49 protein-coding genes and 1 riboswitch (2 of these 50 only partly in view) are annotated in these 57404 nt (G+C 69.2%); of the genes, 20 read left to right on the top strand and 29 right to left on the bottom strand.

The features are described from left to right. A protein-coding gene (locus AAG895_RS01950) for a LysR family transcriptional regulator (RefSeq protein ID WP_345793887.1) crosses the window boundary here: on the top strand, positions 1-361 show its final stretch. It extends 569 nt beyond the left edge of the window; only the last 361 of its 930 coding nucleotides appear in the window; the start codon falls outside the window, past its left edge; the stop codon is at positions 359-361. A gap of 74 nt (positions 362-435) precedes the next feature. On the opposite strand, the gene trxA is transcribed toward AAG895_RS01950, so the two are convergent. Continuing rightward, the gene (gene trxA, locus AAG895_RS01945; RefSeq protein WP_345793886.1) at positions 436-813 is read right to left on the bottom strand and encodes a thioredoxin; all 378 of its coding nucleotides are present in this window, start codon (positions 811-813) and stop codon (positions 436-438) included. A 162-nt stretch (positions 814-975) separates the two neighbouring features. On the opposite strand from trxA, the gene AAG895_RS01940 reads away from it, so the two are divergent. Further along, entirely contained in the window at positions 976-3588 is a 2613-nt protein-coding gene (locus AAG895_RS01940; RefSeq protein WP_345793885.1) for an EAL domain-containing protein, read from the top strand. A 61-nt stretch (positions 3589-3649) separates the two neighbouring features. Here AAG895_RS01940 and AAG895_RS01935 read toward each other — a convergent pair whose 3' ends face one another. From AAG895_RS01935 to bamE, 4 genes are all read right to left on the bottom strand, one after another. After that, positions 3650-6133 (bottom strand): TRAP transporter fused permease subunit, encoded by a 2484-nt coding sequence (locus AAG895_RS01935; RefSeq protein WP_345793884.1) that lies wholly within the window; start codon positions 6131-6133, stop codon positions 3650-3652. A 17-nt stretch (positions 6134-6150) separates the two neighbouring features. Beyond that, complete coding sequence (gene metH / locus AAG895_RS01930; RefSeq protein WP_345793883.1) at positions 6151-9900, bottom strand: methionine synthase; 3750 nt, start codon at positions 9898-9900, stop codon at positions 6151-6153. A 76-nt stretch (positions 9901-9976) separates the two neighbouring features. Then, positions 9977-10051: riboswitch (S-adenosyl-L-homocysteine riboswitch) on the bottom strand. Between the two features lie 167 nt (positions 10052-10218). Then, positions 10219-10842 (bottom strand): hypothetical protein, encoded by a 624-nt coding sequence (locus AAG895_RS01925; protein WP_345793882.1) that lies wholly within the window; start codon positions 10840-10842, stop codon positions 10219-10221. Between the two features lie 13 nt (positions 10843-10855). After that, a complete protein-coding gene (gene bamE, locus AAG895_RS01920) occupies positions 10856-11347 on the bottom strand; it encodes an outer membrane protein assembly factor BamE (RefSeq protein ID WP_345793881.1) in 492 nt (163 codons plus the stop codon). A gap of 515 nt (positions 11348-11862) precedes the next feature. Here bamE and AAG895_RS01915 point away from each other — a divergent pair. From AAG895_RS01915 to AAG895_RS01900, 4 genes are all read left to right on the top strand, one after another. Beyond that, entirely contained in the window at positions 11863-12891 is a 1029-nt protein-coding gene (locus AAG895_RS01915) for an amino acid ABC transporter substrate-binding protein (protein ID WP_345793880.1), read from the top strand. 88 nt (positions 12892-12979) lie between these two features. Next, positions 12980-14164, top strand: a complete 1185-nt coding sequence (locus tag AAG895_RS01910) for an amino acid ABC transporter permease (protein ID WP_345793879.1) — start codon at positions 12980-12982, stop codon at positions 14162-14164. Between the two features lie 15 nt (positions 14165-14179). Then, positions 14180-15277, top strand: a complete 1098-nt coding sequence (locus tag AAG895_RS01905; protein ID WP_345793878.1) for an amino acid ABC transporter permease — start codon at positions 14180-14182, stop codon at positions 15275-15277. A gap of 54 nt (positions 15278-15331) precedes the next feature. Next, positions 15332-16060, top strand: a complete 729-nt coding sequence (locus AAG895_RS01900) for an amino acid ABC transporter ATP-binding protein (protein WP_345795355.1) — start codon at positions 15332-15334, stop codon at positions 16058-16060. Positions 16061-16153: 93 nt separating this feature from the next. Here the strand turns inward: AAG895_RS01900 and AAG895_RS01895 are convergent, their stop codons facing one another. From AAG895_RS01895 to AAG895_RS01875, 5 genes are all read right to left on the bottom strand, one after another. After that, positions 16154-17359 carry an ABC transporter substrate-binding protein gene (locus AAG895_RS01895; protein WP_345793877.1) on the bottom strand — a complete coding sequence of 402 codons (1206 nt, stop codon included), beginning with the start codon at positions 17357-17359 and terminating at the stop codon, positions 16154-16156. Between the two features lie 87 nt (positions 17360-17446). Continuing rightward, a complete protein-coding gene (locus tag AAG895_RS01890) occupies positions 17447-18391 on the bottom strand; it encodes a branched-chain amino acid ABC transporter permease (protein WP_345793876.1) in 945 nt (314 codons plus the stop codon). Then, positions 18391-19260, bottom strand: a complete 870-nt coding sequence (locus AAG895_RS01885; RefSeq protein ID WP_345793875.1) for a branched-chain amino acid ABC transporter permease — start codon at positions 19258-19260, stop codon at positions 18391-18393. Before AAG895_RS01885 ends, AAG895_RS01890 begins: the two co-directional genes overlap by 1 nt. Positions 19261-19275: 15 nt before the next feature. Next, positions 19276-19980, bottom strand: coding sequence for an ABC transporter ATP-binding protein (locus AAG895_RS01880; protein WP_345793874.1), 705 nt, complete (start codon positions 19978-19980; stop codon positions 19276-19278). Continuing rightward, on the bottom strand, positions 19980-20819 hold the full coding sequence (locus AAG895_RS01875; RefSeq protein WP_345793873.1) for an ABC transporter ATP-binding protein: 840 nt from the start codon (positions 20817-20819) through the stop codon (positions 19980-19982). Before AAG895_RS01875 ends, AAG895_RS01880 begins: the two co-directional genes overlap by 1 nt. Before the next feature lie 270 nt (positions 20820-21089). On the opposite strand from AAG895_RS01875, the gene AAG895_RS01870 reads away from it, so the two are divergent. Continuing rightward, on the top strand, positions 21090-21482 hold the full coding sequence (locus tag AAG895_RS01870; protein WP_345793872.1) for a rhodanese-like domain-containing protein: 393 nt from the start codon (positions 21090-21092) through the stop codon (positions 21480-21482). Positions 21483-21485: 3 nt separating this feature from the next. On the opposite strand, the gene AAG895_RS01865 is transcribed toward AAG895_RS01870, so the two are convergent. From AAG895_RS01865 to AAG895_RS01855, 3 genes are all read right to left on the bottom strand, one after another. Beyond that, positions 21486-22682: a multidrug effflux MFS transporter gene (locus AAG895_RS01865; RefSeq protein WP_345793871.1), complete on the bottom strand. Its 1197-nt coding sequence runs from the start codon at positions 22680-22682 to the stop codon at positions 21486-21488. A 65-nt stretch (positions 22683-22747) separates the two neighbouring features. Beyond that, positions 22748-24262: a YifB family Mg chelatase-like AAA ATPase gene (locus AAG895_RS01860; protein ID WP_345793870.1), complete on the bottom strand. Its 1515-nt coding sequence runs from the start codon at positions 24260-24262 to the stop codon at positions 22748-22750. 107 nt (positions 24263-24369) lie between these two features. Then, positions 24370-24621, bottom strand: a complete 252-nt coding sequence (locus AAG895_RS01855) for an accessory factor UbiK family protein (protein WP_345793869.1) — start codon at positions 24619-24621, stop codon at positions 24370-24372. A 262-nt stretch (positions 24622-24883) separates the two neighbouring features. Here AAG895_RS01855 and AAG895_RS01850 point away from each other — a divergent pair, with 262 nt between their 5' ends. Genes AAG895_RS01850 through amt form a run of 3 tightly spaced genes read left to right on the top strand, consistent with a single transcriptional unit; the run spans position 24884 to position 27303 of the window. Continuing rightward, entirely contained in the window at positions 24884-25591 is a 708-nt protein-coding gene (locus AAG895_RS01850; protein WP_345793868.1) for a TorF family putative porin, read from the top strand. Between the two features lie 36 nt (positions 25592-25627). Then, a complete protein-coding gene (gene glnK, locus AAG895_RS01845) occupies positions 25628-25966 on the top strand; it encodes a P-II family nitrogen regulator (RefSeq protein ID WP_345793867.1) in 339 nt (112 codons plus the stop codon). A gap of 14 nt (positions 25967-25980) precedes the next feature. After that, the gene (amt, locus tag AAG895_RS01840) at positions 25981-27303 is read left to right on the top strand and encodes an ammonium transporter (protein ID WP_345793866.1); all 1323 of its coding nucleotides are present in this window, start codon (positions 25981-25983) and stop codon (positions 27301-27303) included. 114 nt (positions 27304-27417) lie between these two features. Here amt and AAG895_RS01835 read toward each other — a convergent pair whose 3' ends face one another. The 6 genes from AAG895_RS01835 to thrH all read right to left on the bottom strand — a co-directional run bounded on the left by AAG895_RS01835 (position 27418) and on the right by thrH (position 33438). Next, the gene (locus tag AAG895_RS01835) at positions 27418-27762 is read right to left on the bottom strand and encodes a cupin domain-containing protein (RefSeq protein ID WP_345793865.1); all 345 of its coding nucleotides are present in this window, start codon (positions 27760-27762) and stop codon (positions 27418-27420) included. A gap of 7 nt (positions 27763-27769) precedes the next feature. Continuing rightward, positions 27770-28261: a thioesterase family protein gene (locus AAG895_RS01830; protein WP_345793864.1), complete on the bottom strand. Its 492-nt coding sequence runs from the start codon at positions 28259-28261 to the stop codon at positions 27770-27772. Positions 28262-28329: 68 nt separating this feature from the next. Further along, positions 28330-30126 (bottom strand): acyl-CoA dehydrogenase C-terminal domain-containing protein, encoded by a 1797-nt coding sequence (locus AAG895_RS01825; RefSeq protein ID WP_345793863.1) that lies wholly within the window; start codon positions 30124-30126, stop codon positions 28330-28332. 219 nt (positions 30127-30345) lie between these two features. Then, the gene (locus AAG895_RS01820) at positions 30346-31713 is read right to left on the bottom strand and encodes an aspartate kinase (RefSeq protein ID WP_345793862.1); all 1368 of its coding nucleotides are present in this window, start codon (positions 31711-31713) and stop codon (positions 30346-30348) included. Positions 31714-31848: 135 nt separating this feature from the next. Further along, the gene (purU, locus tag AAG895_RS01815) at positions 31849-32724 is read right to left on the bottom strand and encodes a formyltetrahydrofolate deformylase (protein WP_345793861.1); all 876 of its coding nucleotides are present in this window, start codon (positions 32722-32724) and stop codon (positions 31849-31851) included. A 102-nt stretch (positions 32725-32826) separates the two neighbouring features. After that, entirely contained in the window at positions 32827-33438 is a 612-nt protein-coding gene (thrH, locus tag AAG895_RS01810) for a bifunctional phosphoserine phosphatase/homoserine phosphotransferase ThrH (protein WP_345793860.1), read from the bottom strand. Positions 33439-33619: 181 nt separating this feature from the next. Between thrH and AAG895_RS01805 the strand changes: the two genes are divergently transcribed. Next, entirely contained in the window at positions 33620-34837 is a 1218-nt protein-coding gene (locus AAG895_RS01805; RefSeq protein WP_345793859.1) for an HD-GYP domain-containing protein, read from the top strand. Positions 34838-34924: 87 nt separating this feature from the next. On the opposite strand, the gene AAG895_RS01800 is transcribed toward AAG895_RS01805, so the two are convergent. Continuing rightward, on the bottom strand, positions 34925-36856 hold the full coding sequence (locus AAG895_RS01800; protein ID WP_345793858.1) for an ATP-binding cassette domain-containing protein: 1932 nt from the start codon (positions 36854-36856) through the stop codon (positions 34925-34927). A gap of 224 nt (positions 36857-37080) precedes the next feature. Here AAG895_RS01800 and AAG895_RS01795 point away from each other — a divergent pair, with 224 nt between their 5' ends. After that, positions 37081-37743, top strand: a complete 663-nt coding sequence (locus tag AAG895_RS01795) for a hypothetical protein (RefSeq protein WP_345793857.1) — start codon at positions 37081-37083, stop codon at positions 37741-37743. A 37-nt stretch (positions 37744-37780) separates the two neighbouring features. Here the strand turns inward: AAG895_RS01795 and AAG895_RS01790 are convergent, their stop codons facing one another. The 8 genes from AAG895_RS01790 to AAG895_RS01755 form a co-directional block, all read right to left on the bottom strand. Beyond that, positions 37781-38404, bottom strand: a complete 624-nt coding sequence (locus AAG895_RS01790) for a 2-hydroxychromene-2-carboxylate isomerase (protein WP_345793856.1) — start codon at positions 38402-38404, stop codon at positions 37781-37783. A gap of 44 nt (positions 38405-38448) precedes the next feature. Next, entirely contained in the window at positions 38449-39333 is an 885-nt protein-coding gene (locus AAG895_RS01785) for a DMT family transporter (protein WP_345793855.1), read from the bottom strand. A 53-nt stretch (positions 39334-39386) separates the two neighbouring features. After that, on the bottom strand, positions 39387-40271 hold the full coding sequence (locus AAG895_RS01780) for a DUF6279 family lipoprotein (RefSeq protein ID WP_345793854.1): 885 nt from the start codon (positions 40269-40271) through the stop codon (positions 39387-39389). A 64-nt stretch (positions 40272-40335) separates the two neighbouring features. Continuing rightward, positions 40336-41097, bottom strand: a complete 762-nt coding sequence (locus AAG895_RS01775; protein WP_345793853.1) for a DUF1043 family protein — start codon at positions 41095-41097, stop codon at positions 40336-40338. Positions 41098-41122: 25 nt separating this feature from the next. Beyond that, a complete protein-coding gene (locus AAG895_RS01770) occupies positions 41123-42130 on the bottom strand; it encodes an FAD:protein FMN transferase (RefSeq protein ID WP_345795354.1) in 1008 nt (335 codons plus the stop codon). 164 nt (positions 42131-42294) lie between these two features. Next, positions 42295-43311 carry a glutathione synthase gene (gshB, locus tag AAG895_RS01765; protein ID WP_345793852.1) on the bottom strand — a complete coding sequence of 339 codons (1017 nt, stop codon included), beginning with the start codon at positions 43309-43311 and terminating at the stop codon, positions 42295-42297. Positions 43312-43329: 18 nt separating this feature from the next. Next, positions 43330-44631 carry a glutamate--cysteine ligase gene (gene gshA, locus AAG895_RS01760; protein ID WP_345793851.1) on the bottom strand — a complete coding sequence of 434 codons (1302 nt, stop codon included), beginning with the start codon at positions 44629-44631 and terminating at the stop codon, positions 43330-43332. 103 nt (positions 44632-44734) lie between these two features. Continuing rightward, positions 44735-45208 (bottom strand): Lrp/AsnC ligand binding domain-containing protein, encoded by a 474-nt coding sequence (locus AAG895_RS01755; protein WP_345793850.1) that lies wholly within the window; start codon positions 45206-45208, stop codon positions 44735-44737. A gap of 207 nt (positions 45209-45415) precedes the next feature. Here AAG895_RS01755 and putA point away from each other — a divergent pair, with 207 nt between their 5' ends. From putA to AAG895_RS01720, 7 genes are all read left to right on the top strand, one after another. Further along, positions 45416-49144 (top strand): trifunctional transcriptional regulator/proline dehydrogenase/L-glutamate gamma-semialdehyde dehydrogenase, encoded by a 3729-nt coding sequence (gene putA / locus AAG895_RS01750; protein WP_345793849.1) that lies wholly within the window; start codon positions 45416-45418, stop codon positions 49142-49144. Positions 49145-49336: 192 nt separating this feature from the next. After that, a complete protein-coding gene (locus tag AAG895_RS01745) occupies positions 49337-50431 on the top strand; it encodes a branched-chain amino acid ABC transporter substrate-binding protein (RefSeq protein WP_345793848.1) in 1095 nt (364 codons plus the stop codon). A 228-nt stretch (positions 50432-50659) separates the two neighbouring features. Continuing rightward, positions 50660-51574 carry a branched-chain amino acid ABC transporter permease LivH gene (locus AAG895_RS01740; RefSeq protein ID WP_320364145.1) on the top strand — a complete coding sequence of 305 codons (915 nt, stop codon included), beginning with the start codon at positions 50660-50662 and terminating at the stop codon, positions 51572-51574. Next, the gene (gene livM, locus AAG895_RS01735) at positions 51574-52905 is read left to right on the top strand and encodes a high-affinity branched-chain amino acid ABC transporter permease LivM (RefSeq protein ID WP_345793847.1); all 1332 of its coding nucleotides are present in this window, start codon (positions 51574-51576) and stop codon (positions 52903-52905) included. Before AAG895_RS01740 ends, livM begins: the two co-directional genes overlap by 1 nt. Beyond that, positions 52902-53735: an ATP-binding cassette domain-containing protein gene (locus tag AAG895_RS01730; RefSeq protein ID WP_345793846.1), complete on the top strand. Its 834-nt coding sequence runs from the start codon at positions 52902-52904 to the stop codon at positions 53733-53735. Before livM ends, AAG895_RS01730 begins: the two co-directional genes overlap by 4 nt. Continuing rightward, positions 53735-54448, top strand: coding sequence for an ABC transporter ATP-binding protein (locus AAG895_RS01725; RefSeq protein WP_345795353.1), 714 nt, complete (start codon positions 53735-53737; stop codon positions 54446-54448). Before AAG895_RS01730 ends, AAG895_RS01725 begins: the two co-directional genes overlap by 1 nt. 307 nt (positions 54449-54755) lie before the next feature. Beyond that, entirely contained in the window at positions 54756-55658 is a 903-nt protein-coding gene (locus AAG895_RS01720) for a DMT family transporter (RefSeq protein WP_345793845.1), read from the top strand. A 66-nt stretch (positions 55659-55724) separates the two neighbouring features. Here AAG895_RS01720 and AAG895_RS01715 read toward each other — a convergent pair whose 3' ends face one another. After that, on the bottom strand, positions 55725-56516 hold the full coding sequence (locus tag AAG895_RS01715; protein WP_345793844.1) for a DUF3750 domain-containing protein: 792 nt from the start codon (positions 56514-56516) through the stop codon (positions 55725-55727). A gap of 248 nt (positions 56517-56764) precedes the next feature. Between AAG895_RS01715 and AAG895_RS01710 the strand changes: the two genes are divergently transcribed. Further along, positions 56765-57404 carry the 5' portion of a rhodanese-like domain-containing protein gene (locus tag AAG895_RS01710; protein WP_345793843.1) on the top strand. The gene runs 386 nt beyond the window's last position, so 640 of the gene's 1026 nt are visible here — the first part of the coding sequence; its start codon is at positions 56765-56767; its stop codon lies off the right edge, out of view.

The following is a 57404-nucleotide window of genomic DNA, read 5'->3' as shown; positions in this document are numbered from 1 at the left end:
ACGCATGCTCGACGGCGCGCCGTTCCTGCTGCCGGGCGAGGACGTCGCCCATCGTGGGGCGCTGCTGCAATGGTTCGAACGCATGCGCATCCGCCCTGCGATCGCCGCCGAATTCGACGACAGCGCGCTGATGAAGGCCTTCGGCCAGGCCGGCGATGGCGTGTTCGCCGCGCCCACCACGATTGCCGACTACGTGTGCAGGCAGTACGGGGTGCGCCTGCTCGGGGAGGTGCCGGAGGCGCGCGCGCGGGTGTTCGCGATCACCACCGAGCGCCGGCTGTCCCACCCGGCGATGCAGGCGATCCGCGAGCGTGCCGCCCATGCGCTGACGCAGGCCGACGCCGCCGGCGCGGGCGCCTGATGCCGGGGCAAAAAAAAGACGCGACAGCCGCCGCGTCCTTCTTGCCTGCCCCCGCGACCGGAGGCCGTGCGTGCTCAGGCCTGCTGATCGCCCGCCTGCTGGGCGGCGATCTCGGCGCGCACCTGATCCATGTCCAGGCCGCGCACCCCCTCGATGACCTGATTGAGCGCGCTCGCCGGCAGCGCACCGGATTCGCGGAACACCATCACGCCCTCGCGAATGACCGCGATGGTCGGGATCGAGCGGATCTGGAAGGCGGCGGCGAGGTCCTGCTGGGCCTCGGTGTCGATCTTGCCGAACACGATGTCGGGGTTGGCCTCGGACGCCGCCTCGTAGGTCGGCGCGAAGTTGCGGCACGGGCCGCACCAGGCCGCCCAGAAGTCGATGAAGACGATCGGGCTCTTCTCGAGCGTCTCGTTGAAGTTGTCGGCGGTGAGTTCGACGGTTGCCATGGCAGCCCCTGATGAATAAGCGACTCGTGATGATACACGCGCGCGCCGGGCGGCAGCCTGCCGTTTTCTGGACGCGGGGCGGGCGAATCTCACATCCTCGCGGCGCCGGCGCGGGCATCATGGACAATGCAGTCCAGCACCAAACCTGAGTCCACCTCCCGCATGTCCGCCGACACCACGCTGCGACGCGTGATCTTCACCCGACTGCTGCTGATCGCCAGCGGCGCGCTGTTGTTGTTCGCCGCCGCCCTCGTGGTGCTCGGGCTGCTGCCGCTGCACCAGCGCCTGGCGGCGAGCGAGTTCACCCGCGTCGCGCACGAGGTCGGCGACGCGCTCGACGCCACCGTCTCCGAGCCTGCTCGCATGCTCCTGCCGGCGAGCGACTGGATGGCCGGGCAGCCGCCCCCGTTTGCCGAGCCCGAATCCATCGAGCGCCACTTCATGCCCATGCTCCGCCATTTCGAGCAGCTCAGCTCGGTGGTGCTCGGCAGCCACGACGGCCGCGCCTGGATGCTGCTGCGCCAGCCCGATGGCAGCTGGCGCAGCCGGCGCACCGACCTCGTCGTATGGGGCGAACGCCACCTGATCCTCGAGCAGGCCGCAGACGGCACGCGTACCGAACACTGGAAGACGCTGCGCTACGACGCCCGCACCCGCCCCTGGTACGCGGGCGCGATCGCATCGGCCGCGGCGGCGGCGCACTGGACCGAACCCTACACCTTCTTCACCACCGGCGACCCCGGCATCACCGTGTCGCGCCGCTTCCGCTTCGCCGACGGCAGCGACGCCGTGCTCGGCTTCGACGTCAAGCTAACCGACCTCTCCGTCGCCACCCGCGAGGCGCGCATCGGCGTGGACGGCATGGCCATGGTGCTGACCGAGGACGAGCGCGTGCTCGGGCTGCCGCGCCGTCCCGAAGGCGTCAGCGATGCCGAATGGCAGGGCATCCTGCTGCTGCCGGCCAGCGCGCTCGGCCTGCCCGCGGTGGACGCGGCACTCGCCGCATGGCGCCAAGGCGGGCGCAGCGGCTACGCCGCGCGCAGGGTCGAGGCCGGAGGCCGCGCGTGGCTGGCCGCCGTCGACGCCCACCCGCTCGGCGAACACCGGCTGTGGATCCTCACCCTGGCGCCGGCCACCGAGTTCGCACCCGACTGGGCCGGCATCGTGCAGGGTCTCGCCGGATCTGTCGTGCTGCTGCTGGCAATCGCGGCCCTCGTCGCGCGCCGCCAGGCGCAGCGCATCGCGGCGCCGCTCGAGTCGCTGGCGCGGATGGGGCGGCGCATGGGCGAACTCGACTTCTCCGTGCCCGCTGCGCCCCACACCCGGATCGCCGAGATCTCCGCGCTCGGCGCGGCGCTCGAGGACATGCGCGGACAGCTCGCGCGCAACCAGGAATCGCTCGACGCCCAGGCCGCCCGCCTGCATGCGCAGGTCGAGGAGCTCAGCGATGCGGAGCGCCGCATCCATGCCCTCGCCTACTACGACCCCCTCACCCAGCTTCCCAACCGACGTCTGCTGACCGACCGCCTGGGCCACGCCATGGCGGCGAGCTCACGCCGCAACACGCGCTGCGCGCTGATGCTGCTCGACCTCGACGACTTCAAGACGCTCAACGACACCCTCGGCCACGACCACGGCGACGAGCTGCTGCGCGAGGTCGCGCGCCGGCTGACGCACACGGTCCGCGCCGTGGACACCGTCGCGCGCCTCGGCGGCGACGAGTTCGTCGTCGTGCTCGAGGACCTCAGCACAGACGAGGACGCGGCGCGCCAGCAGGCCGCCGACGTCGGACGCAAGATCCTCGCCGTGGTCGAGCAGGCCTACGCCTTCCAGCGCTTCGAGGCCAGGACGTCGGCGAGCATCGGCGCGGTCGTGTTCGGGGCGGGCGAGGACAGCGCCGAGACCCTGCTCAAGCACGCCGACATGGCGATGTACGAGAGCAAGGCGGGCGGGCGCAACTGCCTGCGCTTCTTCGGCCCGGAGATGGCAGCGCGCCTGCGCGAGCGCACCCGGCTCGAAGCCGACCTGCGCCTGGCGCTCGAGCGCGGTGAGTTCGCCCTGCACTACCAGCCCCAGTTCGACGCCGGCGGCCGCATGGTCGGCGCCGAGGCCCTGCTGCGCTGGACCCACCCCGAGCACGGCGCGCTCTCGCCCGAGCGCTTCATCCCGGTGGCCGAGGCATGCGGCCTGATCGTGCCGCTCGGCAACTGGGTGATCGACACCGCCTGCCACCAGTTGCGGGCGTGGGCGCAGGATCCGCGCCTGGCGCAGCTCGAGCTCGCGGTCAACGTCAGCGCCCGCCAGTTCCGCCAGGCCGACTTCGCCGAGGTGGTGGCCGCCACCCTGGCCCGTACCGGCGCGCCCGGCCGGCGGCTGAAGATCGAGATCACCGAGAGCATGCTGCTCGAGGACATGGAGGCGGTCGTCGCGCGCATGCAGCAGCTGCAGGCGCTGGGGATCGGCTTCGCGCTCGACGACTTCGGCACCGGCTACTCCTCGCTGACCTACCTCAAGCGCCTGCCGCTGACCGACCTGAAGATCGACCGCAGCTTCGTCCACGACGTGCTGAGCGACCCGAACGACGCCGCAATCGCGCGCACCATCATCGCCCTCGGCGAAACGATGGGCCTGCGGGTGATCGCGGAAGGCGTCGAATCGCAGGCGCAGTTCGAATTCCTCGCCCGCAGCGGCTGCCACCGCTTCCAGGGCTACCACTTCGGCCGCCCTGGCCCCCTGGCGGCGCTCGCCGCGCACCTGCCCTGCGGGCACGTCTGAAGCGCCCCTGCCAGGACCGGACACCGGCGGCGGCCGCATCGGGCCACCGCGCCCGCGCCCCTCACCGGGTGGCGAGCCGGCGGCGCTGTCGGCGCCAGACCCAGGCGACGAGCGCCAGCGCGAGCCCGTACAGCCACTGCACAGAGGGTCCGCCCCGTTCGCGCTCGACCGCCACCAGGCGATCGCCCACCCTGACGCCGACCCGCTCCGCCGGGCTGCCGAAGGCGACCTCGGCCACCCGCGCACCCGATGCCTCGCGCACCAGCCGCATGCCATGCGCCTCGAAGCGCGCGGACCACGACGGCGTCGCCGCGGCCGGCAGCATCACGACCCGCAATGCGGGCGTCTCCGCTTCGACGGCGCGCTCGAACACCAGGCGAAGCTGTGCGCCCTCGGCGGCGCGCTCGATCACCGTCGCCATCTCCCCGCCCTCCGCGCGCTGGTAGGCGGGCCGCAGCGGCTCGACGAACATGCCCGGGTGAAAGAACAGGAACGACGCCAGAAGCAGGGTCAGGCGCTCGGCCACCGTCGTCTTCATCAGCAGCCAGGCCTGGTTGAAGCAGATGAACACGAAGCCGCCCAGGGTCGCCGCGGCAACCGTGAGTGCGGCGTGCAGCGGATGATCGACACCGATCAGCAGGAGCTGCGGATTGAAGACGAACATGAAGGGCAGCACCGCCATCCGCATCGAATAGCGAAAGGCGCGCACGCCGGTCTGCAGCGGATTGGCCCCGGCGATGCTGGCCGCCGCGTGCGACGCCAGGCCGCCCGGTGGCAGCACATCGGCCAGCAGGCCGAAATAGAACACGAACAGATGCGCGGCGATGAGCGGCACCGGCTGGCCATACTGCGCGCCCAGGGTGACGATCGTCGGCGCCATCAGCGCCGACACCACGATGTAGTTCGCGCTGGTGGGCAGGCCCATGCCCAGGATCAGGCACACCATCGCCACGAGGACGAGCACCATCAGCATGCTGCCGCCGGCGAGCACCCCGACGACCTCCGTCATCACCAGGCCGATGCCGCTCAGCGCCCCTACGCCGACGACCACCCCGGCAGCGGCAGTCGCCACCGCGACCACCAGCATGCCGCGTGCCCCGGCGTAGACGCCGTCGAGAAGCTCGGCCACACCCTGCCGCCAGGCCGGGCGCAGCGCCGCGCGCGGCTGGCCGCGCAGCAGCACCAGCAGCGGCCGCTGGGTGAGCACGATGACCGCGAGCAGCGCAAGCGCCCAGAACACCGAGAACGCGGGCGCTGCCCGTTCGACCACCAGGTTCCACACCAGCAGACCGACCGGCAGCAGGAAATACAGGCCCGCGCGCAAGACCTCGGCGGGCGGACTCGGCGGGCCGTCCGCGGATGCCGGAAGGGGTACCGGCAAGGCGCCGCGCGCGGCGAAGCGCAGCAGCAGCGGATACGCGGCGAGGAGCGCGCCCGCCACCGCCAGCGCCCCCGCCTCCGGCACCGTCGCGCGCACCAGCGGCACCAGCATGGCGAGCACGGCCAGCGCAGCGGCGCCGCGTGCCAGGCCGGCCAAGATACGGCGCAGCGAGACCTGCCAGCGCACGCGCGGACGCGGCAGCCCCTCGAGCCCCGCCTTGACCGCCTCCAGATGCACGATGATCAGCAGGCCCACATAGGCCACCAGCGCCGAGATCAGCGCGTGGCGCAGCACGTCCATGTAGGGAATGCCCACCGACTCCACCATGAGGAAGGCCGCCGCCCCCATCACCGGCGGCATGACCTGGCCGTTGACCGAAGAGGCAACCTCGATCGCGGCCGCCTTGTCGGGCGCATAGCCGACGCGCTTCGCGAGCGGGATCGTGATCGGCCCGGTCGACACCACATTGATCACCGACGCCCCGGAGAACAGCCCGGTCGCCGCCGACACGGCCACGGCCGCCTTCGCCGGACCGCCGCGCATGTGGCCGACGAGCGCAAGCGCGCTGCGCATGAAGAAGGCGCCCCCCCCTCCGCACTCGAGCAAGGCGCCGAACAGCACGAACAGGAAGATGAACTCGGCCGAGATGCCGAGCGCAACACCGAACACTGCATCCGTGCCCAGCCACAGCCGGTCCATCATGTGCACGAGCGAGGCGCCCTTGTGCGCGATCAGGTCCGGGGCGAGCGGGCCGAGCTGGACGTAGGCGAGCAGGACCAGCAGGAAGACCAGCAGCGGCCAGCCGAGGAGGCGTCGCACCGCCTCGAGCAGCAACACCAGCCCGCCGAGCGCGACCGCGACGTCGATCGCCCATGGGTCGCCCGGGCGAGCGCTGAGCGGGGTGTAGAAGAGGAATCCATAGGCGGCGCAGAGCGCTGCCGCCCCCCCGAGCGCAGGGTCGAGCCGGCGCGCGATCGACGACGACGCATGCGCGGGCACCAGCAGGAAGCACAGCAGCAGCGCGAAGGCCAGATGGATCGAGCGCAGCTGCCCGACGGCGAATTGACCGACGCCGAGGCTCAGCGGCAGCGGCGAAGCCACCCAGAGCTGGAACAGCGTCCACAGGATGGCGACCCGGGCCGCGAGCGCCGTCGTCGACGGCACGCGCCGGGTCGCATCGGTCACAGCAGCGGCGCGAGCCAGCGTGCCGCTTCGTCCACGTCCATGCCGGTACGGCGCGCCCAGTCCTCGAGCTGGTCGCGGCCGATCCTGGAGATGGCGAAGTAGTGGCTTTCGGGGTGGGCGAAATAGAAACCGCTCACCGCCGCCGCCGGCATCATCGCGTAGCTCTCGGTCAGTTCCATGCCGGCATTGTGCCGCGCATCGAGCAGCTCGAACAACGCACCCTTGACGGTATGGTCCGGGCAGGCTGGATAACCCGGTGCCGGACGGATGCCGCGGTACTGCTCGGCGATCAGCGCCGCGTTGTCGAGCGTCTCGTCGGCGGCGTAGCCCCAGCACTCGCGGCGCACGCGCTCGTGCAGCCATTCGGCGCAGGCCTCGGCAAGGCGGTCGGCGAGGCTCTTGAGCATGATCGCGTGGTAGTCGTCGTGCGCGGCCTCGAACTCGGCGACCCGGGCCTCGATGCCCAGGCCGGCGGTCACCGCGAAGGCGCCCACCCAGTCCGGCACACCGGAATCCTTCGGCGCGACGAAGTCGGCCAGGCACCAGTGCGGCTTGCCGGCCGGGCGCTCGTGCTGCTGGCGCAGACCGTGCCACACCATGGCGAGGTGCTTGCGGTCCTCGCCGGTGTAGAGCTCGATGTCGTCGCCCACCGCGTTGGCGGGGAACAGGCCGAACACCGCCTTCGCCTGCAGCCACCCGTCGGCGACGATCTTCTCGAGCATGGCCTTGCCGTCGGCGAACACGTTGCGCGCGGTCTCGCCCACCACCTCGTCGTCGAGGATGGCGGGGAAGCGGCCGGCGAGGTCCCAGGTCTGGAAGAAGGGACCCCAGTCGATGTAGTCGACCAGCTCGCCGAGCTCGACGTCGATCGCCTGCACGCCGAGCATGTTGGGGCGCGGCGGCTGGTAGGGGGCGTAGCCGGCCTGGTGGGCGGTGCTGCAGGCGGCCACGCGTTCGGCGCTCCAGTCGGTACGGAAGGCGTTGGCGCGCGCGGCCTCGAGGCTCACGAGCTGCACACCCTTCTTGTTGGCGTGCAGGGCGCGGATCTTCTCGTAGTCGGCGGCGACCTCGGCCTTGAAGGCCTCGCTCTGGCCTTCGGACAGCAGCGCGGTGACCACGCCCACCGCGCGCGAGGCGTCCGGCACATACACCACCGGCTGGTCGTAGTGCGGCGCGATCTTGATCGCGGTGTGGTTGCGGCTGGTGGTGGCGCCGCCGATCAAGAGCGGCACGGAAAAGCCCTGGCGCTTCATCTCGGCGGCGACGTGGCTCATCTCCTCGAGCGAGGGCGTGATCAGCCCGGACAGGCCGATCGCCTGCGCGCCGTGTTCCTTGGCCGCTTCCAGGATCTTCGCTGCCGGCACCATCACGCCGAGGTCGATCACCTCGTAGCCGTTGCAGCCGAGCACCACGCCGACGATGTTCTTGCCGATGTCGTGCACGTCGCCCTTGACCGTCGCCATGATGATGCGGCCCTTGCTGCTGGCGCCGGTGCGCAGCTTCTCGGCCTCGATGTAGGGGATCAGGTGGGCGACCGCCTGCTTCATCACGCGCGCCGACTTCACCACCTGGGGCAGGAACATCTTGCCCGCGCCGAAGAGGTCGCCGACCACGCTCATGCCCGCCATCAGCGGACCCTCGATCACCGCCAGCGGCGGCTTGCCCTCGGCCTCGAGCTTGGCGCGCACCTCCTCGGTGTCGGCAACGACGAACTCGGTGATGCCCTTGACCAGCGCGTGGCTCAAGCGCTCTTCCACCGACCACGCGCGCCAGGCGAGGTCCTGGGTGGATTCCCTGGCCTGGCCCTTCACCGTCTGCGCCAGCTCGACCAGCGCCTCGCCCGCCCCGGGCTTGCGGTTCATCACCACGTCCTCGACCTTGTCGCGCAGCACCGGGTCGAGCTCGTCATACACGCCGAGCTGGCCGGCGTTGACGATGCCCATCGACAGGCCGGCCTTGATCGCGTGGTACAGGAACACGGTGTGGATCGCCTCGCGCACCGGGTCGTTGCCGCGGAAGCTGAAGCTGACGTTCGACACCCCACCCGAGGTCTTGGCGTACGGCAGGTTGTCCTTGATCCACGCCACCGCGTTGATGAAGTCGACCGCGTAGTTGTCGTGCTCCTCGATGCCGGTGGCGATGGCGAAGATGTTGGGGTCGAAGATGATGTCTTCGGGCGGGAAGCCGGCGCCGCCCTCGGCGACGGGCTTCGTCAGCAGCCTGTAGGCGCGCTCGCAGATCTCGGTCTTGCGGCGGAAGGTGTCGGCCTGGCCCTGCTCGTCGAAGGCCATCACGATCACCGCGGCGCCGTAGCGGCGCGCCAGACGGGCCTGGCGCAGGAACTCGGCCTCGCCCTCCTTCATCGAGATCGAGTTGACCACGCCCTTGCCCTGGATGCACTTGAGGCCGGTCTCGATCACCGACCACTTCGACGAGTCGAGCATGATCGGCACGCGCGAGATGTCGGGCTCGGAGGCGATGAGCTTGCAGAAGCGCTCCATGGCGGCGACCGAATCGAGCATCGCCTCGTCCATGTTGATGTCGATGACCTGGGCGCCGTTCTCGACCTGCTGGCGCGCCACCGCGAGCGCGTCGTCGAAGCGGCCCTCGAGGATCATGCGCGCGAAGGCCTTGGAGCCGGTGACGTTGGTGCGCTCGCCGACGTTGACGAAGAGCGCATCGCTGCCGACGTTGAAGGGTTCCAGGCCCGACAGGCGCAGCTTCTTCTCCAGCACCGGCACGGCGCGCGGGGCAAGGCCCGCGACCGCCTGCGCGATCGCCGCGATGTGCGCCGGGGTGGTGCCGCAGCAGCCGCCGACGATGTTCACCAGCCCGCTCTGCGCCCACTCGCGGATCTCGCCGGCGAGGTGCTCGGGCGTCTCGTCGTAGCCGGTGGGCGACAGCGGGTTGGGCAGGCCGGCGTTGGGGTGGGCGGACACGTGGGTGTCGCAGACATTGGACAGCTCCTCCACGTACTGGCGCAGCTGGTCGGCGCCGAGCGCACAGTTGAGGCCAAAGCTGATCGGCTGCGCGTGGCTGAGCGAGTTCCAGAAGGCTTCCGCGGTCTGGCCCGACAGCGTGCGACCGGAGGCGTCGGTGATCGTGCCGGAGATCATCACCGGCCATCGCCTGCCGAGGTCGTCGAAGAGCTTCTCGATCGCGAACACCGCGGCCTTGGCGTTGAGGGTGTCGAAGATGGTCTCGATCAGCAGGATGTCTGCACCGCCTTCGAGCAGACCCCTGGCCGAGTCGTAGTAGTCGTCGACCAGCGCGTCGAACGTGATGTTGCGGTAGCCCGGGTCGTTCACATCGGGCGAGATCGACAGCGTGCGCGAGGTCGGCCCCAGCACGCCGGCGCAGAAGCGCGGCTTGGCGGGGTTCCTCGCGGTGTATTCGTCGCACAGCTGGCGCACCAGTCGCGCACCCTCGACGTTGAGCTCGTAGGCCAGCGTCTCGAGCCCGTATTCGGCCTGCGACACCCGGGTGGCGTTGAAGGTGTTGGTCTCGACGATGTCCGCCCCGGCCTCGAGGTAGGCGCGATGGATGCCGGCGATCACGTCCGCGCGCGTGAGCACGAGCAGGTCGTTGTTGCCCTTGAGGTCCTTGGGGTGATCGAGGAAGCGCGCGCCGCGGTAGTCGGTCTCGCCCAGCTTCTCCTGCTGGATCATCGTGCCCATCGCGCCATCCAGGATCAGGATGCGCTCGGCGAGAAGCTGGCGGAGTTCGATGCTGCGATCGGCTTGCATGGCTGGGTCCTCGGTCGGTCGACGGTCGCCGGGCAACGCCACGCACAAAAGCGAACGGCGCCACAAACCGGCTGATGGTTTGTGAGCGCCGTTGATCGGTTGCCGAGCCTGGCCCGCACAGGATCGGTGGGTCGCAGCGCTCCTCGGCAAGGCCGCGATTCTAGCCCTTGTCGCGCGCCACTGCCAAGGCTGCACCTGGAGCAATCGCACGAAGGCCCCGTGGGAGCGGGCTTGCCCGCTAAAAGGGCCCCCGTGGGCGCCGATTCGGGGGCAAGCCCGCTCCCCCACAGCACCCCCTCGCTACGCATGGGAAACCGGCTACCAGAACCCGGGATACGCGAACGGATGCGGGTAGAAGGGTCGCGGATAGCCCCACCATCCGCCCCAGCCCCAGGGATAGCCGTAGTAGCCGCCCCAGCCGCCGAGCACCGCGCCATCGCGCGGGAAGACATAGGTCTGGCTGGTGCGCAGGACCTTGCCGTCGACGAAATGCACATTGAACAGCGTCGCGACGCCTGGTCCGTCGTTGCGGATGTTCCAGTCCCACACCTCCTCGCCCGAGTTGCGGAAGCGCTGCTCCGAGCGATGCGTGCCGAGCAGGCGCGAGACCTGCTCCTTGTCCATGCCGCGCTCGACGCGGGCGAGGTTCTCGGGCGCGAGCGCGTCCCACTGGCGCAGCACGATCCCGCCCTGATCCACCTGCACCATCAGGCAGGTTCGCCCATTGGGCTGGGTGGAATACTCCAGCGTGGTGGTGCCGTCGTCATTGCTCCAGCGCCGCGTCGGCTCGCCGCGCGCGGACAGGGCCTCGGCCTCGGTGGTGTAGGGGCGCGGCGGCTCGAAGCTGGCGCAACCGGCGAGCACCCCGGCCAGCAGCAGGAGCAGGAACCCGCCCGACGCATGGCGCAGGCGACGCGAAAACAGACTGATGCGGGAAAACATCTCGACCTCCCGTCTAGCGCTTGTACTGGGTATAGCGTCCGGTGCCCGTGACCCGGCCCTCGTTGTTGAACGAGACCGTGAAGAAGACCGCATCGCTGGTGCCGTCGGGCCCATGCGAGATCCGCCACTCCCAGACCGTCTCCTGCTTGAGCTGGAAGAACTGGCTGGACGCCGGTTTGCCGAGCAGGCGACGGACCTGGTCGCCGTTCATGCCGTGTTGGACCCGGGCGAAGGTCTCCTCGTTCAGCACCTGGTCGATCTGGCGCAGGATCTGGTCCGGACCGATCGTGATCATGAAGCACTCGATGCCCTGCGGCTGGCGGCTGAACTCCCAGGTCAGCGAGCCGTCCTCGTTGCGCCATTCCATGTGCGGCGGACCGAAGCGCTCGCGCACCTCCTGCGCGGTCGAGACTCCGGGCTGGAGTTCCTTCACATTGATGTAATCGCAGGCGGTGATGCCGATCGCTGACAACAGGCCGCAGATCCAGGCTAGCAGGCGCTTCATGGTGACTCCGGTTGAACCGCAACGGGCGCGCGACTGCACCCGCGCGACGTCGCCGAGGATCGGTCAGGCGCACGCGCAAATCAAGCGGGCGGTGGTGAATGTTTGCAAGAACGCACGCGGCGCGGGCTCCCCGGCGACATATTGCGTTGCATCGCCCGCGCCGTGCGCGCGGCGGCGGCCCAAGCCTGCCCCACCCCCACGGTGGGCGCCCGAATACGGTTCAGCGCCGCGCGTTCATGCACCAATACGGGAGGCTCGCGCCCCTCCTGCGCCCGCGCATCACCCCCTTCCTTTTTCATATCAGACACTTATTGCATCGCATCAATTTCGGCACGGTTTCTGCTTCCAACGGGGCGGGGCGTCATCTCGACAGGCCTCCGTAGTTTCCCTATCGGCCTTGCGGGAGCCCGCCTGCAGACGAAATACTGCTCCACGCGGTCCGGAACACACGGCCCCCGCGGCCCGTTGGCACGCCCCAGCAAAGTCGAAACCCCAAAACCTTTCGGAGGTGTTTGATGAAGCCTGTAAGAACCGTAGCCCTGTCCATTCTCGCCGCCACGACGCTGGGTCTGTCGACCCAGGCCAGCGCAGGCAGCACACTCGATGCCGTCATGAAGAAGGGGCATGTGCAGTGCGGCGTCAGCGATGGCCTGCCGGGCTTCTCCTATACCGACGCGCAGGGCAACCACAAGGGCATCGATGTGGACGTTTGCCGGGCCGTCGCCGCTGCCGTGTTCGGCGATGCGAGCAAGGTTCGCTTCACGCCGCTGACTGCCAAGGAGCGCTTCACTGCGCTGCAGTCGGGAGAGGTCGACATCCTGTCGCGCAATACGACCTGGACGAGCTCACGCGATGCCGGCATGGGCCTGCACTTCGCCGGGGTCACGTATTACGACGGCCAGGGCTTCCTCGTTAACAAGAAGCTCGGCGTGAAGAGCGCGAAGGAGCTCGACGGCGCTGCGGTCTGCATCCAGGCGGGCACGACGACCGAGCTCAACCTCGCGGACTACTTCCGCAGCAAGGGGATGAAGTACACCCCGATCACCTACGACAAGTCCGACGAGACCATCGTCGCGCTGGAGGCCGGCCGTTGCGACGTGCTCACCTCGGACCAATCGCAGCTTTACGCGCAGCGCATCAAGCTCGCCAACCCTGACGACTACGTGGTGCTCCCCGAAGTGATCTCCAAGGAGCCCCTGGGCCCGCTGGTGCGCCAAGGCGACGACGAGTGGTTCAACATCGTGCGCTGGACGCTGTTCGCTCTCCTCAACGCAGAGGAGGCCGGCATCACGTCCGCCAACGTCGTGAAGGAGGCGGCAGGCTCGACCAACCCCGACGTCCGCCGCCTGCTCGGCGCCGATGGCGACTATGGCAAGGACCTGAAGCTCTCCAAGGACTGGGTGCTCAACATGGTCAAGCAGGTCGGCAACTACGGCGAGATGTTCGAGCGCAACGTCGGCATGGGCAGCGAGCTCAAGATCGCACGCGGCCAGAACGCGCTGTGGAACGCCGGCGGCCTGCAGTATGCGCCCCCGGTGCGCTGACACCGTCCGCTGACGCCTTCCGACCCGGACGCTGCAGGCGCGGCGTCCGGGTTCGACCGCAGCCCCACCTTCTCCGACCGAGCTCCGCATGCGCAATCCGGAAAGCAGCCCGCCGCAGCAGACCTCCATGCTCAACGACCCCAGGATACGGGGCATGGTGTTCCAGGTGCTCGCGATCGCGACCGTGGTCGCGGTCGGCTGGTACCTGTTCCACAACACGCAGTCCAACCTCGCGCAACGCGGCATCACCTCGGGGTTCGACTTCCTGGACAGCTCCGCCGGTTTCGGCATCCTGCAGTCGCTCATCCCCTACAGCGAGAGCGACACCTACGGCCGCGTCTTCCTCGTCGGCCTGCTCAACACGCTGCTCGTCGCCGTGCTCGGCATCATCCTGGCCACGGCGATCGGCTTCATCATCGGCATCGCGCGCCTGTCGCCGAACTGGTTGATGAGCCGCCTGGCCGCCATCTACATCGAAATCTTCCGCAACATTCCGCCGCTGCTGCAGATCTTCTTCTGGTACTTCGCGGTGCTGCGGACCATGCCGGGGCCCCGCCAGAGCCACGCACTCGGCGACACGATCTTCCTGAACATACGCGGCCTCTACCTGCCCTCGCCGAGTGCGGCGGAAGGCTTCGGGATCTTCGTCACCGCGCTCGGCGTCGCCATCGTCGCCTGCATCGCGCTGGCGCGCTGGGCAAGGGTCAGACGGGAAGCGACCGGTCAGTCCTTTCCGCTGTTCGCGCTTTGCGCCGTGCTGATCATCGCGCTGCCCGCGGCGGCCATCGGTGTCGCCGGCGCCCCGCTGCAGTGGAGCGTTCCGGAGCTGGCGGGCTTCAATTTCCGCGGCGGCTGGGTGGTGATCCCGGAGCTGGTGGCGCTCACCCTGGCGCTATCGATCTACACCGCCGCGTTCATCGCCGAAATCGTTCGCTCGGGCATCCAGTCCGTCAGCCACGGCCAGACCGAAGCTGCCCGCTCGCTGGGGCTGCGCCCGGGGCCGACGCTGCGCCTGGTCATCCTGCCGCAGGCGATGCGGGTGATCATCCCGCCGCTCACCAGCCAGTACCTCAACCTGGTCAAGAACTCGTCGCTCGCCGCTGCGATCGGCTACCCGGACCTCGTCTCCGTGTTCGCGGGCACTGCGCTCAACCAGACCGGGCAGGCGATCGAGACCATCGCCATAACGATGTCCGTCTATCTGGCGATCAGCCTCGCGATCTCGGTCCTGATGAACATCTACAACAAGCGCATCGCGCTGGTCGAACGCTGAGGGGGCGACACGCCGATGAGCACCACACACCACTTCAAGCCCAGCCTGCCACCGCCCGCGATGTCGGTCGGCGTCGCCGGCTGGCTGCGTGCCAACCTTTTCTCGAGCCCCTTCAACACCCTGCTCACGCTCGTCTCGGTCTGGCTGCTTTGGCTGATGGTACCGCCCGCGCTGAACTGGGCCTTCTTCGATGCCACCTGGAGCGGCACGAGCCGCAACGACTGCAGCGCGGGCGGCGCCTGCTGGGTCTTCATCCAGAGCCGGTTCAGCCAGTTCATGTACGGCTTCTATCCGTCAGAGCTGCGCTGGCGGGTGGACCTCACGGTGATGTTGGCCGTCGTTGGCGCCGCGCCCCTGTTCATCCGCACGATGCCCAAGAAGTGGGTCTACGGGGTGGGCTACCTGCTCGTCTATCCCTGGCTCGCGTTCTGGCTGCTCTATGGCGGGCCGGGCCTGGACATCGTCGAGACCAGCCAATGGGGCGGCCTGATGCTGACCCTGGTGATCGCGGTGGTCGGCATCGCCGGCGCGATGCCCATCGGCATCCTGCTCGCGCTCGGCAGACGTTCGGACATGCCGGCGATCCGGGTGATCTGCGTCACTTTCATCGAGTTCTGGCGCGGCGTGCCGCTCATCACGGTGTTGTTCATGTCCTCGGTGATGCTGCCGTTGTTCCTGCCCGAGCAGGTCAGCATCGACAAGCTGCTGCGCGCGCTCATCGCCGTCACGCTCTTCGAAGCCGCATATATCGCGGAAGTGGTGCGGGGCGGCCTGCAGGCCATCCCCAAGGGACAGTACGAGGCGGCACGCGCGCTCGGGCTCGGCTACTGGCGGGTCATGGGCCTGGTCATCCTTCCACAGGCGCTCAAGCTGGTGATCCCGGGCATCGTCAACACCTTCATCGCCCTGTTCAAGGACACCAGCCTGGTGATCATCATCGGACTGTTCGACCTCTTCAACAGCATCCACCAGGCGACCGTCGACCCCGCATGGCTCGGCTTCTCCACCGAGGGCTACGTCTTCGCCGCAGCGGTGTACTGGATCTTCTGCTTCGGCATGTCGCGCTATTCGATGCGCCTCGAGCGCCGCCTGCATACCGGACACAAACGATAGGACCTTCCCAGCATGACCGAGAATACGAACACGCACCTCCTCGGCGAGGACGTCATGATCCGCATGGAGGGTGTAAACAAGTGGTACGGCGAATTCCACGTTCTCAAGGACATCGACCTCGCCGTCCGGCAGGGTGAGCGCATCGTGCTGTGCGGCCCCTCCGGCTCGGGAAAGTCGACCACGATCCGCTGCATCAACCGGCTCGAGGAACACCAGAAGGGCCGCATCGTGGTCGACGGCGTCGAGCTCACCTCGGATCTCAAGCATATCGAGGCCATCCGCCGCGAGGTCGGCATGGTCTTCCAGCACTTCAACCTGTTCCCGCACCTCACCGTGCTGCAGAACTGCACGCTGGCGCCGATGTGGGTGCGCAACATGCCCAAGCGCGAGGCCGAAGAAGTGGCCATGCACTACCTCGAGCGGGTGCGCATTCCGGAGCAGGCGGGCAAGTACCCCGGTCAACTCTCGGGCGGCCAGCAGCAGCGGGTCGCGATTGCGCGCGCGCTGTGCATGAAGCCGAAGATCATGCTGTTCGACGAACCCACCTCGGCGCTCGACCCGGAGATGGTCAAGGAAGTGCTCGACACGATGATCCAGCTCGCCGAGAGCGGCATGACGATGCTGTGCGTGACGCACGAGATGGGCTTCGCGCGCACGGTGGCCGACCGCGTCATCTTCATGGACCGCGGCGAGATCATCGAGGAGGCGCCACCGGAGACCTTCTTCGCCAATCCGCAGAACGAGCGCACCAAGACCTTCCTCGGCCAGATCCTCAATCACTGACCCGGGCCGGCGCTCGAGCGACGCCCGAATGAAACAGGGCCGGCCCGGGTTGCCCCGGCCGGCCCTTGCGCACTCCGCCGCGCTGCGGATGCCTTACTTCATGTCGGCGATCGACTCGTAGCCCGTGCCGCTGACCTTGAAGAAGGCGTACGTGCCCGGCACGTCGCCGGCAGCATCGAACTCGTGGTCGCCGCCGGCGCCCTTGTAGTCGATGTCCTTGCCCTCGGCGATCAGTTTCTTGGCCTTGGCCCACTCGCCGGCGAGGATCGGCTCGCCCGGCGCGCTCGCCACCGCGCGCAGCGACTCGGCCAGCTTGCCCTTGTCGCCGCCGGCCTTCTCGATCGCCAGCGCGGCGAGGAAGGCCGCGTCATACGAGGTGGTGGCGAACACGGCGTCGATGTTCTCGCCCGCCGCCTTGTAGGCCTTGTTGAAGTTGTCCAGCGAGGCCGAGGCTTCGCCCACCGGCGCGGAGACGAAGAAGCCACCGAGGTTCTGCGCCCCGATCGACTTCACCAGGCCCTCGGACTTCATGCCGTCGGCGCCGACGAAGGTCTTGAAGAAATTGTTCTCGAGCGCCTGGCGCAGCAGGGTGAGGCCGGTGCCATCGCCGTAGTCGAAGATGATGAGCGTGTCGGCGCCACCGCGGGCGAGCGCAGCCAGCTCGGAGCGGTAGGAAGCCTTGCCCTCCTCGTGGCCGGAGTAGCCGGCGAGGGTGCCGCCATTGGCTTCGAACTCGGCCTTGAAGGATTCGGCCAGGCCCTTGCCGTAGTCGTTGTTGAGGTAGGCCACCGCCACCTTGTCGATGCCGCGCGCCTTCAGCGTGCGCGCGAGCGCCCGGCCCTGGTAGTCGTCGGACGGCAGGGTGCGGAAGACGAGGTCCTTGTCCTTGAGCTTGGTGATCTCGGGCGAGGTGCCCGAGGGGGTGATCATCAGCACGCCGGCGGGGATGGTCACCGAGTTCGCCGACGCGAGCACCGCGCCCGAGCAGGCCGGACCGACCACCGCGATCACGCGGTCGATGTTCACCGCCTTGGTGGCGACGTCGGTGGCGTTCTGCGGGTTGCATGCGCTGTCGCCGAGCACGACCTCGAGCTTGCCGCCGTTGAGGATGCCGCCCTGCTCGTTGACATGCGTGACGGCCAGTCGTGAAGCGGCCGCCATCGGCGGGGCGAGCGCCGCGATCGGACCCGAGATGGCGGACATCAGGCCGATCTTGACGTTCTGTGCGTGGGCCGGCGCGGCAACGAGCGCGGCGCCGAGCAGGGTGCCGACCAGACCTGCGATTGCTTTCTTCTTCACCTTTTCACCTCCTGAATGTGCCGAAGCACCTGATGGTCGATTCGGGCCCGGGGCAGGCCCGCCACGAAGTTCCTGTTGCAGCGCAGCTCAGCGGTGCGGCGGCGAACCCGCCTGGCGCTCGGGCAGCAGGCCCTCGGGCCGGAAGCGGAGCACCAGTTGCAGCGTGAGACCGATGATGAACACGCGGGCGTACTTGGCCTGCACCGCGATCTCGGCGGGCAGGCGGTCGGTGAGCAGTTCGGAGACCGACCAGATGATCCAGATCAGCGCCGCGCCGAGGATGGCGCCGCGGTTGTTGCCGGAGCCCCCCAGGATCAGCATGATCCAGATCAGGAAGGTGGCGATCATCGGGTCGATCGCCTCGGGCGTGATCGAGCGGTTGAAGTGCACGAACAGCGCGCCGGCCAGGCCCATGAGCGCGGAACCGAAGACGAAGGCCTGCAGCCTGCGCGCCTCGACCTGCTTGCCCATCGCCGCGGCGGCGAGCTCGTTGTCGCGGATTGCGCGCATCATCCGCCCCCAGGGCGCCTTCACCTGGCGCTCGACGAGCAGGTAAGCGGCCAGCACCAGGGTGGCGACGATGGCCAGATAGGCGATCTGCGAGGGCATGTAGTCGAGGTCGCCGAAGGGGCGCGGCACGCCGGTGACACCGCGCACGCCGCCGGTGAGCCAGTCCTCGGTGCGGATCACCAGGCGGATGATCTCGGCGATGCCGATGGTGGCGATGGCCAGATAGTCGGAGCGGAAGCGCAGGCAGATCTTGCCGATCGGCCAGGCGATCAGACCCGCGGCCGCCATCGAGCCCAGCCAGCCCACCAGGAGCGGCAGCTCGTAGCCGCCCAGCCGTCCGCTCGCCGGCAGGCTGGTGAGCACCGCCGAGGTGTAGGCGCCGACCGCGAAAAAGCCCGCGATGCCGGCGTTAAACAGGCCGGTGAAGCCCCACTGGATGTTCAGCCCGAGCGCGAGCAGCGCGTAGATGCCGATCAGGATGGCCATGAAGACCGCGTAGTTGGCGAGACCGAGCAGATCCATCAGAGCACCTTGCCGTTGAGCAGGCCGCGCGGGCGGACGAGCAGGATCAGCAGCAGCAGCGCGAAGGCGGTGGCCGCCTTGTACTGCGCCGGCAGGATGAAGATCGACATCTCCTCGGCGATACCCACGATGAGGCCGCCGAGCACCGCGCCCTCGACGCGGCCGACGCCGCCGAGGATGGCGGCGGCGAACATCGGCAGCAGCACCTGCCAACCCATCATCGAGTCGAGCTCGGTGTTGATGCCGAGCATGAAGCCGGAGGCCGCGCACAGCGCGCCGACGATCGCCCAGGTCAGCATCGTGACCTTGCGGTTATCCACGCCCGACAGGCGCGCGAGATCAGGATTGTCCGACATCGCCCGCATCGCCTTGCCCCAGCGCGAATGGCCGAGGAAGAGCACCAGCCCGACCACGATCAGCACCACCGCGGCGAGCGTGTACAGCTCGCGGTCGCGCAGCAGGATGCCGAAGTAGTCGTCCGGGCGCACGATGCCGCTCGAGTAGGTGCGGGGATCCACGCCGAACACCACCTGCACCACCGAGCGCAGCATGAGGGCGACGCCGAGCGAAGCCATCACGGTGACGATCTTGGGACGCGCCTTGAGATAGTCGTAGAACACCTTGTCGACGCCGATCGACACCACCGCGACCACCGCCATCGCGATCGGCAGCGCAGTCCACGGGTCCATGCCGCCGGCGACGAGCGCGAGCGCGACGAAGGCGCCGAGCGTCGCCATGTCGCCATGGGCGAAGTGGGCGAAGCGCAGGATGCCGAACACCAGCGTGATGCCGATCGCGCCCACCGCGTAGATCGAGCCCAGCACGATGCCGGGCACGAGGTGGAAGTTGAGGAAATCCATGAAGGTCATGAGCGCCGGACTCCCTTAGCCGCCGAGGAACATCTCGGCCACCTCGCGATCCGCGAGCAGGGCCTGTCCGCTGCCCTCGTGGCGGTTGGCGCCGGTGGCGAGCACATAGCCGCGGTCGCAGAAGGCGAGCGCCTGCTTGGCATGCTGCTCGACGAGCAGGATGGAGACACCGGCGTCGCGCACGTCGCGGGTGATCTGGAAGATCTGTTCCATGTACTTGGGCGAGAGGCCGGCGGTGGGTTCGTCGAGCAGCAGCAGCTTGGGGTCGAGCATCAGCGCGCGGCCCATCGCCACCATCTGGCGCTGGCCGCCGGAGAGGTCCCCGGCGAGGTTCCTGCGCTTGGCCTTGAGGTCGGGAAAGAGGCCATACACGCGGTCATAGGCGGCGGAGAGGTCGCCGCGGCGCAGGAAGGCGCCCATCTCGAAGTTCTCGTGCACCGTCATCTCGCGGAACACGTTGTCCACCTGCGGCACGTAGCAGATGCCGCGCTGGACGATGCGGTCGGGCGCCCAGCCGGTGATCTCCTCGCCGTCGAACACGATGCTTCCGCCGCGGATGGTGAGCAGGCCGAACACGGACTTCATCGCGGTGGATTTGCCCGCGCCGTTGGGGCCGACGATGACCACGATCTCGCGCGCGCCCACCGTCATCGACACCCCGTGCAGGATGTCTGCGTCGCCGTAGCCGCCGCGCACGTCCTTCATGTCGAGGAGCACCATCACAGGTCCTCCCGATGCAGTTCCTGCTCGCGCAGCGCCTCGACCCTGGGGTCGTGCTCGGCGGCCTCGCGCTCGATCGCGGTCGGGGTCTCGCCGAGGTAGGCCTCGAGCACGCGCGCATCCGAGCGCACGGTCTGGAAGTCGCCCTCGATCAGCACCTTGCCCTCGGCCATGCACACCACCGGGTGGCACAGCTTCTCGATCATCTCCATGTCGTGTTCGATCAGGATGAAGGTGTAGCCGCGCTCGCGGTTGAGGATCAGGATCTTCTCCTCGAGCTTGCGCAGCAGGGTGCGGTTGACGCCGGCTGCGGGCTCGTCGAGCAGCACCAGCTTGGCTTCGGTCATCATCGTGCGGCCGAGCTCGAGCAGCTTCTTCTGCCCGCCGGAAAGGTTGCCCGCGCGCTCGTCGGCGACATGGGAGAGCTCGAGGAAGGCGAGCGTAGCGTCGGCCTTCTGCCGCACCGCCTCTTCGGCCGCACGCACCTTGCCGGCGGCGAACCAGTTGGCGAACAGGTTCTCGCCCGGCTGGCCGGGCGGCACCATCATCAGGTTCTCGCGCGCGGTGAGGTTGTGGAACTCGTGCGGGATCTGGAAGGTGCGCACCAGGCCCTTGTGGAAACGGGCGTCGGTCGGCAGTGCGGTGATGTCCTCGCCGAGGAAGCGGATCGCCCCCGCCGTCGGCTGCAGGGCACCGGCAATGAGGTTGAACAGCGTGGTCTTGCCCGCGCCGTTGGGGCCGATGAGGCCGAGGATCTCACCCTTGTCGACCTTCAGGGTGCAGCCGTCGACGGCGCGAAAGCCACCGAAGGCTTTGACCAGGCCATCCACTTCGAGCATAGCGTCGGAATTCCTTGCACCGGACCGGGCCGGCGAGGCCGGCGCAAAAACGGCGCCGCCCTGCGCATTCGCGAGCCGGCGCGCCAAAATGACCTGAAAACCAGGAAACATCAGAAGCGCCCAGTTTATAGCGGAAGCGCCAGGGCTGCGGCATCAGGGCCAACCAGTACAGCCCGACGACTGCGCCCTTCCACCTGCCCGCCGCGTCACGGAAGGCCACCATCGGTTGTTCAGAATATAATCCTGCGCCCAACGACAAGGAGACAGGCCGTGAAGCACATCACCCCGACCGAGGCGTACGAGCTGCTGCACTCCACCCCCGACGCCCTGCTCATCGATGTTCGCAGCGAGATCGAGTACCTTTTCGTCGGCCACCCGGTCGGCGCCATCCACGTGTCGTGGAACGACGGCCCGGACTGGGAAGTGAACCCGAACTTCATCGGAGAGGTGAAGAAGCTCGCCGGTAACGGCGGACACCGCCCGCTGGTGCTGATCTGCCGTTCGGGCAACCGCTCGGAGGTCGCCGGCAAGGCCCTGCTCGAGGCCGGCTTCACCACCGTCTACAACGTGATGTACGGCTTCGAAGGCGAGCTCGACGCCGACCACCACCGCAATTCGGTAAACGGCTGGCGCCACGACGGGCTGCCCTGGGAGCAGTGCTGAGCGTCAGCGCCGGGCCGGCGGCAGACGCAGCCACAGCAGCCAGGCAACGAGACCAGCGGCCGTGAACATCGCCATGCCGCCCGCCAGGCTGAGGGGACTCCCCCACAGCAGCGGCGCAGTCATGCCGGCGGTGACGGCGTTGAGGCCGATCTGCAGGAAGCTCTGGCAGCTCGAGGCCATGCCGCGCCGGGTCGGGAACAGCTCGAGCGCGAGCAGACTCATCGCCGGCATCGCAATCGACATGCCGCATGCGAACAGCCCGATCGGCAGCACCGACTGCGGCACGCCCGCCGGCATCAGACCGGACACGGCGAGGTTCAGGGCCAGCGCGAGGAACATCAGCGCGAAGCCGGTCGCCACCGTGCGCACCTGCGACCACCGCCCTGCAACCCGCTCGGACAGCATCGAGCCCAGCATCATGCCGGCCACCGCCGGACCGAACAGCCAGATGAAGCCGCCGCTGCCCAGGCCGAGGTGCTCGATGATGAACACGGGCGCCGACAGCACATACACGAAGAAGCCGTTGAAATTGAGCGCGATCGCTGCCGCCAGCAGCATGAAGGCCGGATGGGAGAACACGCCGGCGTAGCCGCGCAGCAGGTTCAACGGGTGCAGCGGCTGTCGTGACTCGACATCCAGGGTCTCCGGCAGGAAGCGCCACACCATCCAGCTCAGCAGTGCCCCGAAGGCCGCCAGGAAGACGAAGATCGAACGCCAGCCGGCAAGCGCCAGCAGTCCGGCACCGACCATCGGCGCCAGCGCCGGCGCCAGCGCGAAGATCAGCATCACCCGTGACATCAGGCGTTGCGCCTGCGGCCCGTCGTGCAGGTCGCGCACCACGGCGCGCCCGACCACCACCCCGGCGCCGCCGCTCACCCCCTGCAGCGCGCGTCCCACCCACAGCCACTCGATGCTCGGCGCCAGCGCACAGATCAGCGAGGCAAGCGCGAACAGCGCAGTGAGCGCCAGCAGCACGCGGCGACGACCGAAGCGGTCGGCGAGCGCACCATGCCACAGCACCATCAGTGCAAGCGCCGCCATGTAGACGGTGAGCGTCTGCTGCACCTCGAGCTGGGTGGCGGCGAGCGAGGCGGCGATGTGCGGAAACGCGGGCAGGTAGGCATCGATCGCGAACGGACCGATGGCGGAGAGCATCGCCAGCATGAAGGCGAGGCGGTCGGTGGAGGGATTGGAGCGCATGCAGGCCTTGTGAGCGGGAGAGGACGACGCGCCGGGGCCAGCCGGCAAGCTCGCCTACGGCGGCTTCAGCGGCCGTCGAGGCTGCGGCGGTACTGGATCGCCTCGGCGATGTGCGCGACGCCGGGGCGGGGCGCATCGACGAGGTCCGCAAGCGTGCGCGCCACCCGGAGCACGCGATGATACGCCCTCGCCGACAGCTGCAGCCGCTGCATGCTCTGCTGCAGCAGGCGATCCCCTCCCGCATCGGGGCGGCAGTGGCGTTCCACGTCGCCGGCGGACAGGTCGGCGTTGGCGCAGCCCTGGCGTGCGATCTGCACCGTGCGCGCATGCTCGACGCGGGCGCGAACGGCGGCCGAATCCTCGCCGGGTGCGCTGCCGGCGAGCGCCTCGGGCGCGATCGCCGGCACCTCCACGACGAGGTCGATGCGGTCGAGCAGCGGCCCGGACAGGCGGGCGCGGTAGCGCGCGACCTGGTCGGGCGTGCACCGGCAGTTGCGCTGGGGGTCACCATGGTGGCCGCAGGGACAGGGGTTCATCGCGGCGACGAGCTGGAAGCGGGCGGGAAATTCCGCCCGTCGGCGCGCCCGCGACACCGTGATCGTGCCGGTCTCGAGCGGCTCGCGCAGTGATTCGAGCACGCGGCGGTCGAATTCGGGCAGTTCATCCAGAAACAACACGCCGCGATGGGCAAGCGAAATCTCCCCCGGACGCGGCACCGCACCGCCACCGACCAGCGCCGCCGACGACGACGAATGGTGTGGTGCGCGAAACGGCCGTCGCCCCCAGTCGCGGATATCGAAGGCGCCCTCGATCGAGGCCACCGCGGCGGCCTCGATCGCCTCCTCCTCGCTCATCGGCGGCAGCACGCCGGGCAGGCGCTGCGCCAGCATCGACTTGCCGGCGCCCGGCGGGCCGAAGAGCAGCAGCGAATGACTGCCGCCCGCTGCCACCTCGAGCGCACGCCGCGCCTGCAGTTGTCCGCGCACATCGGCGAGGTCGGCCCCCTGCGCGCCCGCTGCGGCCGGCCGTGGCGCCGTCGAATCCGCGCGGCTCGTGGTTTCGATGGCGGTATGGCCATTGAGATGCGCACACACCGCGAGCAGGCTCGCCGCCGGCAGCACCTGGGCGCGCCGTGCCAGCGCCGCCTCGGCCGCGTTGCCTGCGGGCAGCACCAGACCGCGCGCCACCCGGGCCGCCGCGAGCGCCGCCGCCAGCACCCCGCGCACCGGGCGCAGATCGCCGTTCAGCGACAGCTCGCCACAGAACTCCAGCCCCTCGAGCAGACGCCCCGCGACCTGCCCCGAGGCCACCAGGATGCCGACCGCGATCGCCAAGTCGAAGCGCCCGCCCTCCTTCGGCAGGTCGGCAGGCGCCAGGTTGACGGTGATGCGGCGTTGGGGAAATTCGAACTGCGAGGACTGGATCGCCGCGCGCACACGATCGCGGGCCTCGCGCACCTCGGTGTCGGCCAGCCCGACCAGGCTGAATGCCGGCAGCCCGTTGGCGAGATGGACCTCGACCGTGACCTCGGGCGCGACGAGTCCTTCGAGCGCGCGGGTGCGCACGAGCGCGAGCGACATCTGCATCTCCTGACTGGGCGGGGCGCCAGTCTAGCGGAGACGCAGCTTATGACAAAGCGATTATCTGAAACGCATCGCACGGCGCCCCGTCCGGGCGCGGGGCGTCCTCAGGACTTGTCGCCGCCGGCGAGGCGCGCTTCGAGTTCGGCGACGCGGGCCTCGAGCTCGGCCAGCTTCTCGCGGGCGTGGGCGAGCACCTCGCGCTGCACCTCGAATTCCTCGCGCGTGACCAGATCGAGCTTGCCGAGCGCGCCGCCGAGCATGGCTTTGGCGTTCTTTTCGATGTCGCGCACCGGACTGTTGGCCGCAATTTCGGAAAGCTTGGCGCCGATTTCGTCGAGGAAGCGGGGAGTGCTCATGATCGCCTGCGGAAAGGTGTGAAGACGGCGCAAAGTCTAGCACGCCGCTCGTCCCGCACCGGAATAGCCCCCTGCTCGGGGCGACATGCACCACTTCAGTGCATTGCGACCCAGTTTCGTGCGCGAAACGATTGCGCAGCGCAACAAAAACGCCTGCCACTCCACTCCAAACGCCCTAAGCACAAGGCATCTGCAAAGCTGGCACACGATCTGCTTAAGGGTCCTCGTCACGCATTCCGACACCCTTTCCCAGGAGATGATCATGAAAACCAAGACCGCCGCTGCAACGCTTGCCACCCTCCTCGCCGCCCTGCCCTTCGCCGGCAGCGTCCATGCCGAGGACAGCCCGATCGCCGCCAACGTCGGCCTCGTCTCCGACTACGCCTACCGCGGCTACAGCCAGACCGACGAGCGACCGGCGCTGCAGGGCGGCTTCGACTACGCCCACGACAGCGGCCTCTACGTCGGCGTGTGGGGCTCGAACGTGTCCTGGCTGTCCGACAGCAGCCCGAACGTCAGCAACAGCCTCGAGATCGACATCTACGGCGGCTACAAGGGCAGCGTCGGCGCCATCGGCTACGACGTCGGCCTGCTGCAGTACTACTACCCGGGCAGCTATCCGAAGCCCTACAACAGCCCGAACACGCTCGAGGGTTACGTCGGCCTGTCGTGGGAGTTCCTGTCCTTCAAGTACTCGTATGCCTTCACCGACCTGTTCGGCTACACGAATTCCGACGGCAGCCAGTACTACGACCTGAGCGCCGCGGTCGATGTCGGCTACGGCGTCACCCTGGGCGCCCACGTCGGATACAACGACATCAAGGGCCAGGACGACTACACCGACTGGAAACTGAGCGTCTCCAAGGAGTTCGTGGGGCTGAACTTCGGCCTGCACTACGTCGACACCGATGTGAACAACAGCGACCTCGCCGACTCGCGCGTGATCCTGTCCGTCAGCAAGAGCTTCTGACAACGCCCCCGGCATCAAACGCAACCGGAGAACACCATGAAATTCATCGCCGCCATCATCAAGCCCTTCAAGCTCGACGAAGTGCGCGAGGCGCTGTCCGCGATCGGTGTGCAGGGCATCACCGTCACCGAGGTCAAGGGCTTCGGCCGCCAGAAGGGCCACACCGAGCTTTACCGTGGCGCCGAGTACGTCGTCGATTTCCTGCCCAAGGTGAAGGTCGAGGCCGCGATCCCCGACGACATCCTCGACCAGGCCATCGAGGCCATCGAGAAATCCGCCGCGACCGGCAAGATCGGCGACGGCAAGATCTTCGTCTTCGATCTGGAACAGGCCATCCGCATCCGCACCGGCGAGACCGGCTCGGACGCGCTGTAAGGGAGAACCGCAAAATGAAGAAGCTCTTCGCATTCCTGCCGGCTGCAGCCCTGCTCGCCGGCGCATCGGGCGGCGCCTTCGCCCAGGAGGCCGCCGCCGCCGCGGTCGAGGTCAACAAGGGCGACGTGGCCTGGATCATGACCTCCACGCTGCTCGTGCTGATGATGGCCCTGCCCGGCCTGGCGCTGTTCTACGGCGGCCTGGTGCGCGCCAAGAACATGCTGTCGGTGCTGATGCAGGTGATGACGGTGTTCTCGCTCAACGCGCTGCTGTTCGCGATCTACGGCTACAGCCTGGCCTTCACCGAAGCGAGCCCCTTCATCGGCTCGCTCGACAAGGTCTTCCTGTCCGGGGTGACGATCGACTCGCTCGCCGACACCTTCACCGAGACCGTGAAGCTGCCCGAGTTCGCCTTCATCGCCTTCCAGGCCACCTTCGCGGGCATCACCGGGGCGCTCATCGTCGGCGCCTTCGCTGAACGCATGAAGTTCTCGGCGGTGCTGATCTTCTCGGTGATCTGGTTCACCCTGTGCTACCTGCCGATCTGCCACATGGTGTGGGGCCCGGGCGGCTACCTGCTCGAGGACGGCGCGCTCGACTTCGCCGGCGGCACCGTGGTGCACATCAACGCCGGTATCGCCGGCCTGGTGGGCGCCTACATGGTTGGCAAGCGCATCGGCTACGGCCGCGAGTCGCTGGCGCCGCACAGCCTGACGCTGACCATGGTCGGAGCCTCGCTGCTGTGGGTGGGCTGGTTCGGCTTCAACGCCGGCTCCAACCTCGAAGCCACCTCGGGCGCCGCGCTCGCCTTCATCAACACGCTGGTCGCCACGGCCGCTGCGGTGCTGGCCTGGTCGCTCGGCGAGGCGCTGCTGAAAGGCAAGCCCTCGATGCTGGGTGCGGCCTCGGGTGCGGTCGCCGGCCTGGTGGCGATCACCCCGGCCTGCGGCTCGGTCGGCCCGATGGGCGCGATCGTGATCGGCACGCTGTCGGGCTTCATCTGCATCTGGGGGGTGAACGGTCTCAAGCGCATGCTCGGTGCGGACGACGCGCTCGACGTGTTCGGCGTACATGGCGTGGGCGGCATCGTCGGCGCGATCCTGACCGGCGTGTTCGCGGCCCCCGCCCTGGGCGGCACCGGTGCCGAGGACTTCTCGATCGCCTCGCAGGTGTGGATCCAGACCTGGAGCGTGATCGTGACCGTGGTGTGGTCGGCGGTGGTCGCCTTCGTCGCCTACAAGGTCGCGGATCTGCTGGTCGGCCTGCGCGTGCCGGAAGACGAGGAGCGCGAGGGTCTCGACACCACGGCGCACGGCGAAGCGGCCTACCGCTACTGAGCGTCACTCGCCGGGGTCCTCCTCCTCGGACCCCGACTTTCCACGGCGCCCCTCGGGGCGCCGTTTTTCATGGGCGCCCCGGGCCCGCCAAGTGCCGCCGGAGGCGGCTGCAGATCAATCGCCGGGGCTGCAATGCACCGCCAGCCACATCGCATCCGCCGAGGTGGACTCCACCCGGTGGCGGCGATGGGCAGGGATCGCGATCCAGTCGCCCGACGCCAGGCTCACGGCTTCACCGTCGGCGAACAGCAGCACCGCCTCGCCGCTCAGCAGCACCACCCATTCGTCCGCATCCTGGTCGTACCAGTCGCCGGGCGCGCTGGCGTGGCCGTGGGAGACGATGCGCTCGATGCGGCAGCGCGAATGGGAGAACAGGGTCTGGAAGATCTCGCCGCCCGCAGGCGGCGGCAGCTCGGCGAACAGCTTGCCGCGAGGGCTGGCGGGGGCCTCTGCGCTCATTCCGCACTCACGACACGATGTACGCCGCAGCGCCGGTGGCGAGCAGCCTGCCATCGGCGTCGAGAAAGCTCATCCGCGTCGATGCAACGCGCGAGCCCAGGCGCAGGACCTCGGCCTCCATGCGAAACGCCTCGCCGATGCCGGGGCGCAGGTAATCGATGCGCAGATCGATGGTGCCGAGCTTGCCGAAACGGTGCAGGCGCTGGAAAGGCGGCTCGTCGAGATGGCGGGCGCCGATCGCGGCCATCACCGCCAGGCCACCCATGGCGTCCAGGCAGGCCGAGATCACGCCGCCATGGATGCGGTTGTGCAGGAAATGTCCCACCAGTTCCGGTCGCATCTCGATCCGCCCGCTGGCCCGCACACCGTCGATATCGTCGATGCGCAGGCCGATCAGCGCATTGAAGGCGATCTTGTGCTCGAAGATCTCGCGCACCCCGGCGATGAACTCGGGCTCGAACTGGACCGGACCTTGGGGGGGACTGGGGGTTTTCGACATGCGTGAGCTTCTCCTTGCATTCCGGGTGGGGAGCCGGAGCCCCGGATCGCGGGCCCCGGTCATGGACCTCAGCTCAGCGCGGCATCGGTCTCCATCAGCGCCGCGCTGCCGGCTCGCGCCAGCCGCATCAGCGTGGCCGTCTCCGGGAACAGGCGGGCGAAGTAGAAGCGCGCGGTCTGAAGCTTGGCAGTGTAGAACGGGTCGGTGCTGCCGGCGGCGATCTTCTTCAGCGCCACCGCAGCCATCCGCGCGAAGAAGTAGCCGAATACGAAGTGGCCGGCCACGCGCAGATAGGGGACCGCGGCGGCGCCCGCTTCGTCCGGGTCTTGCAGGGCGCTGGCACCGATCTCGGCGGTGAGCTCGAGCAACTGCTCGCCGAGCTCCGCGAGCGGGGCGGTAAACGCGGCCATCGCCTCGTTGCCGCTCTCGTCCTGCAGCAGCGCGCCGACCAGGCGGCCGAAGGTCCGCAGCGTTGCGCCGGCGTTGCCGAGCACCTTGCGCCCGAGCAGGTCCAGGCTCTGCACGGTGTTGGTGCCCTCGTAGATCATGTTGATGCGGGCATCGCGCACGAACTGCTCCATGCCCCATTCCCGGATGTAACCGTGGCCGCCGAAGACCTGCATGCACGCGTTGGTGGCGGCGAAGCCGTTGTCGGTGACGAAGGCCTTGGCGATCGGCGTGAGCAGCGCGAGCAGCTCGGCGCTGTCGCGCCGCACGGACTCGTCCGGATGGTGCAGTTCCGTGTCCGCCAGCACCGCGCAGAAGCACAGCAGCGCGCGTGCGCCTTCGGCATACGCCCGGGCGGTGAGCAGCATGCGGCGCACATCGGGGTGCACGATGATCGGATCGGCCGGCTTGTCGGGGGCCTTGGGCCCCGAGAGGCTGCGCATCTGGATGCGCTCCTTCGCGTAGGCGAGCGCGCTCTGGAAGGCGACCTCGGTCAGCCCCAGGCTCTGGTTGCCCACGCCCAGGCGGGCGGCGTTCATCATCACGAACATCGCCTGCAGGCCCTTGTTGGGCTCGCCCACCAGGGTGCCAAGCGCGCCCTCGAGCACCATCTGGCAGGTGGCATTGCCGTGGATGCCCATCTTGTGCTCCAGGCCGCCGCAGTGGATGCCGTTGCGCGCGCCGAGGGAGCCGTCGGCATTGACGAGGAACTTGGGCACGATGAAGAGCGAGATCCCCTTGCTGCCCGCCGGCGCGTCGGGCAGGCGGGCGAGCACCAGATGCACGATGTTGGCGGCCAGATCGTGCTCGCCGGCGCTGATGAAGATCTTCTCGCCACTGATGCGGTAGCTGCCGTCGCCCAGCGGCTCGGCGCGGGTGCGCAGCAGGCCGAGGTCGGTACCGCAGTGCGGCTCGGTCAGACACATCGTGCCGGTCCATTCGCCGCTGGTCAGCCGCGGCAGATAGAGCGCCTTCTGCGCGGGCGAGCCGTGCGCATGAAGGGCCTCGTAGGCGCCGTGGGACAGCCCGGGATACATGGCCCATGCCTGGCTGGCGCTGTTGAGCATCTCGTAGAGACATTGGTTGAGCGCCAGGGGCAGGCCCTGCCCGCCATGCTCCGGATCGCAGGCAAGCGCGGGCCAGCCGCCCTCGACGTACTGCGCGTAGGCCGCCTTGAAGCCCGTGGGCGCGCGCACCTCATGGGTTGCGCGGTCGAGCGTGCAGCCTTCACGATCGCCGCGGGCGTTGAGTGGAAAGACGACCTCGGCGGCGAACCTGCCCGCCTCCTCCAGCACGGCGTTGACGGTGTCCACATCGAGCTCGGCATGTAGCGGGCAGGCCTTGAGCTGGCCGACGGCGTCGAGCATTTCGTGCAGAACGAACTGCATGTCGCGCAGGGGCGGGGCGTACAGGGGCATCGCGGGTCTCCTCCGGGGAATGGGCGATGGCTGCGACGGAGGCCGTCATCGCTGATTCAAACGTTCGTTTATTTTATCCGGCCATAAGTGGCTGTCAAACGCTCGTTTGATTCCTCCCATGCGCGGGCGCCCGCCCGCGTCGTCCGCCCAAAACGACGGAGGCGACCCACAGGTCGCCTCCGTCCTTGCATCCGTGCGCCGCCGACGGCGCGCTCGGGCTCAGGCGAGCGGCACCGGCGTGCCCGGGCTGACACACAGGGTGTGGTTGAGGGCCACGATCGCCTTCTTGTAGTCGGCACGCTCGATGATGAACTGCATGTTCACCTGACGCAGGGTCTGCGACACGCAATTGACGTTGACCCCGGCATCGGCGAGCGCCTGCGCCGCGCGCGCGAGCACGCCCGGAATGCTGATGTTGGAACCGATCGCGCACACGATCGCGCTCGGCTTGACGGTGACGATCTCGTAGCGCGCCTCGAGCTCGGCGATCAGCGCGGGCGTCACCGAGCTCTCCCACAGCACGTGGGCGATCGAGTTGGCGTTGGTGGCCTTGAGGATGTAGGAGATCTCGTGCCTGCAGAAGATCTCCATCAGCCCCAAGTCGAAGCCGACGGTACCGACCATGCTCGGATCGTGGATCTCGACCAGGGTGACCTTGTCGCTGCCGGTGACGATCTCGACGCGCGCGCGCTCGCCGACGAAGTCCTTGGTGATCAGCGTACCCGGGTGCTCGGGCTCGAAGGTGTTCTTGAGCCGGATCGGGATGCCGGCGAGCTCGATCGGCTTGGCCGCCTTGGGGTGGATCGCCTCCATGCCGACGTCGGCCAGCTGGTCGGCGACGTCGTAGTTGGTGGCACCGACGATCACCGCGTTTTCCAGACCGACGATGTTGGGGTCGGCGGACGACAGGTGGAATTCCTTGTGGATCACCGCCTCGCCCGGGCGCACCTCGACCGCGATCTTGCTGAAGGTGACCTCGGAATAGCCGCGGTCGAACTCGCGCATGATGCCCTCGGTGCCCTTGGTGTAGCCGGTGGCGACGATGACGTTGCGCTCGATGTCGAGGCCCTTGAAGCTGTTGTGGATACGCTCGTCGATCGACCACGCCATGTCGTCGTGGAAGCCCGCGAGGTCGAGCAGGAGGGCCTGCACGCCGTTCGCCTTGAGGATCTCGACGCTGTTGAAGGCGCTGTGCGATTCGCCGATCGAGGCCAGCACCTCGCGCGCCGCGAGCAGCACGTCCTGGCGGCGGATGTAGCCGCTGGCGAGCACGTGGTGCATGGCGTCGAGGTACTTCTTGACCTCGCCGATGCGGGTATCGACGAAGGCATCGGCGACGTCCAGCGGCAGGCCCAGCTCGGCGAAGCCGGCATTCAGCTTCTTGAGGCTGACGGCAAGGCCGTCGAGCGCGGCGTGGTAATCGGCACCGTCGGCGAACAGCGCGTAGATGCCCGGCTCGCCGGTCTTCTTGTGCTCGAGGAGTTGGTTGGTCACGCCGGAATAGGCCGACACCACGTAGATGCGGCCGTAAATGCGCGACTTGTCGTAGAGCATGATGTGGCGCAGCACGTCACCGAACGCCGACATCGACGTCCCACCGATTTTTTCGACCGAGACCAAGGATTTCCCCGAGCTTTGCATGACCTGTGTTCCAGTTCTGGTTAGAGATCGACAGAAACGCGACATCTTATTGATTTCGCGCGCGAATGGACATAGGCGCGTTCAGCGGAAGACCACGGTCTTGTTGCCGTGCACCAGCACGCGGTCCTCGAGGTGATAGCGCAGGCCGCGGGCGAGCACGGTCTTCTCGATGTCCTTGCCGTAGCGCACCATGTCCTCGACCGCATCCGAGTGATCGATGCGAATGACGTCCTGCTCGATGATCGGCCCCTGGTCGAGGTCGGCGGTGACGTAATGGCAGGTGGCGCCGATCAGCTTCACGCCCTTGGCATAGGCCTGATGGTAGGGCTTGGCGCCGACGAAGCTGGGCAGGAAGCTGTGATGGATGTTGATGATTCGCCCGGGATAGGCGGCGCACAGCTCCGGCGACAGGATCTGCATGTAGCGCGCCAGCACCATGGTGTCGCCGCGCACTTCCTCGAAGATGCGCCGCACTTCGGCGTACGCCGAGGCCTTGTTGTCGGCGCTCACCGGGACGTGGTGAAAAGGGATGCCGTGCCACTCGACGAAGCCGCGGAAGGTGTCGTGGTTCGAGATCACGCACGGGATCTCGATGTCGAGCTCCTTCGACTGCCAGCGCGCGAGCAGATCGTACAGGCAGTGCTCCTGCTTGCTCACCAGCACGACGACGCGTTTCTTCACCGCGGAGTCGCTGATCTTCCAGTCCATCTCGAGTTCTTCGGCGAGCGGACGGAACTTCTCGCGGAACTCGGCGAGGTGAAAGGGCAGCGAGGCGGCCTTGATCTCGATGCGCATGAAGTAACGCCCGACCTCGCCCGCCTCGAGCGGCGGCTCGGCGTGCAGCGAGGTCTCGAGAATCCAGCCCTTGTGCTCGGCGATGAAGCCGGAGACCTTGGCGACGATGCCGACACGGTCGGGACAGGAAGCGGACAGGGTGTAGAAGCGTTCGCGATGCATGACGGAGTACTGCCGAGGTTCGTTGGAGAGGCTGAGCCCCCATGGGGGCGGCGAGCGCAGCGCGCGGGGGCCGCACGACTCGCCGAACGGCTTTTGCCAAGCTCAGGCGACTTTGGCAAAAGCCTTGTCGATCTCGGCGCGCAGGCTGGCGTAGTCGCGCACCACCGGATACTGAGGGAATTCGCGCACGACGTTCTCCGGCGGGTGGAACAGGATGCCGCCGTGGGCCTCGCCAAGCATCGCGGTGTCGTTGTAGGAATCACCCGCGGCCACGACCTTGAAGTTGAGCTCCTTGAAGCGCTTCACGGCTTCGCGCTTCTGGTCGGGCATGCGCAGGTGGTAATTCACCAGGATGCCCTCGGCGTTGGCCTCGAGGCTGTGGCAGAACAGCGTCGGCAGGCCGAGCTGCTTCATCAGCGGCTTGGCGAACTCGTAGAAGGTGTCGGACAGGATCACCACCTGGTAGGCATCGCGCAGGTCGTCGAGGAACGCGCGCGCGCCCTCCATCGGCCCCATGCTGGCGATGACCTCCTGGATGTCGGGCAGGCCGAGCTTCTTCTGCGCCAGGATGTCCAGGCGGTACTTCATCAGGGTGTCGTAGTTGGGCTCGTCGCGCGTGGTGCGGCGGAGTTCCGGGATGCCGGTACGCTCGGCGAATTCGATCCAGATTTCGGGGACCAGCACACCTTCGAGGTCGAGACAGACGATACGCACCGCTAGCTCCTGGGGGCAGATTCGGGAAAGCCGGGATTCTATCAGCCCGTCGGCGCGCAGGCGGCGGTCAAGCCGTGCTCCGCCGCCGTGGCAAAGTTCTCGGCCGCGTGCGGGGGAGTGCACGCAAGACCGATCCGGCGCACCATAATCCAATCCAGGCATATCGCTCCGACGCTCGCCCGTGATCAAGCGCATCCCCGTCGCCTGGCTGCGGCCCGGCATGTACGTCCATGACCTCAACTGCGGGTGGCTGCAGCACGACTTCGTGCGCAACCGCTTCCTCGTCAAGGACGAGGAAGCGGTGCGCAAGGTGCGCGGAATCGGCGTGGCCGAGATCGTCATCGACACCGAGCGCGGGCTCGATACCGACCCACTCGCCGACGCCACCGAGGCGGCCGAGCCCGAAGCGCCCGAGCCCGAGGCGCCGTCCGAGGCTCGTGCGAGCAAATCGCCGCCCGCCGCCACTGTGGCCACCACGAGGCCCGGCGGTCGCGAGGATGCCCGCCAGTTGCATCGCGAGGCGAACCAGATCGTGCGCGACATGCTGGTCGACGTCCGCCTCGGCAAGCAGGTCGAGCTCGAGAAAATCGAGCCGCTGGTCGAGCGCATCGTCGATTCGATCTTCACCGACCAGGGCGCGCTGCTGCCGCTCGCACGCCTGAAGCAGCACGACAGCTACACCTTCCAGCACTCGGTGTCGGTATGTGCGCTGATGACCGCCTTCGCCCGTACGCTCGAGGTCCCGCGCGACGTGATCCGCGAAATCGCCATCGGCGCCCTGCTGCACGACGTGGGCAAGGCGCGCGTGCCGGACGAGATCCTCAACAAGCCGGGCAAGCTCACCGACGCCGAGTTCGAGCACATGAAGAACCACGTCGTGCAGAGCAAGATCATCCTGCAGGCGACGCCCGGCATCAGCGAGATCGCGCTGGACGTCGCCGCCCAGCACCACGAGCGTTTCGATGGCAGCGGCTACCCGAACAAGCTCGCCGCCGATCAGATCAGCCTGTATGGGCGCATGGCGGCGATCGTGGACGTGTACGACGCGATCACCTCGGAGCGCGTCTATCACAAGGGCATGGCGCCCACGCAGGCGCTGCGCAAGCTGCTCGAATGGTCGGCCAAGCACTTCGAGCCACGCCTGGTCAAGGCTTTCATCCGCTCGGTCGGCATCTATCCCACGGGCGCGCTGGTAAGGCTCGAGAGCAGGCGCCTCGCGGTCGTTCAGGCCCAGAACGAGGACAAGCCGATGGAGCCCCGGGTGAAGGTGATCTTCCACACCGCGGGCCACTATCTGCGGCCGGAGGAGATCGACCTGCGTCGCTCGCAGGACCGCATCGTGGGCTACGAAGAGTTCGCCGACTGGGACATCGACCCGCTGCGCTGGCTGCCGCAGTAGGGCCGACGCGGCAGCCAGGCCCGGGCGCCGCGGCTCGGAGCGACACCCGCCGCGCTGCCGCGCTCGACCCCCGGCGCCCGCCCCGGCTCAATCCGCCGGAATCGCCTCCAGCGCCTCGTGCAGTTCCAGCCAGCGCAGCTCGGCCTCCTCGATGCGCCCGGCGAGCTCGGCCTGGCGCTTGTTGAGCGCCGGCACCTCGCCCGCCTGTGCGCCGGTATAGAGCGCCGGATCGGCAAGCTTCGCGTCGATCTCGGCCTTCTCCTTGTTCCACGCCGCCAGGCGCTTGTCGATCTGCTCGATCTCCTTCACCAGCGGCCGGCGCGCCAACAGCCGCGCCTGGCGGTCGGCCGCGGCCTGGGCGCGGTCGGCCTTGCGCGCCGCCTTGTCGGCCACCTGGTCGGGGCAGGCCGCGGCGGCGGCGACTTCGGCGCGGCGGCTGGCGAGCCAGTCGCGGTAGTCGTCGAGGTCGCCGTCGAAGGGCTGGATGCGGCCGCCGTCGACCAGCAGGAAGCGGTCGCAGGTGGCGCGCAGCAAGGCGCGGTCGTGCGACACCAGCACCATCGCGCCTTCGTAGTCCTGCAGCGCCATGGTGAGCGCGTGGCGCATTTCCAGATCGAGGTGGTTGGTCGGCTCGTCGAGCAGCAGCAGATTGGGGCGCTGCCAGATCAGCAAGGCGAGCGCGAGGCGCGACTTCTCGCCGCCCGAGAACGGCCCGCAGGGCGTGGTCGCCGGGGTCGAGGTGCCGCCCACGCCGTCGCCGCGGAAGTCAAAGCCGCCGAGGTAGTCGCGCAGCTCCTGCTCGCGCGTCTGCGGGTCCAGCCGAACCATGTGCTGCAGCGCGGATTCGTCCGGACGCAGGGTCTCCAGCTGATGCTGGGCGAAGTAGCCGGTGGCCAGCCCCTTGCCCTCCAGGCGGCGGCCGCTGGCGAGCTGCAGCTCGTGGGCGAGCAGCTTGATCAGGGTCGACTTGCCGGCGCCGTTGCGTCCGAGCAGGCCGACGCGCTCGCCCGGGCGCAGGGTCAGCGTGATGCGCTCCAGGATCGTCTTGTCGCCGTAGCCCACCGCACCGTCCTCGATCTGCAGCAGCGGATCGGGCGCCGGCGGCGCGTCGCGGAAGGCGAAGCTGAAGGGCGTATCGACGTGCGCCGCGGCGATGCGCTCCATGCGCTCGAGCGCCTTAATCCGGCTCTGCGCCTGGCGCGCCTTGGTCGCCTTGGCACGGAAGCGGCGGATGTAGTCCTCCATGTGCGCGATCTCGCGCTGCTGCTTCTCGAACATCGACTGCTGCTGAATCAGGCGCTCGCCGCGCTGGCGCTCGAAGTCGGAATAGCCGCCGGTGTACAGCGCGAGCTTCTGCTGCTCGATGTGGGCGATGTGGGTGACGCAGGCGTCGAGGAACTCGCGGTCGTGCGAAATCAGCAGCAAGGTGCCGCGGTAGTCGCGCAGCCAGGCCTCGAGCCAGATCACTGCGTCGAGGTCGAGGTGGTTGGTGGGTTCGTCAAGCAGCAGCAGGTCGGAGCGGCACATCAGCGCCTGCGCCAGGTTCAGGCGCATGCGCCAGCCACCGGAGAAGTCCGCCACCGGGCGCTCGATGTCCGACTGCAGGAAACCCAGGCCATCGAGCAGGGCGGCCGCGCGCGCACGCGCCGCGTAGCCGCCGATCTCGTGCAGGCGGGCGTGGAGTTCACCGATATGGGCGCCATCGTGGGCGGCTTCCGCGGCGGCGAGCTCGGCCTCGATGCAGCGCAGCTCGGCGTCGCCGTCGAGCACGTAGTCGATCGCCGGCTGCGCCAGCCCGGGGGTTTCCTGGGCGACGTGGGCGATCACCCAGCCGGGCGGCATGTCGAGGTCGCCCTGGTCGGGGTGGAGCTGGTCGCGCAGCATGGCGAACAGGCTGGACTTGCCGCTGCCGTTGGCGCCGGTGAGGCCGACCTTCCAGCCGGGGTGGATCTGCAGCGTGGCGGCCTCGATGAGGACCTTGGCGCCGCGCGCGAGGCGCAAATTGCGAAGACTGATCACGAACGGATACACGGCCACGGGGCCGCGGGCGGTTGCAAAGGCGCTATTCTACGCGCCGACCGAATCGATCCCGGAAGCTGCCACGCATGTTCCGTCTCCGCCTTCTCGACGCCCTTATCGCCCCCCCCCGCCGCTTGCCGCACGGCCCGGCCGGCAGACACTTTCCGAGCGCGACGCTGGATGAGCGCACGTGCAGCTCCGCTGCCCCGCCTGCCCGCAGGCGCATGAGCCTCGCTGGCGGGCTCGCAGTCGGCCTCTTCGCCTGCATCGTCGGCCTGCCCTCGGCCGCGCGCGCACAGGCAGATGACGCCGCCAGCCGCGCCGCCGAACGCGCCCGCGCCCAGGCGCTCGAGGCCGAGGGCAAGGCCCTGCGCGCCCAGGCCGAAGCCACCTACGAGGCGACCATTCCCGCCTGCCAGGCCAAATTCCTCGTCAATCACTGCATCGACCAGGCCAAGAAGGCGCGCCTGGAGACGATCCAGCGCGCGCGCGAACTCGAAGCCGAGGCCCGCCGCCTCGACCTGGCCGAACGCCAGCGCGTCGCCGCCGAGGCCGGCGCAAGGGCGGAGCGGCCGCTGACGCCGGCGGCACCCACCGCGCTACCGCAGACGCCCGCCGCCGCGCCCTCGTCGCCCGCCACCGACGCCCGCATCACCCCCTCGCCCGAAGCCGAACGCATCCGCGCCCGGCGCGAGGCGGACACCCGCGCTGCCGAAGCCGCGGCCGCCCGCCAGCGCGCCGCTGCCGACGCCGAGCGCGCCGCCGAGCGCCGCAAGGCCGAGGAAGACGCCGCCCGCCGCGCCCAGCAGGCCGCCGAGGACCGCGCGCGCTACGAGGAACGCATCCGCAAGTACGAGCAGGAACAGGCGCAGAAGAACAAGAAGTAAGGCCGCCGACCCCGCGCGAAAGGGCAAGGCGCGCACGCTAGCCCGCTGCGCGCGCTCCCTCGGCATTCGTCACCGCCCACGCGAGCGCGTCGTCGAGCCGGTCGTTGCCCCAGAACAGCTCCTCGCCGACGCGAAAGCTCGGCGCACCGAACAGGCCCAGCTCGGCCGCACGCTCGGTCTGGCAGCGCAGCGCGAGCTTGTTGGCATCGGCCTGCGCGCGCGCCATGACCTCGTCGGCCGGCAGCGCAAGGGCATGGAGGATGTCCTCGATCACCGCTGCCTCGCCGATCTCGCGATCCTCGGCGAAGTTGGCGGTCATCACCGCGCGCGAAAAGGGCGCCACCCAGCCGTCCTCGACGCCGACCAGCGCCACCCGCGCCGCGAGCAGGCCGTTGCGCGGGAAGCGGCTCGGCCGCCGGAACGGCAGCCCCTCGCGCGCTGCCAGGCGCTCGAGGTCGCGCCACATGTAGCGCCCCTTGGGCGGATAGATGTTGAACGGCGAATCGTTCCAGCCCAGCGCGAGGAACACCGGGCCGAGCAGGAAGGGCTTCCACGCGACCTCGACACCGGCGGCCTGCGCCGCGCGCTCGATGCGCATCACCGACAGATAGGAATAGGTGCTGGCGAACTCGAACCAGAACTCGATGGCGGGACGGGACATGGCGGTGCTCCTCGGCGCGGGATGGACCTCCTCACTATAGGCGCTCAGGACGGCCGGTTGGCTACCCAGATGCCGCTACCGACGAGGAACAGCGCCGCAAACACCCCGAGCGTGAGCGGCTCGCCGAGCAGCACGCCGCCGGCGAGCACGCCCATCACCGGGGTGAGGAAGGAGAACGACGAGAGCCGGGTCGCCGGATACTGGCGGATGAGCCAGAACCAGCCGAGGTAGGACGCGCCCGCCACGATCACCGCCTGGAAGAACAGGTTTCCCCAAACCAGCGCGGTGGGTGCGAACACTCCCGGCTCGCCGAGCGCGAGCGACAGCGGCGGCAGCACCGCAGCGGACACCCCGAGCTGGTAGAGCAGGGTCTTCTCGGCCGCGGCACGGGCGAGCGCGCTGGCCTTCACCGTCAGCGTGGTGGCGGCCCACAGCGCAGCAGCGCAGAAGATCATCAGGTCGCCCACCCAGGCGCCGTCCGCAGGCGCGAAGAGATGCTCGCCGAAGAGCACGAGCACTCCGGCGAAGGCGAGCGCCATCCCCGCCCATTGCGCGCGCCGCATGTGCTCGAGCGGCAGCAGCCAGAGCGCGCCGAGGGCGACGAAGAAGGGCGCGGTGTACAGGAAGATCACCCCGCGCGAGGCGGTGGTGTGCTGCAAGCCGAGGAAGATCATCGCGAACTCGGCGGCGAACAGCAGGCCGGCGAGCAGGCCGGGCACCAGGGTGCCGTCGCGCTCGAAGAGCCTCACACCGCGCAGCCAGGCCCAGGCGAACACGATCGCGCTCGCACCGATCGAGCGCAGTCCCGCCTGCCAGACCGGCGAGATGCCCGCGCTGGCGAGCTTGATCGCGACCTGCTGCAGGCCCCAGATCGTGCAGAGCAATACCATCAGGCCGATCGCGAAGCGATCGAGTTCGTTCTTGTGCATGCCGGGCGCTTCGACGCCGGCCGGCGTCGAGGAGGAGGATGGGAGGCCGCGGATTATCGGCCGTCGAGCGCCGAAAGGCGAGTCGGCTCGCGGCAGGAGAGCCCCTCGAACTGGGTTGCGAGGGCGGCGACCTCCGCCACCAGACGCTGGCGCTGGGCATCCGTGGCGGTGTTGAAGAGATCGGCGAGCAACTCCAGTGTAAGCGCGCGATTGTGCGCCACGGCCGCGCGATGCGCGGGCGCCCACCGGAACTCCTGGGGGGCGAGCAGCGCGTCGAGACGGGTGCCGAACGTACGTGCATCGGCGCGCAGTTCCAGGGCGGCGAGCAGTTCGCCCTGCCAGCGCGCACGGTTCGCCAGCCAGGCCTCGGTGGTGGGCTGCAGTGCATGGCTCCAGGCGGCGATGCGGTCGCGCTGAGCGGGCGTCATGCGCCCGAACCAGCGCTGCAGCCGGCTCTCCATCCGCCTCACACGATCCGCGTGCTGCGCCTCGACGCTGCCGCCGAGGTACTCCTCGCGCGCCTCGCGCTCGCGGCGGGCGAAGGCCTGGGCCAGCTCATCGACCTGCTCGGGCGTCAGGCCGGCGAGCAACACGCGCGCATCCGGCGCCAGCTGGCCGAGCACCTCGCGCCACCAGCCTTCTGCGCGCTCGAGATAGGGGGCGAGCTCGGCGGCGTCGATGCGGGATCGGGCGAGCAGGCCCTCGGCCTCGCGCAGCGTCGACGCGTAATCGCCGAGATGGGTGCGGCAATGCCAGTCGAGGCGGGCGGCGAGGCGCGCGTCGAGCGCGCTGCGCTGACCGGCGTCGAGGGTGACGTAGTCGCGCAGATACCAGGGCACCAGCCAGTCGAGCTGGGTATAGGCGAAGCGCAGGCTGCAGCCGCCCAGCACGAGGGCGGTGCACAGTGCCAGCAGGATCGGGCGGGCCGTGGCGAACATGCACCGTGGGACGCAAGGCCCGCGCGGAAGTTCGTCGGCACGACGCCGGCGAGGCGCAGGCGGCTCAGTGCGCGTCCGTGCGAGCGCCGGGAGCCGGGCTGGCGGTGGCGTCGGGGTCGAAGCCGCCGCCCTCGGCCCGGCGCACGATCGCGTCGGCATCGTCGGCGACGGGGTCGGCACGGACGGGCTCCTCCGCGACGACGGGCTCCTCGCCGAGCGCCTGCACGCGGACCGACGCGGACTCGGCGGCGGGCGAAGCCTCATCTTCCGCGCGAGTGGATCCGGGTTGTTCCGCCGCGTCGTGTGCAGCAGCGGACACGGTCGCGGACGCCGCCGGCTCATCCACGGCTTGAGCACCGGCGGCCGCGATGTCGGCCGGTGGCGCATCGGCGGCCGTCTCGGGCGCATCGCTGGCAGCCTCGGCGACGCCTGCAGCCGCTGCGGTGGCGGCGACCCCCGCCACCGCAGCGGCGCCGAGCAGCGTGCTGCCGCCCTCGCGCGCGCCGCCGACCAGCAGCGCATCCACACGCTGCTGGAAGAGCGCGCGCGCCGATCCGGTCGACAGCGTCTCGTAGCCGCTCGACAGGTGCTCGAACAGCTCCTTGTAGGACCCGGCCATCGACACGAAGAGGGTGGCGGTCTTGTCGAAGTGCGCCTCGACGTTCTTGCGATACGTCTCGACCTCCTCCTGCTTACCGCGCAGTTCGGCCTCCAGTTCGTCGATGCGCGCCTTGGTGCCGGCGGTGCTGCGCCCGATGAAGAAGGCCACGACGCCCACGATGACGACTGCGGAGATGGCGATCAGCCAGGCGGTTTGCGGTGTCATGTCCATTTTCTTTCCTCCCTCGTTGTCAATCGACGACCGTCACCTCGACGGGTGCCGGGAACTGCAGCCGCGCGCGCAACGCACGGGTGACCTCGACGCGGCCGTCGGCCGCCACGCGCAACACGTGTTCGATGCCGAATCGGCGCGTATGTTCGCGCCATTGGTCGCCCGCCAGGTAGGCCGGCTTGCTGGGTGCGTCAGACAGCGTGCCGGCACCGGCGCGCGCAGTGATGAGAACGGTCAGCGACTGCGTGCCGCGCGCGGGCTGCCCGGTGCGCGGATCGAGCAGGTGGGCGTAGCGCTCGCCGTCGAGCTCGAAGTAGCGCTGGTAGTCGCCCGAGGTGCCGACCGCCTCGCCGTCGTAGAGCGGCAGGGTGGCGAGCGGCGCCGGCGCGCGCGGATGCTGGATGCCGATCCGCCACGGCTGGTCGCCCTTCTTCCCGAGCGCCATGACGTTGCCACCGATGTTGATGAGCGCGTTGGCCACGCCCTGCTCGCGCAGGATGGCGGCCGCGCGATCGAGCGCGTAGCCCTTGGCGTAGCCGCCGAGGTCGAGCTGCACCGCGCGGTTGCGGCTGCTCACGCGGTTGCCGTCGATGACCAGGTCGGCCATCGACGGCGCCGCGTCGAGCAGGGCCTGCAGCTGCGCCGGGTCGGGGCGCTGCGGCACGAAGGTGTCGGTGTGAAAGCCCCAAAGCGCGATCAGGCCGCCGAGCGCGGGGTTGAACAGCTGGTCGCCGGTGGCGGCGATCTGCTGCGCGTCCCTGAGCATGGCGGCGAGCTCGTCGGACACCGTCGCGGTCTCGCCGCGCGCGATCGCCGCGTTCAGCGCGGTGAGCTCGGAGGGCTCCCAGGCGTGGTAGGCGCGGTGCAGCCGATCGAACTCGCGCAGCACCGCGCCGGCAGCGGCATCGGCTGCGGCCTGGCTGTCGCCGAACACCGCGACATCGACCCGCGTCCCGAACACGAAGGCCTCGTGCCGGAACACCTCCCCACGCGAACAGCCCGCCAGCAGCCAGACCGTCAGCAGCATCAGGAGCGCGCGCGCAAAACCGCCCATCTCCGGATCAGAATCAATGGGGTCAGACCCCATTGATTTCCGGAAGCCGCGGGCGGGTTCCGATTCGCCTGCCGATCTCCCGGACCTGATCGATCGCGTCCGCCCCCATCGGCTGCCCTGTCCGCAATGGACAGCGCCTAGGCGCATGCCTGCTCCAGCTTGTCGATCACCAGGCCGGCGACGTCGAAGCCCTGCTGCGCGGCGATCTCGACCATGCAGGTGGGGCTGGTGACGTTGATCTCGGTGAGGTGGCCACCGATGAGGTCGAGGCCGACGATCAGCAAGCCGCGCGCCCACAGGATGGGCGCCAGGTAGTCGGCGATCTCGCGCTCGCGCGCGGTGAGCGGCATCGCCACCCCGCGCCCGCCGGCGGCCAGGTTGCCCCGCGTCTCGCCGGCCTGCGGGATGCGCGCCAGCGCGAAGGGCACGACCTCGCCCCCGATCAGCAGCACGCGCTTGTCGCCCTCGGCGATCTGCGGCAGATAGCGCTGCGCCATGATCGTGCGCGCCCCCTCCTGGGTCAGCGTCTCGATGATGACGTTGCGGTTGGGGTCGTCCTTGCGCACGCGGAAGATCTGGCTGCCGCCCATGCCATCGAGCGGCTTGAGGATGACGTCGCCGAGCTCGTCGATGAAGGCCTGGATGTCCACCGCGTCGCGCGCCACCAGCGAGGTCGCCATGAACTGCGGGAACTCGGTGATGGCGAGCTTCTCGGAGTGGTCGCGGATCGCGCGCGGGTTGTTGAACACGCGCGCGCCCGCCTGCGCCGCGTCCTCGAGCAGCCAGGTGGCGGTGACGTACTCGAAGTCGAAGGGTGGATCCTGACGCATCAGCACCGCGTCGAAATCCGCGAGCGAGACCACCTGCTCGACGTCCGCGGGCGCATACCAGCGCGGATCAATGGGGTCTGACCCCATTGATTTTGATTCCGACCCGATCAATGGGGTCTGACCCCATTGATCGTGGTGGAGCCGGATCGGGAGGGCGCGGGTCCGCACGGCGCCGTCGCGCCAGGCCAGCGCACCGCGCTGCGTCGTCCACACCGTGTGACCGCGGGCGGCGGCCGCGCGCATCATCGCGATGCTGGAATCCTTGTAGGCCTTGAGTCCGTCGAGCGGGTCGAGGATGAAGAGCAACTCGAGCGTGCGGGTCATGGCAGCGTCACCTTCCCGTCACGCTGCCACCGCGTCCTGATCCTCGACCGGCGCGGTCTCCTCGATCTCGACCGAGGCTGCCAGCAGCGCCAGGCGCGCGACCACGCCGTAGGCGTAGAAGCGGTTCGGCGGCGCGTCCGGGCCCTGGGCGGCGTCGGGCATGGTGCCGCTGGTGTCGAAGGCGAGCGGCTTGAAGTGCATGCCGGGGGCGTTGAGGTTCTCGTCGCGCCCGCGCTCGGTGTGGACGCGGTAGAAGCCGCCCACGACATAGTGATCCATCATGTAGACCACCGGCTCGGCGACGCCCTCTTCCACCGTCTCGAAGGTGTGCACGCCCTCCTGGATGATCACCTCGTGCACCTGCAGGCCTTCCTTGACCACCGCCATCTTGTTGCGCTGGCGGCGGTTGAGGCCGACGACCTCGGAGGCGTCCTTCACCGTCATCACCCCCATGCCGTAGGTGCCGGCGTCGGCCTTGACCACCACGAAGGGCTCGTCGGTGACACCATATTCCTTGTACTTGGCGCGAATGCTGGTGAGCAGCGAATCCACCTGGGCCGCCAGGCATTCCTCGCCGGTGCGCTCCTGGAAGTTGATCTGGCCGCACACGCCGAACGCGGGGTTGATCCGCCAGGGGTCGATGCCGATCTCTTCCGCGAAGGCGCGCGCGACGCGGTCGTAGGCGGCGGCGTGCTTCGACTTGCGACGCGAATGCCAGCCGGCATGCAGCGGCGGGATCAGCCACTGCTCGTCGAGCCCCTTGAGCGGCTCGGGGACGCCGGCCGAGAGGTCGTTGTTGAGCAGCACGGCGCAGGGGTCGAAGTTGTCGAGGCCGATGCGGCTGCCGCTGCGTCGCAGCGGCTCGAGCGTGAGCGTGGCGCCATTGGCGAGCTCGAGCACGGTCGGCCCGGCGATCTCGGGCAGCAGGCTGCCGATGCGCACGTCCAGCCCGGTGAGGCGCAGGATCGACACCAGCTTGGCCACGTTCTGCAGGTAGAACTGGTTGCGGGTGTGGTTCTCGGGGATCAGCAGCAGCTTGCTGGCGTCCGGGCAGATGCGCTCGATCGCCGCCTGCGCGGCCTGCACGCACAGCGGCATGAAGGCGTCGTTGAGGTTGTTGAAACCGCCCGGGAACAGGTTCAGGTCGACCGGCGCCAGCTTGAAGCCGGAGTTGCGCAGGTCGGTCGAGCCGTAGAACGGCGGCATGTGGTCCTGCCACTGGGTGCGGAACCACTTTTCGATGTCGCAGGCGTTGTCGAGGAACTGGCGCTCGAGTTCGAGCAGGGGGCCGGTCAATGCAGTCGTCAGGTGGGGAACCATGGGTGTCTCGCGGGGAGGGCGCCATGCCCGGCGGGCAGGGCGAATGCTTTGGCCGGAATGTTACACCATGGCCAATGCCTGCCGCTTCGCGCGCTCGACCGGATCACGCGGTGGACGCAGGCGGACGGATGGGCAGGCAGTGCTCGTCCTTGACCACCTCCATGACCACGTAGGTGTGGGTCTGCTTCACGCACGGCAGCCCCGAGATCTGCTCGCCCATCACCCGCCGGTACTCGTTGATGTCGCGCGTGCGCACCTTGAGCAGGTAGTCGAAGTCGCCCGCGATCATGTGGCAGGACTCGATCTCGGGGATGCGGCGCACGGCATCGTTGAAGCGGCGCAGGTCGTGCTCGGTGGTACTGGTGAGCAGCACCTGCACGACGACGATGTGGCCGGCCCCCACCGCATCGGGGTCGAGCGCGGCGTGGTAGCCACGGATCACGCCGGCCTTCTCGAGCCTGCGCACGCGCTCGGCACAGGGGGTCTTGGTGAGGCCGATGCGCCGCGACAGTTCGACGATCGACAGGCGCGCGTCCGCCTGCAGCTCGGAAAGAATCTTCTGGTCGATGCGATCCATTGCGGTGCAGCAGGCGATTCGCCTGCCCCGTAGTTCAAGTTCGGGAATTATGGCTCTATAGATGCAAATTTTGGAGCCATAAACTACGCCTTTTCGCGAAGAATTCGGCCGTTCGGTCAGCGCCGAGTGCGCCCCGGGCATCGAACCCTCCCCACCCTTCGCCGCGCCCTCGCCGGGGCGCCCGTCCCGCCCCAGGAGTGCCCGGCCGTGACCTCGAACACCTTGTCGAATGCCTCCAGCCCATCGGCTGTCGATGCCGTCGCGGCCGCCTTGCCGGCCGCGCCGCGCAATGCGCTGCGGAGCGCGATCGACGCCGCCTGGCGCACGCCCGAGCCGGTCTGCGTCCCGCCCCTGGTCGAGGCCGCGCGCCTGCCCGAGGCCCTGCGCGAACCGGTGCGCACGCTCGCCCACGACCTCGTCACCGGGCTGCGCGCCACCCGTACGCGCTCCTCGGGTGTCGATGCGCTGATGAAGGAGTTCTCGCTCTCCAGCCAGGAGGGGGTGGCGCTGATGTGCCTGGCCGAGGCCCTGCTGCGCGTGCCCGACAAGGCCACCGCCGACCGCCTGATCCGCGACAAGCTCGCCGACGGCGACTGGCGCGCCCACATCGGCAACAGCCCCTCGCTGTTCGTCAATGCGGCGACCTGGGGCTTGCTGATCACCGGCCGGCTGGTGTCGACCAGCAGCGAGGAAGGCCTGTCCTCGGCGCTCACCCGCCTGGTGGCGCGCGGCGGCGAGCCGCTGATCCGCAAGGGCATGGACCTGGCGATGCGCATGCTCGGCGAGCAGTTCGTCACCGGCCGCGACATCGACGAGGCCCTCAAGCGCGGTCGCGAGCACGAGAAGCAAGGCTACCGCTACTCCTTCGACATGCTCGGCGAGGCGGCGATGACCGCGACCGATGCCGAGCGCTACTTCCGCGACTACGAGCGCGCCATCCAGGCCATCGGCGTGGCCTCGCGCGGTCGCGGCGTGGTCGACGGCAACGGCATCTCGGTGAAGCTCTCGGCCCTGCACCCGCGCTACACCTGGTCGCAGCGCGAGCGCGTGCTGGCCGAGCTGCTGCCGAAGCTGAAGACCCTGTGCCTGCAGGCCAAGCGCCACGACATCGGCCTCAACATCGACGCCGAGGAAGCCGACCGCCTCGACATCTCGCTCGACCTGCTCGAGGCGCTCGCGCTCGACGACGCGCTCGCCGGCTGGACCGGGCTGGGCTTCGTGGTGCAGGCCTACCAGAAGCGCGCGCCGCAGGTGCTCGACTGCGTCATCGACCTGGCGCGGCGCGGCGGCCAGCGCATGATGGTGCGCCTGGTCAAGGGCGCCTACTGGGACGCCGAGATCAAGCGCGCCCAGATCGACGGGCTGGCCGGCTACCCGGTGTACACCCGCAAGGTCTACACCGACGTCTCCTACCTCGCCTGCGCAAAGAAGCTGCTCGCCGCGCGCGACGTCATCTACCCGCAGTTCGCCACCCACAACGCCCACTCGCTGGCGGCGATCTTCCACCTCGCGGCTGCCGACGGCCGCGCCTGGCAGCCGGGCGACTACGAGTTCCAGTGCCTGCACGGCATGGGCGAGCCGCTCTACGACCAGATCGTCGGCCGCGCCGACCGCCATCGCCTGGTGCGCATCTACGCGCCGGTGGGCAGCCACGAGACCCTGCTCGCCTACCTGGTGCGCCGCCTGCTCGAGAACGGCGCCAACACCAGCTTCGTGAACCGCATCGTCGACGAGCGCGTGCCGGTGGAAGAACTGATCGCCGACCCGGTGGAGCAGGCCGCCGCGCTCGCCGGCGCGCCGCATCCGAAGATCCCGCTACCGGTCGATCTGTTCGGCGCACAGCGCGCCAACTCCACCGGCCATGACCTCGCCAGCGAGGCGGTGCGCGCCCGCATCGCCGCCGCGCTCGCCGCCTCGCGCACCACGCCCTTCGCCGCCGGACCGATCGTCGCCGGCCGCAACGCGGTGCCGGCAGCGGTCGCCCCGGTCGCCAACCCGGCCGACCGTGGCGAGCTCGTCGGCGGTGTCGCCGAAGCGCAGCCCGGGGACATCGCGCAGGCGCTCGCCGCCGCCAGCGTGGCCGCGTCCGAGTGGGCCGCGACCCCGGCCGCCACCCGCAGCGCCCGCCTCGAGCGCGCCGCCGAGCTGTTCGAGCGCCACGCCGACACCCTGCTCGCGCTCGCCGTGCGCGAGGCCGGCAAGTCGTGGGCGAACGCGGTCGCCGAGCTGCGCGAGGCGGTCGACTTCCTGCGCTACTACGCCCAGCAGGCGCGCAGCTTCGACCCCGCCAGCCACGTGCCGCTCGGCCCGGTGCTGTGCATCAGCCCGTGGAACTTCCCGCTCGCCATCTTCAGCGGCCAGGTCGCCGCCGCGCTGGCCGCCGGCAACCCGGTGCTCGCCAAGCCGGCCGAGCAGACCCCGCTGATCGCCGCGCTCGCCGTGCGCCTGCTGCACGAGGCCGGAATTCCGCCGGCGGCGCTACAACTGCTACCCGGCCGCGGCGAGACCGTCGGCGCCGCGCTGGTCGCCGATGCGCGCGTGCGCGGCGTGATGTTCACCGGCTCCACCGAGGTCGCCGCGCTGATCAACCGCCAGCTCGCCGCGCGCGGCGGCAACATCCCGCTGATCGCCGAAACCGGCGGCCAGAACGCGATGATCGTGGATTCCACCGCGCTGCCCGAGCAGGTGGTCGGCGACGTGCTCGCCTCCGCCTTCGACTCCGCTGGCCAGCGCTGCTCGGCGCTGCGCGTGCTGTGCCTGCAGCAGGACATCGCCGACGGCGTGCTGCACATGCTGCAGGGCGCACTCGCCGAGCTGCGCCTGGGCAACCCGGCGGACGTCCGGGTCGACATCGGCCCGGTCATCGATGCCGAGGCGCGCGACGGGCTGGAGGCCCACGTCGCCGCGATGCAGGCCAGGGGCGCCCGCGTCACCCGCCTGCCGCTGCCCGCCGAGTGCGCGCACGGCACCTTCGTCGCGCCGACCATCATCGAGATCGGCGCCTTGTCCGAGCTCGGCCGCGAGCAGTTCGGCCCCATCCTGCACGTGCTGCGCTACCGCGCGTCCGAGCTCGACGACCTGATCGACGCCATCAACGCCAGCGGCTACGGCCTCACCATGGGCGTACACACCCGCATCGACGAGACCGTCGAGCGCGTCGCCGCGCGCGCCCATGTCGGCAACCTGTATGTGAACCGCAACATCATCGGCGCGGTGGTGGGCGTGCAGCCCTTCGGCGGCGAAGGCCTGTCGGGCACCGGCCCCAAGGCCGGCGGGCCGCTCTACCTGCACCGCCTGCTCGCACGCACGCCCGGCCCGGTGCTGGCCGACGGCGCGCTCGCGGTCACCGAGGGCGACGAGACGCGCGCCGCCGACGCCGCGCGCGCCGCCTTCCTGGAATGGCTCGACGGCGCCGGCCGCAGCCTGCTCGAGGGCGACGAACTCGCCGCGCTGCGCGACCGCGCCGACGCCTGCCGCGCGCGCCGCCTCAGCGGCCTGCGCCTGGCGCTCCCCGGCCCCACCGGCGAGGACGACAGCCTGCGCTTCACCGCGCGCGGCACCATCGCCGGCGTGGCGGACAGCGCCATGGGCGTGCTGCACCAGGTGATGACCGCGCTCGCCAGCGGCAACCGCCTGCTGCTCGCCGACACCCCGGCCACGCGCGCGGTGCATGCGGCCCTGCCCGAACCCGTGCGCGGCCATGTCCGCGTGGACGCGGCCTGGTTCGACAAGACGCTCGGTGCGGTGCTGTTCGACGGCAGCGAGACCGAGGCCGACGCGCTGCGCGTGCGCGTCGCGTCGCGCCGGGGCCCGATCCTGCAGCTGCTGCAGCCGACGCCCGACTACGACCTGAGCCGGCTCGTCCATGAACGCACGCTGTCGATCAACACCGCCGCCGCGGGTGGCAATGCCAGCCTGATGGCGATGGGCGCCTGACTTGCCAGGGGAGCCAACTCGTCCGGGGGCCTGCTGCGGGAGCGGGCTTGCCCGCGAACGTGGCGCCTCTGCTAGGGCCATCACGGATGGCAAGACTGAAAAATTCGCTTACCTTTGCCGGGCGCTGACGGCCCCTCACGGTACCGTCGGCCCCGACCAAGGCAAAAACCACAGCCACGAAGGAGACGTTTCATGAAGAAGACCCTGCTCGCCACCGCCGTCCTCGCCCTCGGCGGCTTCTCCACCTCGGCCCTGGCCGACCTCTCGGTCGCCATCGCCGGCCCGATGACCGGCCAGTACGCCTCGGCCGGCGACCAGATCCGCAAGGGCGCGGAGATGGCGATCGCCGACATCAACGCCCGCGGCGGCGTGCTCGGGGAAAAGCTCAAGCTCGAGGTCGGCGACGACGCCTGCGATCCGAAGCAGGCCGTGTCGGTGGCCAACACCATGGTCAACAAGGGCATCGTGTTCATGCACGGCCACTGGTGCTCGAGCTCGACGATCCCGGCCTCCGAGGTCTATGTCGAGGCCGACATCCCGATGGCCACGGTCTCCACCAACCCGCAGGTGACCGAGCGCGGGCTGAACAACATCTTCCGCATCATGGGTCGTGACGACCAGCAGGGCATGGTCGCGGGCAGCTACATCGCCGAGAAGTTCGCGGGCAAGAAGGTCGCCGTGGTGGATGACAAGAGCGCCTACGGCAAGGGCCTGGCCGACGAGATGGCGAAGGCGATGGACGGCAAGGGCCTCAAGCCGACGCTGCGCGAATCCATCACCGCCGGCGAGAAGGACTACTCGGGCCTGGTCACCAAGCTCAAGCAAGCCGGCGTCGAAGTGATGGCCTACGGCGGCTACCACACCGAGGTCGCGCTGATCCTGCGCCAGGCGCAGGCCGCCGGCCTGCAGCTCACCGTGATGGGTGGCGACACGATGACCAACTCCGAGCTCGTCACCGCCGCCGGCCCCGCCGCCGACAACGTGATGTTCACGTTCTCGCCCGACCCGCGCAAGAACCCGGACGCCGCCCCGGTGGTGGAGAAGTTCCGCGCCGCCAAGACCGAGCCGGAAGGCTACGTGCTCTATGCCTACGCCGCGATGCAGCTCTTCGAGCAGGCCGCCACCGCAGCCAAGAGCACCAAGTACGCCGACCTCGAGAAGGCGATGCGCGGCGGCACCTTCAAGACCGTGATCGGCCACCTGTCCTTCGACGCCAAGGGCGACCAGAAGGCGCCCGGCTTCGTGGTGTACCGCTGGAAGGGCGGCCAGTACGACTACGCGCAGTAAGCCTCCGGCCCCGCGGCGCCCACGCCAGCCCTGAAAGGCTGCGGCGCCGCGCCGTGGGGCGATCACCGTGGGAGCGGGCTTGCCCGCGAATCCGGCCGTCATGCTCCGCTTTCGCGGGCAAGCCCGCTCCCACGGTGGCTGCTCTCACGCGCTCCCTCATTCGCTCGCTTTCGCTCCCGCCCAAAACAACACTGCCAGTCGCCCAGCGACGCCACCGCAGGAGACATCGTGGCCTACGCCCTTCAACAACTGATCAACGGGCTCACGCTCGGCGCCATGTACGGCCTGATCGCCATCGGCTACACGATGGTGTACGGCATCATCGGCATGATCAACTTCGCCCATGGCGACATCTTCATGGTGAGCGCGTTCATCGCGGTCACCGCGTTCACGATCCTCGCCGCGGCCGACGTGACCTCGATCCCGCTCGCGCTGACCTTCGTGCTGATCGTGTCGATCTTCTTCACCTCGGCCTACGGCTGGGCGGTGGAGCGCACCGCCTACCGCCCGCTGCGCGGCTCGACCCGGCTGGCGCCGCTGATCTCGGCGATCGGCATGTCGATCTTCCTGCAGAACAGCGTGCAGCTCACCCAGGGCGCGCGCGTGAAGCCCATCCCGCCGGTGCTCGAGGGCGGCATCGTGCTGTGGGACGCGCCGGGCTTCACGGTGCAGATCGGCTGGAGCCAGATGCTGATCATCGTCACCACCGTGATCCTGATGAGCGCCTTCACCTGGATGATCACGCAGACCCCCTTCGGCCGCCAGCAGCGCGCCTGCGAGCAGGACCGCACCATGGCGTCGCTGCTCGGGGTCAATGTGGATCGCACGATCTCCTTCACCTTCATGCTCGGCGCGGCGCTCGCCGCGGTGGCCGGGGTGATGGTGACGGTGTACTACGGCGTGGTCGATTTCTTCATCGGCTTCCTCGCCGGCATCAAGGCCTTCACCGCGGCGGTGCTGGGGGGCATCGGCTCGCTGCCGGGAGCGATGCTGGGCGGGCTGCTGATCGGCCTCATCGAGTCCTTCTGGGCCGCCTACCTGTGGGCGGAATACAAGGACGTCGCCACCTTCGGCATCCTGTGCCTGGTGCTGATGCTGCGCCCCTCCGGCCTGCTCGGCCGGCCTGAAGTGGAGAAGGTCTGATGAGCGCCGTCGTCTTTGCGCGTCACGCGATGACGCCTGCCGAGCGCCTGCGCGACGCCGGCTGGGTGGCCTTCGTCGGCCTCATCCTGGGCATTCCGCTGATCGGCCTCACCACCGTGGACGTGGGCGGCCGGCTCGGGGTGGAGACCCGCTTCGGCCTGCTCGCCGCGGCGGTGGCCGCGGTGTTCGCCGGCCGCCTGCTGCTGCGCTGGGCGATCGACCAGGCGCGCCACCGCAAGCAGGAACGCGACCGCGCCAGCACCGCCACCGCCGCCGACCGCGCCCACGGCGCGCAACGCGTGGTGAATGTGCTCGGCTGGGTCGCGCTCGGCGCATCGATCGCGCTGCCGATCGTGTTCTCCGACAACCGCTACGTGGTCGACACCGCCACCACGGTGCTGATCTACGTGATGCTGGGCTGGGGCTTGAACGTGGTCGTCGGCCTGGCCGGTCTGCTCGACCTCGGCTACGTCGCCTTCTACGCGGTGGGCGCCTACTCCTACGCGCTGCTGTCGACCCAGTTCGGCTGGAGCTTCTGGGAGGCGCTGCCGGTGTCGGGCGCGATGGCCGCGACCTTCGGCATCCTGCTCGGCTACCCGATCCTGCGCCTGCGCGGCGACTACCTCGCCATCGTCACGCTGGGCTTCGGCGAGATCATCCGCATCATCCTGGTGAACTGGACCGAGTTCTCGGGCGGGCCCAACGGCATCAGCTCGATCCCGCGGCCGAGCTTCTTCGGCCTGGAGTTCACCCGCAGCGCGCCGGAAGGCAGCCAGACCTTCGCCAGCTTCTTCGGGCTGGAGTTCTCGGCCATGCACCGGCTGATCTTCCTCTACTACCTGATCCTGGTGCTGGCGCTCCTCACCCACGCCTTCGTGTCGCGGCTGCGCAAGCTGCCGGTGGGGCGCGCCTGGGAGGCGCTGCGCGAGGACGAGATCGCCTGCCAGGCGATGGGCATGAACACCACCAACATCAAGCTCTCCGCGTTCGCCATCGGCGCCATGCTGGGCGGCTTCGCCGGGGTGTTCTTCGCCGCGCGCCAGGGCTTCATCTCGCCCGAGAGCTTCACCTTCACCGAGTCGGCGATCATCCTCGCCATCGTCGTGCTCGGCGGCATGGGCTCGCAGATGGGCGTGGTGCTGGCGGCGACGCTGCTGGTGCTGATCCCCGAGTTCGGGCGCAACTTCGCCGAGTACCGCATGCTGCTGTTCGGCCTGGCGATGGTGCTGATCATGGTGTGGCGCCCGGGCGGCCTGCTCGCCCACCGCGAACCCACCGTACGTCTGAACGCGCTCGGCAAGGCTGGTGCCACCAAGGAGGCTGCGCGATGAACACGCCCGCCACCCTGCTCTCGGTGCGCAACCTGACCATGCGCTTCGGCGGTCTGACCGCGATCGACGACCTCTCGCTGGAGGTGCCGGCAGGCAAGATCACCGGCATCATCGGCCCCAACGGCGCCGGCAAGACCACGCTGTTCAACTGCCTCACCGGCTTCTACAAGCCCACCACCGGCACGCTGCGCCTGGCTCATCCCAGACATGGCGAGATGCGCCTGGAGGCCCTGCCCAGCCACCGCGTCGCGCGCGACGCCCAGGTGGTGCGCACCTTCCAGAACATCCGCCTGTTCCCGAAGATGACGGTGCTCGAGAACCTGATCGTCGCCCAGCACAACGTGCTGCAGCGCGCCTCGAAGTTCTCCATCGCCGGTCTCTTCAAGCTGCCCGGCTACCGCCAGGCCGAGCGCGAGGCGATCGAGCGCGCGGCGATGTGGCTCGAGCGCCTCAAGCTCACCCACCTCGCCGACCACGCCGCGGGCGATCTGCCCTACGGCATCCAGCGCCGCATCGAGATCGCGCGCGCGCTGTGCGTCGACCCGGTGCTGCTGTGTCTGGACGAGCCGGCCGCCGGCCTCAACCCGCGCGAGTCCGCCGAACTCAACGAGCTGCTGCTCTACCTGTGCGGCGAACTGGGCATCGCCATCCTGCTGATCGAGCACGACATGAGCGTGGTGATGAACGTGTCGGATCACATCGGCGTGATCAGCTATGGACGCAAGATCGCCGAGGGCACGCCGGAGCAGGTCAAGCACGACCCGCAGGTGATCAAGGCCTACCTGGGCGAGGACGAGGAAGAGGAAGTGACGGGAGGGGCCGCAGCATGATGCTCAAGATGGAGGGCGTGCACGCCCATTACGGCCACATCCACGCGCTGCGCGGCATCGACGTCGAGGTCCAGGTCGGCGAGATCGTCACCCTGATCGGTGCCAACGGCGCCGGCAAGTCGACGCTGATGATGAGCCTGTTCGGCAACCCCAAGGCCAGCGCCGGGCGCATCGTGTTCGACGGCGAGGACATCACCCGCGTGCACACGCACGAGATCGCCCGCCGCGGCATCGCCCTGGTGCCCGAGGGCCGGCGCATCTTCCCGCGCATGACGGTGATCGAGAACCTGCAGATGGGCACCGCCCACGCCGACCCCGCCAACTACGCCGCCGACACCGCGCGCGTGTTCGCCATGTTCCCGATCCTGCAGGAACGCCAGGCGCAGCGCGCCGGCACGCTGTCGGGCGGCGAGCAGCAGATGCTGGCGATCGGCCGCGCGCTGATGAGCCGGCCCAAGCTGCTCCTGCTCGACGAGCCCTCGCTCGGGCTGGCGCCGATCTACATCCGCAAGATCTTCCAGATCGTCAAGGAGCTCAACCGCGACCACGGCATGACCATCCTGCTCGTCGAGCAGAACGCCAACCAGGCCCTGCGCGTCGCCGACCGCGGCTACGTACTGCAGCACGGCGAGATCACCCTCGCCGGCACCGGCGCCGAACTGCTGGCCAGTCCCGAGGTACGCGCCGCCTACCTGGAGGGCGGCCACGCCTAAGAGGCGATAATCAGCAAGCGCCAACTCACCGCCGGCGCAAGGCCGGGCGGCGGGGCGGGTGGCGCCAACTTCATGAGCGCCGAGGCGAAAGCCGGCACGGGGGAATCAAGGCGACGCATGTCCGAGGCGCGCAGCGCCGAGTTTGCGTCGCCGCCCCCGCGCCGGCTTTCGCCGAGGGCAGCCGCAGGCCGCGAATGCAGGCGGCGCCACCCGCTTCGCCGCCCGGCCGGATCGAAGCCGCGCACCTCCGAGCCCGCCCGCACCGGGCCGTAGCCGCACACGCATCATCAACCACGCCCCTCTCCCGATGACCCACTCCCCCCAACCCGCCCGCTGGCTCCCCTTCGTCGTCCTCGGCATCGGCCTCACCGCGATCTCCTTCGGCGCCATCTTCGCCCGCCTCGCCCAGGCCGAAGGCGTCAGCTCGCTCGCCGTCGCCACCTGGCGGCTCGGCTTCGCCGCGCTCATCATCACCCCGGTCGCCTTCCTGCAGTCGCGCCACGAGCTCGCCCGCCTCACCCGCAGGCAGATCGGCATGGCGCTCGCCGCCGGCCTCTTCCTCGCGATGCATTTCGCCACCTGGATCAGCTCGCTCGAATACACCTCGGTGGCCTCGAGCACCGCGCTCGTCACCACCAATCCGCTGTGGATCGGCCTCGCCTCCTTCCTGCTCTTCCGCGAGACGCCCACGAAGATGATGATCGGCGGCATCGCGCTGTCCTTCGCCGGCAGCCTGTTCATCTTCTGGAGCGACAGCCAGAGCGCCAGTGCAGGCAGCGACCCGATGCTCGGCAACCTGCTCGCGCTCGTCGGCAGCTGGTGCTTTTCCGCCTACCTGCTCATCGGCCGCCGCCTGCGCGCCGGGCTGGGGCTGCCGGCCTACATCTGGCTCGCCTACGGCGCCGCGGCGCTGTTCCTGTTCGCCGCCAGCGGCGCAGGCGGTGTCGCGCTGTTCACGCTGTCGAACACCGCCTGGCTGGTCCTGCTGGCGATGGCGCTCGGTCCGCAGCTGCTCGGCCACACCGCCTACAACTGGTCCTTGCGCTACGTCTCGGCCACCTTCGTGGCCGTGGTCACGCTGGGCGAGCCGGTGGGCAGCGCACTGATGGCCTTCATCATCTTCGGCGAGGGCTTCGCACCGCTACAGTTCGTCGGCTTCAGCCTGCTGCTGGTGGGCATCTACCTCGCGGCAAAGGGCGAAAGGCGCTGAGGCGCCCTTCGCCCCCGTGCATCCGGAATCCTCCCACCGGACACCCTCGGGCGCGCATCGACACACTCACGGGGCGCTGGCGGCGGTGCGGTGCGACACGGTCACGTCCTCCAGCCCCAGCCGCCCGATCGCAGGCAGGCGCAGCGCCGGGCTGTTCACGTCGACACCGAAGTTGAGTCCCAGCAGATTCAGCTCCAGCCCCTCCTCGAGCCCGACGCTGAACCCGAGCAGACCGAGCAGCGAGACCTGCACGCCCGACCCGGACGGCGACACACCAAGCGGTCGCGTCACCGGCCGGTAGTCCTTGCCGATCGCGTTCGCCGGCAGGTCGAGACGAAGCGCCGGCACCTCGCGGCCGATGTGGGCGAGGAAGGTGTTGCTGTTAGGACCCGGATAGCTGCGGTATTCATCGGCATGGGGGTAGCTTTCAATGGCCGCCTCGATGTCGTCGATCAGCGCGTCGACGCCCTCGCCGCGGTGGTCGACCAGGACGCTGGGGGTGGCGCCGAACCACAGCCCGTCGGGCACGGCGTAGTCGCGGCGCACGACCGGGCGGCTGCCCCAGCCGATGACGTCGTAGCGGCGGTAGGCGGTGTCACCGGCGCGCTTGTAGATGATCCACGGATGGACGGCGAAATAGCCGCGCCAGCCGTAGGTCGCGGCGGCATAGACCTGCACGATCGCGGTATCGGCGAGGCGCACGGGGTCGGGCGCGATCCCGGCCGAATGGCGCGCGGCCGTGCGCCAGCTGCGCGCTTCGCCGGGCTCGGCGGGGCGGGGGTCGTTGGCCAGGCTCAAGCCCACGGACAGCAGAAACAGGGCGGAGAAGCCAAGCGCGGCAATGGAAGCAGTTTTCACGCGGGGCAGGCGCAGGGGCGCGCTGGAATGGATGACGGGGGTTGGAGCCGGGTCCTGCGGTCAAGTTCGTTCCGCGCCCCACACGGGCGGCGCGGCCCTTGCTTTAAAAACCAACCGTTATATCGAAAGGCTCGAACAGTTATTCAGAGAATAATAACTTTCACGTATTCTCCGCCTCCTTTCCTGCGCCCGGCGCCTGCGCGGCGCCGCCGCACCGCCCCAGCCCGATTCATGAGGATGATTACGCCATGCTGAAGCAAACGACTCGTCGCACCCTCGCCCCGCTCTCCCTCGCGCTCGCCCTCGCCACCGGCGGCCTGGCGCTGTCGTCGCCCGCGCTCGCGAACCCCGCCGCGCAACCGGCGGCCGCCACCGCCGCCCCCCAAGGATCCGCCCTTGCAGCCCCCGCCCCGCTGCTGCAGAGCGCCGACCTCAAGGCCCTGCTCGGCCAGCCCGGCGTGCGCGTGCTCGACATCCGCGCCGACAAGGACTACGCCACCGGCCACATCCCCGGCGCCATCAACACCCCCTACGGCAAGTACCGCGGCCCGAAGGAGAACGCCGGCCAGCTGCCCTCGGAGGCCGCACTGACCCAGCTGCTGCAGGCCGCGGGCGTCGATCGCGACACCCATGTCGTCGTCGTCCATGCCGGCACCGACCACACCGATTTCGGCGCAGCCGCCCGCGTGTACTGGACGCTGAAGGTGGGCGGCCTCACCCGCCTGTCCATCCTCGACGGCGGCACCAAGGCCTGGAAGGCCGCGGGTGGCGCGCTCGAGACCTCGGTCCCGCAGGTCAGCCCCAGCCAGTTCAGCTACCGCTACGACCAGGAGCAGATCGTCACCAGCGAGGAGCTCGCCGCCGCGCTGCAGTCGGGCAGCACTCCGC

This window comes from Thauera sp. JM12B12, from assembly GCF_039614725.1.
GTDB lineage: Bacteria > Pseudomonadota > Gammaproteobacteria > Burkholderiales > Rhodocyclaceae > Thauera.
Note: the sequence above shows the minus strand (reverse complement) of the source record. Positions and strands in the feature narration are given on the sequence as shown.

Excerpts from the sequence above, each read along its gene's own strand:
- trxA (WP_345793886.1), bottom strand. The coding sequence starts at position 813 with ATGGCAACCGTCGAACTCACCGCCGACAACTTCAACGAGACGCTCGAG.
- AAG895_RS01940 (WP_345793885.1), top strand. The coding sequence starts at position 976 with ATGTCCGCCGACACCACGCTGCGACGCGTGATCTTCACCCGACTGCTG.
- metH (WP_345793883.1), bottom strand. The coding sequence starts at position 9,900 with ATGCAAGCCGATCGCAGCATCGAACTCCGCCAGCTTCTCGCCGAGCGC.
- AAG895_RS01925 (WP_345793882.1), bottom strand. The coding sequence starts at position 10,842 with ATGTTTTCCCGCATCAGTCTGTTTTCGCGTCGCCTGCGCCATGCGTCG.
- bamE (WP_345793881.1), bottom strand. The coding sequence starts at position 11,347 with ATGAAGCGCCTGCTAGCCTGGATCTGCGGCCTGTTGTCAGCGATCGGC.
- AAG895_RS01915 (WP_345793880.1), top strand. The coding sequence starts at position 11,863 with ATGAAGCCTGTAAGAACCGTAGCCCTGTCCATTCTCGCCGCCACGACG.
- AAG895_RS01910 (WP_345793879.1), top strand. The coding sequence starts at position 12,980 with ATGCGCAATCCGGAAAGCAGCCCGCCGCAGCAGACCTCCATGCTCAAC.
- AAG895_RS01905 (WP_345793878.1), top strand. The coding sequence starts at position 14,180 with ATGAGCACCACACACCACTTCAAGCCCAGCCTGCCACCGCCCGCGATG.
- AAG895_RS01900 (WP_345795355.1), top strand. The coding sequence starts at position 15,332 with ATGATCCGCATGGAGGGTGTAAACAAGTGGTACGGCGAATTCCACGTT.
- AAG895_RS01890 (WP_345793876.1), bottom strand. The coding sequence starts at position 18,391 with ATGGATCTGCTCGGTCTCGCCAACTACGCGGTCTTCATGGCCATCCTG.
- AAG895_RS01885 (WP_345793875.1), bottom strand. The coding sequence starts at position 19,260 with ATGACCTTCATGGATTTCCTCAACTTCCACCTCGTGCCCGGCATCGTG.
- AAG895_RS01880 (WP_345793874.1), bottom strand. The coding sequence starts at position 19,980 with ATGGTGCTCCTCGACATGAAGGACGTGCGCGGCGGCTACGGCGACGCA.
- AAG895_RS01875 (WP_345793873.1), bottom strand. The coding sequence starts at position 20,819 with ATGCTCGAAGTGGATGGCCTGGTCAAAGCCTTCGGTGGCTTTCGCGCC.
- AAG895_RS01865 (WP_345793871.1), bottom strand. The coding sequence starts at position 22,682 with ATGCGCTCCAATCCCTCCACCGACCGCCTCGCCTTCATGCTGGCGATG.
- AAG895_RS01860 (WP_345793870.1), bottom strand. The coding sequence starts at position 24,262 with ATGTCGCTCGCGCTCGTGCGCACCCGCGCGCTCGAAGGACTCGTCGCG.
- AAG895_RS01855 (WP_345793869.1), bottom strand. The coding sequence starts at position 24,621 with ATGAGCACTCCCCGCTTCCTCGACGAAATCGGCGCCAAGCTTTCCGAA.
- AAG895_RS01850 (WP_345793868.1), top strand. The coding sequence starts at position 24,884 with ATGAAAACCAAGACCGCCGCTGCAACGCTTGCCACCCTCCTCGCCGCC.
- glnK (WP_345793867.1), top strand. The coding sequence starts at position 25,628 with ATGAAATTCATCGCCGCCATCATCAAGCCCTTCAAGCTCGACGAAGTG.
- amt (WP_345793866.1), top strand. The coding sequence starts at position 25,981 with ATGAAGAAGCTCTTCGCATTCCTGCCGGCTGCAGCCCTGCTCGCCGGC.
- AAG895_RS01835 (WP_345793865.1), bottom strand. The coding sequence starts at position 27,762 with ATGAGCGCAGAGGCCCCCGCCAGCCCTCGCGGCAAGCTGTTCGCCGAG.
- AAG895_RS01830 (WP_345793864.1), bottom strand. The coding sequence starts at position 28,261 with ATGTCGAAAACCCCCAGTCCCCCCCAAGGTCCGGTCCAGTTCGAGCCC.
- AAG895_RS01825 (WP_345793863.1), bottom strand. The coding sequence starts at position 30,126 with ATGCCCCTGTACGCCCCGCCCCTGCGCGACATGCAGTTCGTTCTGCAC.
- AAG895_RS01820 (WP_345793862.1), bottom strand. The coding sequence starts at position 31,713 with ATGTCGGCGTTCGGTGACGTGCTGCGCCACATCATGCTCTACGACAAG.
- purU (WP_345793861.1), bottom strand. The coding sequence starts at position 32,724 with ATGCATCGCGAACGCTTCTACACCCTGTCCGCTTCCTGTCCCGACCGT.
- AAG895_RS01795 (WP_345793857.1), top strand. The coding sequence starts at position 37,081 with ATGAGCCTCGCTGGCGGGCTCGCAGTCGGCCTCTTCGCCTGCATCGTC.
- AAG895_RS01790 (WP_345793856.1), bottom strand. The coding sequence starts at position 38,404 with ATGTCCCGTCCCGCCATCGAGTTCTGGTTCGAGTTCGCCAGCACCTAT.
- AAG895_RS01785 (WP_345793855.1), bottom strand. The coding sequence starts at position 39,333 with ATGCACAAGAACGAACTCGATCGCTTCGCGATCGGCCTGATGGTATTG.
- AAG895_RS01780 (WP_345793854.1), bottom strand. The coding sequence starts at position 40,271 with ATGTTCGCCACGGCCCGCCCGATCCTGCTGGCACTGTGCACCGCCCTC.
- AAG895_RS01775 (WP_345793853.1), bottom strand. The coding sequence starts at position 41,097 with ATGACACCGCAAACCGCCTGGCTGATCGCCATCTCCGCAGTCGTCATC.
- AAG895_RS01770 (WP_345795354.1), bottom strand. The coding sequence starts at position 42,130 with ATGCTGCTGACGGTCTGGCTGCTGGCGGGCTGTTCGCGTGGGGAGGTG.
- gshB (WP_345793852.1), bottom strand. The coding sequence starts at position 43,311 with ATGACCCGCACGCTCGAGTTGCTCTTCATCCTCGACCCGCTCGACGGA.
- gshA (WP_345793851.1), bottom strand. The coding sequence starts at position 44,631 with ATGGTTCCCCACCTGACGACTGCATTGACCGGCCCCCTGCTCGAACTC.
- AAG895_RS01755 (WP_345793850.1), bottom strand. The coding sequence starts at position 45,208 with ATGGATCGCATCGACCAGAAGATTCTTTCCGAGCTGCAGGCGGACGCG.
- AAG895_RS01745 (WP_345793848.1), top strand. The coding sequence starts at position 49,337 with ATGAAGAAGACCCTGCTCGCCACCGCCGTCCTCGCCCTCGGCGGCTTC.
- livM (WP_345793847.1), top strand. The coding sequence starts at position 51,574 with ATGAGCGCCGTCGTCTTTGCGCGTCACGCGATGACGCCTGCCGAGCGC.
- AAG895_RS01730 (WP_345793846.1), top strand. The coding sequence starts at position 52,902 with ATGAACACGCCCGCCACCCTGCTCTCGGTGCGCAACCTGACCATGCGC.
- AAG895_RS01725 (WP_345795353.1), top strand. The coding sequence starts at position 53,735 with ATGCTCAAGATGGAGGGCGTGCACGCCCATTACGGCCACATCCACGCG.
- AAG895_RS01720 (WP_345793845.1), top strand. The coding sequence starts at position 54,756 with ATGACCCACTCCCCCCAACCCGCCCGCTGGCTCCCCTTCGTCGTCCTC.